We start from the raw sequence: 57671 nt of genomic DNA, 5'->3' as shown, positions 1-57671 counted from the left end.
TGCGATCAGCATGCCTTTCGTGCATACAGTGCAGTTGCTCGACTGGGCGACTGGTGGGCCGTTGCCCGGAGCATTGCAAGACATCATCAAGACGCGCGGCTCGTACCACGCCGAATAGCGATGTCTCGACATGCCGGGGATGCGGGGCACACCGTCGGCTGCGCTGGTGATATGCCTAGAGACGATTTTGACGAGGTAACCGACATCTTCTCAGATGTCGAATAAGGAGCATGCTATGCGATTTGCTGCGTATGAAAAGTACGGTTTTCGTGGTTTGGCCGTCGAACGAAATGGGGAATGGTTCGGCCCATCAGCCGAGGATTCGGACGCTCCCAGGGATCTGGACACGATGCTGGCGCAGGGTGCCGATCTTGTCGAGGCAGCTGATCGCCTCGCGCGCGGAACGCGAATCGATCTCGACTCGGTGCGTCTGCTGCCGCCATTCAAGCATCCAAACAAGATCTTGTGCGTGGGGCTGAACTACCTTGACCACTCGAACGAAACAGGTTTTACGAAGCAGACATATCCGACTGTATTCGCCCGGTTTACGTCGAGCCTGATTGGACACGGCGAACCAATAACGCTGCCGACGCAATCCACTCAACTCGATTACGAGGGCGAGCTGGCAGCAGTGATCGGGAAAGGCGGCCGCGGAATCTCGCGTGAGCGGGCACTCGATCACGTAGCTGGCTATTCAATCTTCAACGATGCGACGCTGCGTGACTATCAGTTCCGTACGCCGCAGTGGACGATGGGCAAGAACTTCGATGGAACAGGGGCATTCGGGCCGTGGTTCGTCACTGCGGATGAATTGCCGGCAGGCTGTGATGGATTACGGATCCAGACACGCCTGAACGGGGAAGTCGTCCAGGACGCGTCGACGTCCGACATGATATTTGATGTTGCGACGCTGGTCGCATTGTTGAGCGACGTGATGACGCTACAACCCGGCGATGTAATCGTCACCGGGACGCCGGCCGGGATCGGGATGGCACGAGATCCTCAGCTCTGGATGAAGTCTGGTGACGTATGCGAAGTCGCAATTGAACGGCTTGGCGTGTTGCGAAACCCGGTTGCATCGGCTGCCGGCACTCACAACTGATCGAACGTGTCGAGCATGCCCTGTGTAGATTGACTGTCGCCGCATCATACGCATGATCGGATTCCGACTGCGTGTGAGCGGCGATGCCAGCGCTCTGGAAGTGGCGTCTGCTGGTTTTCTACGTGGCGCGTTCACCCAAGTTCTTCGAAGGGCGTCTCTGGCACCTGTATCGCCCGGCCGCCGGATTCAGCCCCGCTGCCCCTGAAGCGTCGGAATTAACGCTGTCATTGGGAGCGCATGTAGCAATTTTCGCGATCCCGTGTGTGACCCGACGGTATCGATGACGGTATCTCTGCAATGGCCGTTATCGAGATGTGCGGTCTTCGTGGATCTTCAATGAAAACAAGCCTTGATTTTCCGGTGCGGCCTCTCCAGTGCCGGCAACAGCCGGCCGGATTCTCCGGTATCTTTGACGGTATTGACGAAGGCGTGCCTGTTAGTGTCCAACGCATTGCGGGAGAAATCTCATGTGGGCGCGTGACGTGATGACAACCTCGGTCATTTTCGCTACTCCGGAGATGGGCGTGCAGGAAGCAGCCAAACTGCTCGCCGAGCACTCAATTAGCGCGTTTCCGGTGGTAGATGCAGATGGCAGGCTGCTTTGCATCGTGAGAGAAGGTACCCGTCCCGACTTCACCGCTCATGATGTGCCTACTCCCTTCGGGTGGCCGTCGCCCAATTGGCAAGTGCTACAAGAACCAGAGCGATCCCGCCGCTTGATAGGCGATACCAGACTTCGCTATCGGCAGACTGATCCACTGGACCAGCCGCTCAAATCTCTAGTTGGGACGCGTCGAGACCGTTTCAGTCGTTAAATGTAGCGACGAGAAGGTGTCCCAAACACGCGCACAAATCGGAGAGAACGGTGCGGATGATAGGGAACCTTATCACTACGCCACGATCGTCCTTTCAAACGGAGGTTCCGCACAACGCGTGGCCGGCGGCTGTCACCGCTCCAGGGAATTGACACTGGTCTTCGCGAAGCCGGGCTCGGTTAGAACTTTATAGATAGCGTCAAGCAGCATGGCCGGTTTACCGACAACCATCTTGGCCGGTCGACCGGGTGATTGTCGGTGGTTATTCGGCCATGTTTGTCGCTCCTTCCTGGTGGTTGTCGCTGGATGATTGTCGGCGCCGGCTGGTCTGTTTGTCGCTGGCCGTGCGACGGCGGTAGCTTTCGACGTTCATCTCGAAGATCGTCGAATGATGGACGAGCCGGTCGATCGCGGCGACGGTCATGCCGGGATCCGGAAACACGTCGTTCCAGCCCGAAAACGGCTGGTTGGCCGTAATCAGAAGGCTGCGGCGCTCGTATCTTTCGGCGATCAGTTCGAACAGCACGCTGGTTTCGGCCTGGTCCTTGCGGGCGTACGACAGGTCGTCCAGGATGATCAGGTCGAAGCGGTCGAGCTTGGCGAGCGCTGACGGCAATTGCAGGCTCTGACGCGCAGCCTGCAGCTTCTGCACGATCTCACTGGTCCGTGTGGCCAGCACGCGGTAGCCAGCGTCGATCAGCGCGTGTCCGATGGCAGCCGCAAGGTGACTCTTGCCGACCCCAGGCGGGCCGAACAGGAGCACGGTGGCGCCTTTCTCGAGCCACGAATCGCCGGTAGCCAGTGCCATCACGTGGGCTTTGGAGACCATTGGCACCATGCCGAAGTCGAAGGTGGCCAGTGTCTTGGTCGGATCCAGATGGGACTCGGCACGGTGCCGCTCAATGCGCCGCTTGGCGCGCTCGGCGAGTTCGTGCTCAAGCAGTGCGCCGAGCAGTCGCGTGGCCTGCCAGCCTTCCTTGTCGGAGCGCTGGGCAAACTCGGGCCACAGGCGAGCGATGGTCGGCAGGCGCAATTCATTGAGCATCAGGGCCAGACGGCCGGCATCGTAAGCGGGCGTAGTCATGCTGCCACCTGCTTGCCCAGCAGCGCGTCATAGCAGCTGGCAGGCGGAATCTCGACATGGACCACCGGGCAGTCGACCTGGCGCGGCGCAAATTCCTCGCGCAACGCCTTCAGATCCGGCAAGCTGCCGTCGACCAGCAATGCGTTCAGGCGTGCGGCCAGCACGGCTTCGACGCCATCCAGCGCGGCAATCTCAAGCAGTCCGACCATGGTCCTGCACGCGTCGCGTTGCGTCAGTCGACCGAGACTGGCGAAGTGACATCTTTACTTCATAAACGGTGACGACTTTATTTTGGTCTACGGTTGCCCGAACTGTCGCAGCAACTCGAAGCCTCTCCCTCCGGGCCAATGGCTATGAAGGTCGAAACCAGCGGCAAACTTTCTCACGTGTGTCAGGCGCATGTGACTTGCATAAATGAACTAAATGGCGTACTGTGGAAGGGCCGTGGAGGGAAACTGCGTTGGACAGCATGGATCGAGACGTACTGGAAACTGCCGTCATGTGGCATCGCTCTGGGCGCGCGGTGATGCTCGGCACGGTTCTGAAGACGTGGGGCTCGGCGCCTCGCCCGATCGGCGCGATGGTCGCGCTGCGTGACGATGGTGCCGTGAAGGGTTCCGTATCGGGCGGGTGTCTCGAGGACGATCTGATCGAGCGCGTGTGGCGCGTCGGATTTTCGGGCTCGACGCCGACCGTTGTAACCTATGGCCTCTCGGCAGGCGACGCGCATCGCTTCGGTCTTCCGTGCGGCGGCACGCTGATGATTCTCGTGGAACCGGTCCGGATATCGTCGCGCCTGGACGAGGTGCTGGAATGGGTCAGGCGTGGCCGGGCTGTGATCCGCAACGTGAACGCCAATACCGGCGAAGCCGACGTGACGCCGACCGATTCGGCAGCCCCGACCTCGTTCGACGGCGTGTCGTTGCGCGCATGTTACGGGCCCAGCCATCGCCTCCTGATCATCGGTTCGGGGCAACTGTCCGAATATGTTGCGCGCATGGCAGTGGCGCTGGGCTATCACGTCATCGTTTGCGACCCGCGTCAAGAATATCTCAGGGAATGGTCCGTGGCTCATACCGAAGTATTTCGCGAAATGCCCGACGACCTGATCGAGCGAGTCGGTCTGGATCCGAACACGGCCGTGGTGGCGTTGACGCACGATCCGAAGATCGACGACCTTGCGTTGATCGAGGCGCTCAAATCTCCGGCGTTCTACGTGGGAGCGGTCGGCTCGCGTGCGAATAACGCGAAGCGTCGGGAACGGCTCAAGCTGTTTGACTTGACCGATACGCAGGTTGCAGCGCTTCATGGTCCGATCGGGCTTCACATCGGAGCCAGGACGCCGCCGGAGATTGCGGTGGCGATCATGGCAGAGATGACTTCGCACCGTTACGGCGTGCCGGTCGTGCAGTCGCACACGCTTCGCGATGCGCCATCGGTGCCGCAACGGATCGAATAGGGGCACGCGCACCTGTGTTGCGTTGCGCGAATGGCAGATGAAATTTTTTCGATAAACTTATGGTTAAACCCGCCATGCTCGAATCGTCGAGCCACAGCGCGTCGGATGCACGTTTTGCATCAATCGAGCGCTATTCGTCGGTTGCGAGAACCGTCGAGATATTGTCGGATGCGTGGGGATTTCTGGTGCTGCGGGAGTGCTTTTTCGGCGTCAGGCGATTCGAGCAGTTCCAAAGCATCCTGCAGGTGCCGCGTACCACGCTGATGGAGCGGCTCAAGAAATTCACGACCCTGGGCATACTGAAGAAACAGCTTCCGTCGACGGGCGGTGCCCGCCACGAGTACCGTTTCACGGAGCAAGGCCGCGACCTGTACGCGACGATGATCGCGCTGCTCGCCTTCGGCGACCGTTGGCTTGCGGGGGGCGCGCAGCCTCCGTTGAAGCTCATTCACAAGACTTGCAAATGCGATTGCGCACCGCGCGTCGTGTGCTCGCACTGCCACGCCGGCATTGACCCGAGGTCCGTCCACTATCGCGACGGGCCGGGGGCGGGTGGCGAGGAGCGTAGCGTCGAACGCAAGCGCTCGCGCCGGAATTCGGACGTGAGCGTTCTCGAGCGCATTCGCCCATGCTCGGTCGCGCGAACGTTGCAGATCATCGGTGACCGCTGGAGTTTCCTCGTGATCCGGGAATTCTTTTACGGTGTTCGACGCTTCGACGAGTTTCAGTCGCGCCTGGGTATCGCTACCAACATCCTGTCGGACCGACTGCAGCGACTCGTCGAGCAGGGTATCGCGGAGAAGCGGCTGTATCAGGAGAAGCCGAAGCGTTACGAGTACCGGCTGACCGAAATAGGCCGCGACTTGTATGGGCCGCTGCTGGTGATGATGGCCTGGGGTGACAAGTGGCTGTCTGGGGGAAAAGCACCGTTGAAACTCCGGCACCGAGAGTGTGACCACGATTTTCATGCAATCGTCGTATGCGACAAATGCGGCACCGAACTCGATCCGCGTGAAATGTCATACGTGCTGCGGTATGCGTTGCCGGTAGAGCTCGACGTCGCCTGACTCGCGCTTCTTGGTGCCGCGTGGCGCCCGAGCGCGCGTACGGCGGCAGTTCGATTCATCAGGATGGCGGCGGCTGTCTTCTCGCCCGGTGGGCCTGGCGGCCGGCTGGGTGTCTCGTTCAAATCGCGCCGGCGGACCGCGCGCGTGCCGATTTGCCTCGTCATCTCCTTTTTCCCCTTCCTCATGGTTTGGTGCGCCGGATCGACTGCACGTGTCGCCACGTGCATCCAGTCGCCCGCGCGGACTTGCCGCATCCCGATTCGACCTCTCAGCGGACGTTAACCGTGTAGGCATGTCCGGTACGCAACAACTGGGAACGTATCGGAAATGCAAGCGATATCTACGTTCGCGATTTCATATTGGAACGGCTGCGCTCCCCACGAAAGCGACGGCCGAATCCGCGCGGAATGCTTCAATAAATCGGTAAATCACGGCTAGATAGCCGCGCGGCGTCTACATGACAAGTTGTCGAACAAGGGACTTGCAAATCAGAATTTCACTCGCTATAGTCCACTTATGCAAGTTAGTTTGTCGTCACGACGTCGTCGTCGATTCAGTGATTCCGTGATCAGTAGAGGAGCAAAATTGAACGCATTTGAGTTTCAGTCGAACAGGTCTACGATCGTCGAGGCTAGCGCCTCGGCCCGACTTGGGGAAATCGTCGGCCGGCTGGGTTGTCGCGCGGTCTTTCTCGTGACCGATCGCGGCATCGTCGATAACGGTCTGCTGAAACCGGCTCTTGAAAGCCTCGAGGCAGCCGGCACGGCCGTTACGGTGCATGCGGACGTGCAGGCCGATCCGCCGGCTCACGTTGTGAACAGTGCGGCCGATGCGGCGGTGTCCGCCCGGGCCGACTGCGTGGTCGGTATCGGCGGCGGCAGCTCACTCGACGTCGCGAAACTGGTGGCGCTTCTCGCGCACCGGACGGAAAAGCTCGACGACGTCTACGGCGTGGGCGTCGCGAAGGGGCCGCGGCTCCCGCTGGTATTGCTGCCTACGACTGCGGGAACGGGATCCGAGGTCACGCCGATTTCTATCGTGACGACCGGAGACGGAGAAAAGAAGGGCGTTGTCTCGCCCGTTCTGCTGCCGGACGTCGCCGTGCTCGATGCGGATCTGACGTTGAGCCTGCCGCCCGCCGTCACGGCGGCGACGGGCATCGACGCGATGGTTCATGCGATCGAGGCGTACACCAGCAAGCGCCTGAAGAATCCGGTCTCCGATTGCCTCGCGAAGGAAGCGCTTCGCTTGCTCGGCGCCAACATCGGCGAGGCTTGTGCCAACGGCACCAATCGCGACGCACGCCAGGCAATGCTGCTCGGCGCAATGCTGGCCGGCCTGGCGTTCGCCAATGCGCCCGTAGCAGGGGTGCACGCGCTGGCCTATCCGGTGGGCGCACGCTTTCATGTTCCGCACGGGCTGTCGAACTCGCTCGTTCTGCCGGCGGTCATGCGTTTCAACCTCGATGCGGCGGCCGACCGGTATGCGGAGCTTGCCGCCGTTCTGATGCCCGACGTCACGGGAAATACCGGTGCGCGTGCGAATGCACTGGTCGAGCGGCTGACTGCACTGCCGAAGGCGCTCGGCTTGCCGACGCGGTTGTCGGACGTCGGTATCAGCCGCGGCGATATCGCGACACTGGCGGAGGACGCGATGCGTCAAACCCGTCTGCTCGTGAACAACCCGCGCGAGATTTCCCTTCAGGATGCGGCTGCGCTCTACGAGGAGGTTCTGTGACTCAGAAAAAAATGCCGTCGCGTCGCACCCAATATCCGCACTTCAGCGCTATCCAGACGCGCTGGTCCGACAACGATTCCTACGGGCACGTGAACAACGTCGTCTATTACGCGTACTTCGATACGGCGGTCAATCGGCATTTGATCGAACGTGGCGTGCTCGATATTGCAACCAGTCCCGTCATCGGGCTCGTGGTCGACACGCGTTGCATGTACTTCTCGTCGATCGGCTTTCCCGACGTCGTCCACGTCGGCATGAAGGTCGTGCACCTCGGCAACAGTAGCGTGCGCTACGAGGTCGCGCTGTTTCGCAACGATGCTGATACGGCTTCGGCGATCGGCGAGTTCGTACACGTCTATGTCGATCGGGCAACGAACGGTCCGGTGCCGATTCCGCACGATGCCCGGCAAGTCTTGCTGTCGTTGATGGCCTGACGCGCCGGTCACGACAGGTGTCCTGGAGGAGAGAACAAATGGAAATGGCAGGAGAGGCACGGTTGCAGGCATCCCGCGAGACCGTGTGGAACGCGCTCAACGATCCGGCGGTGCTGCAGGCCAGCATTCCAGGGTGCGAAGTGCTCGAGAAGAGCGCGGACAACGAATTTACCGCGACGGTGGTGTCGAAGGTCGGGCCGATCAAGGCGCGGTTCGCCGGCAAGGTGACGTTGTCCAACATCACTGCGCCCGTCAGTTACACGCTGACGGGTGAAGGGTCCGGCGGCGCGGCAGGCTTCGCGCGTGCCGACATCGACGTGGCGCTCGAAGCGCTGGAGCAGGATGTCACGCTGCTTCGATACGGCGTCAAGGCAAACGTCGGCGGCAAGCTGGCGCAGTTGGGCTCGCGAATGATCGATGCGGCGGCGCGCAAGTCGGCGGACGATTTCTTCGATCTGTTCGCGAGGCAGGTCGGCACGAAAGTGGCCAATGGCGAACAGGAGACGTCGTCATCGACGATCGGCATCGATGCACTGATGGCGGCCGTGTCGATCGAGCGTCCGCTCGTTGCGCCGGCTCACGCGGAATTGGCCGTCGCCGCCGAACCCGCGGCGGCGCGGCAACGCGTGGAATCCGTCGGCAGCGCTGCGCCGCAGGCTCGCTCCTCCGGAGCGGACGGCACCCCTGCGGCCCCGCTGGCCGATCTTCAGGCGGAGGTGACGGATGCGTTGATGACCGAGAAGATCAAGGTGTGGATCTCCGATCAGATCGCGGTCGTCACCTTGAACCGGCCGCGCAGTCGCAACGCGATGACATACGGGATGTGGCTTGCGATGCCGTCGATTATGACCGCTCTCGAACGAAATCCCGAGGTGCGTACCGTGTTGCTGGCAGGCGCGGGCGACGACTTTTGCGCCGGCGCCGACATCTCCGAGTTCGAGAAGGTGCGCGCCGACGCCGGCCAGGCGAATGCGTACGAGATTGCGGTGGATGCGTGCTGCGATGCGATCGCGAACATCTCGAAGCCGACCATCGCCGTATTGCGGGGCTACTGCCTGGGCGGAGGCGCGCATCTGGCGATGTCGTGCGACTTCCGCTTCGCGGCACCCGACGCCACGTTCGGCATTCCTGCGGCGCGCCTGTCCATCATCTACGGCGTGCGTGGAACGCGAAAGCTGTTGTCGTTGGTGGGGGTGTCGCAAGCGAAGAAGATCCTCTACGGCGCAGAGCGATTCGACGCGCGTGCGGCACGCGACATCGGATTCGTGGACCGGATCGCGGGAGACGACGCGCAGGTTGCGCCGCTCTCATGGTGGCAGCGTGTGACCGGCGGCAAGCCGCGCGCAAGGACGAGCGATCCGATGGCCGATGCGCGCGCGTTCGCGAGAACGATGGCGGCCAATGCGCCGCTGAGCCTGGCGGGAGCGAAATACCAGCTGAACGGGATGGCAATGGGCACCGGCGCGTTGGATCTCGATAGAGCCGAAGCAATGATCGCGGCGGCAGCCAGTAGCGACGACTATCGGGAAGGCCGGGCCGCATTCGCGGAAAAGCGCTCGGCGAAATTCCAGGGACGTTGACGGAGGAAACGATGAAACCGGCACCGTTTGACTATTGTTGCCCGGACTCCGTCGACGAGGCGATCGCCGTGCTGGTGGCCTGCCGCGGCGATGCGCAATTGATGGCCGGCGGCCAAAGCCTGATGCCGATGCTGAATTTTCGGGTCGTTCGTCCCGCGATGATCGTCGACATCCGCAAACTGGTTGAACTCGACTACGTGCGCGAGCGTGATGACGGCGGACTCGCGGTGGGTGCGCTGACGCGTCACCGCGTGCTCGAGACGTCGCGCCAGGTCGCCCGACGTTTTCCGATCATTCCTGACACGATGCGCCATGTCGCCCACCTCGCGATCCGGAATCGCGGCACGATCGGCGGAAGCCTGTCGCATGCCGATCCGGCTGCGGAGTTGCCGATGCTGGCGCGATTGCTGGATGCGACGATCGTCACGCGTTCGCCCCGCGGCGAGCGCAGGATTGCGGCGGCCGATTTCTTCATCGCGCCACTCACGACGAGGCTCGACGATGACGAGATGGTCGTTCGCGTCGATTTTCCGGGCGTGAAGCCCGGGACCGGCTGGTGTTTCGAGGAATTCTCGCGTCGCGCAGGCGACTTTGCGCTGGCCGCCGTGGGCGTGCTGCTAGATGTCCGCGACGGCGTCATTCACGATGCGCGCGTCGCGATGATGGGAGTAGGCGACACGCCGTTGCGGCGCAGTGACTCGGAAGCGATCCTGCGCGGCAAGCCGTTGTCCGACGCGCTCGTGGAGGAGGCGGCGGAAATCGCGTGTGACGGACTGTCTCCCGCCATGGATCTGCATGCTTCGCCGGCGTACCGCCGCCATCTCGCGGGCGTGCTGGCGCGGCGCGCGATACGCAGCGCATGGTGCCGTGCTTCAGGAGTCGCGCAATGACCGAACGTGACATTGCCCGCAAGCCCGTCTGGATGATCGTCAATGGCACGGTCGTCGAGTGCAGCGTCGAACCGCGCCTGCTTCTGTCCGATTTCTTGCGACACGACCTGTCGCTGACCGGCACGCACGTCGGATGCGAGCACGGCGTATGCGGGGCTTGCACGGTGATCGTCGACGGCGATAGCGTGCGGTCCTGCCTGATGCTGGCGATCTCGGCCGACGGTTGCGACGTGCGTACCGTGGAGAGCATGGGCACGCCCGATTCGCTGAGCCCGCTGCAAGAGGCGTTCCGTGAACATCATGGCCTTCAGTGCGGGTTCTGTACGCCCGGCATGCTGGCGACCTGCACCGATGCGTTGCAGAAATACCCGCTCGACAGCGATGACGAGATTCGCGACGCGCTGTCCGGAAATCTTTGCCGCTGTACCGGCTACCAGGGCATCGTCGAAGCCGTCCGTGTTTGCGTAACGGCGCGCGACGCATTGCGGCAGGCCGCCGGATCCGAGCCAACCGAGGATAACCAACGATGAAAATGCATGTTCTGAATGGCGGCCGGCTCCGGATGCGCAAGAGTGTCTATCTGCCGCAAGCCGAGCGAAGCGAAACGATCGATCTGCCGGTGGCATGCATGCTGTTTCGGCATGGTCAGGGAAACGTATTGTTCGACACCGGATGCCATCCGCAGGTCGTCGACGATGCCGCCGCTCGCTGGGGGGCGATGGCGAAGGGCATGACGCCGATCGCCGGACCGGAAGACAACGTCATCTCGGAGTTGAAAACGCTCGGGCTCGGGCCGGACGATGTCGATGTAGTCGTCAACTCCCATCTGCACTCCGATCATTGCGGCTGCAATGCGTTCTTCAAGAGAGCGACGTTCTTCTGTCATGCAAAGGAGCTGGCGGCCGCCCAGGGAGAGGAGGCACTGCAACGCGGCTATATTCCCGCCGACTGGCAGCATCCGATGCCGACCGAACTCATCGACGGGGAGCGCGACGTCTTCGGCGATGGAAAGATGCTGCTGGTCCCGTTGCCGGGGCATACGCCAGGGAGCATGGGCATGCTCGCGACGCTGGAGCGTGACGGCGCCTTCCTGCTTGCTGCCGACGCCGTTGCGCTGCGCGAGAATCTGACGCGCGAAGTGATGCCGCGCAACACGTGGGACTCGGATGCCGCGTTGTCATCTCTCAACGAAGTCCGGAGGCTCGAACGAGATGGCGCGAGCGTGATCTTCGGCCACGATCCGCAACAGTGGGAGACGCTTCGCAAGGGGGCTCACGCGTATGAGTAAGCCGCGTCGTGATCCTGGCGCGCCGCCGGACGCCGATGTCGGCATCGACGAACAGCCGCGCGGCGGTTTTGTCGGGCGGCCGGTGCGCCGATTCGAGGACGCGAGACTGCTCACCGGACTCGGACGTTATGTCGACGATCGGCCGGCCGGAAATGCACTTCATCTCGCGATCGTGCGCAGCGACCAGGCGCATGCGCGCATCCGCGCCGTGCGTGCCGACGCTGCACGCGGCATGGAAGGTGTATTCGGCATCTATGCGTGGGCCGATCTGGCTGGCCTCGTCAAGCCGGCTGTCGCGGTATCGCGCATGGCGGATTATCAACCCACGCCGATTCATGCGCTGGCGGACGGTGTCGTGCACTTCGTTGGCGAACCGGTCATCGCGGTGCTCGCTGAGAGCCGCTATCTCGCCGAGGATGCGCGGGATGCGATCGAGATCGAATACGAACCGCTGCCGGTCGAGACCGATGCCGAGGCGGCGGCACAGCCTGGCGCGCCACTGCTGCACGACGGGTTGACGAGCAACGTGCTGGTCGAACGACGGTTCGTGCGCGGTGAGATCGACGAAGCATTCGCGAACGCGCCCGTCACCGTTGGCGGCCGGTTCCGGTTTCACCGGAAGATGCCGACCGCGATGGAGCCGCGCACCTATATCGCGGAAGTGGATCCGGGCCGGGACGCCCTGACGCTCTACACGTCGAGCCAGATACCGGGCATCGTGCGCGACGCGATGGCGGATCTGCTTGACATGCCGGGCAACCGTCTGACGGTCATCGCGCCCGATGTTGGGGGCGGATTCGGCGGCAAGACCTCGGTCTATCAGGAGGAGATGCTCGTATGCGTGCTCGCGCGAAAGGTCGGGCGCCCGGTGCGCTGGAGCGGTGATCGGCTCGAGGACATGCTGTCGACGAGCCAGGCCTTCGACGAACGGGTTGATGCCGAACTCGCACTGGATAGCGATGGCCGGATTCTGGGGCTGCGTGCCGAAGTGATCGGCGATGTGGGCGCGTATTCGATCTATCCATGGACCGCCGGCATCGAGCCGGTACAGGTCATCAGTTTTCTGCCCGGGCCGTACCGGGTCCCCGCGTATCAAGGACACGTTCGCGGGGTGACGACACCCAAGGCGCCGACCGGACCCTATCGCGGCGTCGGACGCCCGACCTCGACATTCGCGATGGAGCGCCTGATGGATCTGGCGGCAAAGCGTCTCGGAGTGGACCCGACGGAGTTGCGGTTGCGCAACCTTGTGCGTCCCGAGGAGTTCCCGTATCGGACGCCGGTCGGCATCGTGTGGGATCAATCGGCGTTCATCGAAGGACTCGAGGCGGCCAAGGAGCGGTTCGACTACTCCGCCGCGAGGCAGGCACAGGCGCAGGCGCGTGCCGAAGGGCGCTGGGTCGGTATCGGCGTCGCCTGCTATGCGGAACTGTCCGGCATCGGCTCGCGCATTTCGGCATCGCCAGGCATGCCGATCAACACCGGCACGGATACATGCGTGATCCAGCTCGATTCGACCGGAGCGGTCACGGCATCGTTCGGCTGCGCATCGCATGGTCAGGGGCACGAGACGACACTCGCTCAGGTGCTGGCCGACGAACTCGGCGCGCGCATCGAAGATCTGCGCGTGATCACTGGCAATAGTGCCGCAGTACCGCACGGTACCGGCAGTTATGCCAGCCGGACGGCCGTCATCAGCAGCGGGGCGGGAATGCTGGCAGCGCGCGAGCTTCGTGCACGGATGCTGCGCGTCGCAGGCCACCTGCTCGACGTGTCGCCGGAGGATCTCGACGTGGTCGAGAGCGTCATTCGCGTGCGCTGGCGCGACGCCCGTCTCACGTTCGCTGAGCTGGCAAAGGCGCTCTATTCGCAAATGGGACGCGTGCCGCTGGAGTTCCGGGAGGACCTTTGCGTCAGTCGGGTGTACGACCCGGTGGTAGGCACGACCAGTTCGTCGACGCATCTCGTTCAGGTGGAAATCGATCCCGACACGTATGGCGTTCACGTTCAGCGATACGTGATCGCGGAGGACTGCGGACGGGTGATCAATCCGTTGATCGTCGCGGGGCAGACGCGTGGCGCCGTGGCACAGGGCATCGGTGCGGCACTGCTCGAAGAAGTCGTGTACGACGCCGACGGCCAACTGCTGACCGCGAGCCTGGTCGATTACCTGCTGCCTTCGGCACCGGAGGTCCCGACGTTGGATCTCGTGCACCTCGAGAAACTGGCACCCAACACGCTGGGCGGCTTTCGCGGCATGGGCGAGGGCGGGACGATCGGCTCGCCCGCGGCCATCGCGAATGCGATTGCCGATGCCCTGTCGCCGTTGAACGTCGACATATCGGAGCTGCCGGTGACGCCCGAACGTCTGTACCGCCTCATTCATTCATCCCTCATTGAATCAATCAAGGAGCAACAAGATGGAATTCAGACTTGACGGAAAGGTCGCGCTCGTCACAGGCGGCGCCCGGGACGTGGGCCGTGAAATCGCACTGGGCCTGGCTGCCGAGGGCGCGAGCGTCGTCGTCAACTATCACGGATCGAAGGCCGCGGCCGAAGCGGTCGTGGACGAGATCCGCGCGCAAGGCGGGCGAGGGATGGCGATCGGCTGTGACATCTCGGACCGTCGGGCCGTGGATCAGATGATTGACGAGACCGTCGAGGTCTTTGGCGGTCTCAACATCCTTGTCAACAACGCCGGGCTCGTCATCCGCAAGCGCTTTCTCGATTCCCAGCCGGACGAATGGCGCAAGCAGATCGACGTCTGCCTCTACGGCACGCTGAACTGCACGCATGCGGCGCTGCCTCATCTCGAACGACAGAAAGGCAGCGGCCGAATCATCACGATCACAGGAGATTCGTCGCGGGTAGGTGAATCCGGCCTGGCGATCGGCGCGGCCGCGCGCGCGGCCAATATTGCGCTGATGAAGTCGATCGCACGGGAAACCCGCTCGGGCACGACAGCAAATGCGCTCGCGCTCGGGCTGATCGAGACTGCACACGATCCGGAATTTCTCGAGGCGAATCTGGAACGGCTGGTCAAGCTCTATCCGCTTCGACGCCTCGGTCAGCCGCATGATGTTGCGCCCATGGCGGTCCTGCTTGCATCGGAAAAGGGAAGCTGGATTACCGGTCAGGTGATCAGCATCAGCGGCGGCTTCAGTATGGTCTGACGGCGCAACCCACGGCTTCCTTCCGACAACTGACATATCAGCGCCGCCGACCGAATCCGACGGCAGCGCTCCAGGAGACAAACGTGATTCATACCGAGCTTATTGTGCCTGTCCACGAATTGCTCAAGCGCCATAAGGAGTGCAATCCGGACAAGGCGGCATTCGAGGACGCACGGACGTCCATCACCTATGCGGAACTGGAGGCGATGACGGCGCGCCTGGCGACGCACTTCCAGCGGGCTGGCGTACAAGTCGGCGATCGCGTCGCCGTCGTGCTGCCGAATTCGATCGAGTGGGCCGTGAGCTGCCTAGCCTGTGTTCGCGCGGGCGCGATTGCCGTGCCGATCAGCCACGAGGCCACCTCGCCGGAGATCGAGTATCGGCTCGATGATGCAAGCTGCACGGCACTCGTGACGAGCGACGCGCGCGAGCGGGAATTGCGTGCGGTCGGTGCTTCAGTCGGCACGGTCAGGGAATACGTGACCGTGTCGTGGTCGTCGCAGCCCGTTGTCGGGACGCCGTTTGCGGTCGCGACGGCGCGCGGTGTCCCGAGCGAGCCGTTGGATCCGGACGCGATCGACGATCCCGCATTCGTGATCTACACGTCGGGAACGACCGGCAAGCCCAAAGGCGTGCTACTGTCGACGCACGGCATGCTGTGGGTCGCCGCCGCATGCTGGGCTCCGATTGCCGGCCTGACGGGCAGCGATCGCGTGCTGAGCGCACTTCCGCTGTATCACTCGTATGCGCTGAACTTCTCCGTGCTGAGCGTGCTTGCAGTTGGTGCGACCGCGTATCTGATGGAGAAGTATTCGTCGAGCGAAATCCCGCGGCTGCTGTCGGACGGGCGCTTCACGGTCATGCCGGGCGTGCCGACGATGTTCCACTACCTGCTCGAATCTGCGCGGGCGAACGGGCGCGGCTCGCTGCCCGGGCTGCGATTATGCGTGTCGGCCGGCGCGATACTGCCGGGCACGACGAATCGCGAATTCGAAAACATGTTCGGCCTGAAGCTGCTCGATGGCTACGGCATTACCGAAACCTCGACGATGGTCACGATGAACTGGCCGACCGGTGCGCGCGTATTCGGCTCGTGCGGCCTGCCGCTGCCGGGCGTAGCGGCGCGCGTCGTCGATCCTGTTGCGCTGCGCGATGTTCGGGTCGGGGAAGAAGGCGAGTTACTCGTCCGCGGCCCCAATGTGATGAAGGGATACCTGAACAAGCCAACGGAAACCGATGCGGCATTGATCAACGGCTGGTATCGCACGGGCGACTTGGCACGCTTTGATGCGAACGGCTATATCACCATCACGGGGCGCCTCAAGGAAGTAATCATTCGGGGCGGCCAGAACATCTCACCGGCCGAAATCGAAGAGGTGGTCTGCGAGTACGACGGCGTTCACGATTGCGCAGTCGTCGGCATGCCGCATGCGCATCTCGGCGAGGTGCCGGTGGTGTTCGTCGTCGAGCGAGCCGAGGGCGCTGTGGATGTCGCGGCGCTGCTCGCGCACTGCAGTCTCCATCTGTCGGCTTACAAGGTACCGTTCGCGATTCATGTGACGACGGAAATTCCGCGGACAGGATCTGGGAAGGTCATGCGGTTCAAATTGCGCGAAGCCGTACAACCGGCCGAGCACGGTGACGTCTGACACGTTACGCCTATCCTCTGACTGGAGAAGTATTGATGTCGACAATTTCATTGAACGGGCAGGTAACGATTCGGAATCCTGAATTGCTAAGGCATGTGTGCCTCATCGCAGGTGAATGGATTCACGCTGACCAAGGGGGAACTATCGACGTGCGCAATCCGTCGACGGGGCAGTCGCTTGGGACCGTGCCGCGCATGGGGCGAGATGAAACGTTGCGCGCGATCGACGGCGCGAATGCCGCGCTGGCCGAATGGCGCTCGCGTACCGGGAAGGAACGTGCGGTGGTTTTGCGTCGCTGTTATGAATTGATGATCGAGAATCAGGATGATCTGGCGGCGATCATGACGGCTGAGCAGGGCAAGCCGCTTGCGGAAAGCCGCGCGGAGATCGGCTATGCCGCGTCGTTTCTGGAATGGTTCGGCGAGGAAGCCAAGCGCGTCTATGGCGATACGACTCCGGGGCATGCGCGCGACAAGCGCATCGTCGTGCTGAAGCAACCCATCGGCGTGTGCGCTGCGATCACGCCGTGGAATTTCCCGGCGGCGATGTTGACGCGCAAGATCGGGCCGGCGCTCGCCGCTGGTTGCACGATAGTATTGAAACCGGCGAGCCAGACGCCATTCTCCGCGCTTGCGCTCTGCGTGCTGGCGGAGCGTGCCGGCGTACCAAAGGGGGTGATCTCGTGCGTGACTGGCGCGGCGGCGGAGATCGGCGAAACGTTGACGGCCAGCCCGATCGTCCGCAAGGTCTCGTTCACCGGATCGACGGAAATCGGCAAGGTTCTGCTGGCGCAATGCGCGTCGACCGTCAAGAAGGCATCGATGGAACTGGGTGGCAACGCGCCGTTCATCGTATTCGACGATGCCGATCTCGACGCGGCGGTGAAAGGTGCCATCGCATCGAAGTATCGCAATGCCGGACAGACCTGCGTATGTGCGAACCGGCTGCTGGTTCAGGACAGCGTGTATGACACATTCATCGAAAAACTGTCGGTGGCCGTGCAATCCATGCGTGTCGGCGACGGATTCGAGGAAGGTGTCGCGATCGGTCCTCTGATCGATGAGCATGCCGTCGCGAAGGTTATGGAGCACGTCGACGACGCGATATCGAAGGGCGCGCGTGTCGTAGTCGGCGGAAAGCGGCATCAGAAGGGCGGCAACTACTACGAGCCGACGATTCTTGCCGATGTGACTCCGTCGATGCGGATCTTTCGCGAGGAGACATTCGGTCCCGTCGCCCCCATTTTCCGGTTCAGTACCGATGACGAGGCAATCGCGCTCGCGAACGACACCGAATTTGGTCTCGCTTCTTATTTCTACAGCCGAGATATCGGCCGCGTGCTCAAAGTGGCCGAGGCGCTCGAGTACGGCATCGTAGGCATCAACGAAGGCCTGATCTCGACCGAAGTCGCACCGTTCGGCGGTGTCAAGGAGAGCGGGCTCGGACGCGAGGGATCGAAGTACGGCATCGAGGACTACCTCGAGCTCAAGTATCTGTGCGTGGGCGGAATCGCCTGACACTCGGGGCGGCACCTGGGTGCATCGACGCTTCGGTGCCGGGTTATCGTGAATTCTTCGATGGAGGTATCTCGCGCAATAAAGTCCAGTAATGAAAGTTAAACAACAACGATGAATCCATTGGTTTGGAGGAGCTAGACATGTCAACGGTCAATGTGGCAGTGCCTGCGTCGCGGATGTCCCGTGACGAAAAACGGGTGGTTTTCGCATCTTCATTAGGTACGGTGTTCGAGTGGTACGACTTCTTTCTCGCTGGCTCGCTGGCGACGTTCATTGGCAGGCACATTTTCTCCGGTGTCAACCCGACCGCGGGATTCATCTTTACGCTGCTGAGCTTTGCTGCGGGTTTCGCGGTGCGACCTCTCGGGGCGATCGTATTTGGACGTCTGGGCGACCTGGTAGGCCGCAAGTACACGTTTCTCGTGACGATCGTCCTGATGGGCGGCTCGACGTTTCTCATCGGGTTGCTGCCGGGCTTTGCCACTATCGGGATCGCTTCGCCGATCCTGTTTGTCGCGATGCGGATGATTCAAGGGCTCGCGCTTGGCGGCGAATATGGCGGCGCGGCGACCTATGTCGCGGAGCATGCGCCGAATGACCGGCGCGGTGCATGGACCGCCTGGATTCAGATGACCGCGACGCTCGGGCTGTTCCTGTCGCTGGTGGTCATTCTGGGTGTGCGAACCACGACAGGCGAAGGTCCGTTCGCATCGTGGGGATGGCGAGTGCCATTCCTGATGTCCATCGTCCTGCTCGGGATATCGGTGTGGATCCGCCTTCAGTTGCACGAGTCGCCGGCATTCGAGCGCATGAAGGCGGAGGGCAGTCGCTCGAAGGCACCCGTAGCCGAGGCATTCGGGCAATGGAAGAACCTCAAACTGGTGTTGGTCGTGTTGTTCGGGCTGACGGCGGGGCAGGCAGTGGTCTGGTACACGGGGCAGTTCTACACGCTGTTCTTTCTGACGCAGACGCTCAAGCTCGAGGGTTCGACGTCGAATGTGATCCTTGCCATCGCACTCGTGATCTCGGCGCCGTTCTATGTCGTGTTCGGTTCATTGTCCGACCGAATCGGACGCAAGCCGATCATCCTGATCGGTTTCGCGCTGGCGGCCGCCACGTATTTTCCGCTGTTCAAGGGGCTCACGCACTTTATCAATCCCGCGCTGGAGACGGCACAACGGAATGCGCCGATTGTGGTGAAGGCATTTCCTCGCGAGTGTTCGTTCCAGTTTAATCCCGTCGGTACGGCGACCTTTACCAGTTCATGCGATATCGCCAAGAGTGCGCTCTCGAAAGCTGGGCTGAGCTACCGTAACGAACCGGCGGCGCCGGGCGAGAGGGCAGCGATCGTCGTCGGCGGCAGCGTCATTTCGTCATACGATGGAAAATCCGCCGACGCAGCCATGCAAGGGCGTGATTTCGATCGGGCGCTGCAGCGTGCGCTGCATGATAACGGCTATCCGGCGAAGGCCGATCCGGGCAAGATCAATTGGCCGATGGCGATCCTTCTGCTGGCGATCCTGATGATCTACGGCACGATGGTCTACGGTCCGATAGCGGCCATGCTCGTCGAGTATTTTCCGACACGGATCCGCTACACGTCGATGTCGTTGCCATATCACATCGGCAACGGATGGTTCGGTGGATTCCTGCCGGCTTCCGCATTCGCGATCGTCGCGGCAAACGGGAACATCTATTCCGGCCTCTGGTATCCGATCGTCATTGCGACCGCTTCGCTGATCGTCGGGATCTTGTGCGTGCGCGAGACGCGCGGCACCGATATCTGCGCAAATTGACCAGACAACATATCGATACGGAGTCGAGCGGATCATGGCGTTATACGAATATCGAGGCGTGGCCCCGCGCGTTCATGCGACCGCTTACGTACACCCGAGTGCGAGCATCATCGGTGACGTGATCGTCGGCGCCGGTTGCTATATTGGGCCCGGAGCCTCGCTACGTGGGGATTTTGGCGCTATTCGTGTCGGCGAGGGCAGCAACGTACAGGACAACTGTACGTTGCATGTCGGGCACGGAATGACATGTTTGCTTGGCGAATGGTCTCATGTCGGCCACGGCGCCGTGGTACACGGCGCACGTCTGGAGCGTAACGCGCTGATCGGGATGAACGCCATCGTGATGGACGACGCGGTAGTCGGAGGTTCCGCCATCGTGGCGGCGTGCGCGTTCGTCAAGTCTGGGATGCAGGTGCCGGCACAAACGCTGGTCATGGGCGTGCCGGCCCGTATCGTCCGCGTACTGACCGACGCGGAACTGCGTGAGAAGGTCGAAGCGACGAACCGATACTGCGAACTCGCGGCAGCGAGTTTGGCAACGATACGCCGGATCGATATGTCGATCGGTGGCTGAGCCGAGTGATATTGCCGGAATTCGACAGACCCCCGACCGTCGCGAATGGAATACGGCGATCGACGATTGTCGCGATCGGCTTTTGCGGCGGAGCGCCGCAATCGTTCATTGTCGGCACTACCGACGTAGCCGTGCAGTGCGCCGTAGACGTGCGCGCACTGCACGATTCACATACGAATCAATTGATCCCTGCCGTGCGGTGACCAGCATAGTACGGGGTGCGCCAGTTTGGCGTTATGCCCATGAAGTCGTCGAAATATGCAATGGCCAGCATCGGCTCTTCGAGCAAATTCTCGCGATACGATTGCCAGATCTTGAGCTGTCCGATTTTTTCGGACGGTTCGACGACTTTTCCACATTCCTGCCGTGATACTTTTTTGACGAGCTCAACGCAAAAATGAGTCAGTGCGAATCCGGTCGGCCACCAGTCTGCAATTTCGCTGCTCGGTTTCTTATGTGGAATGACGGTCACCGATGTGTCTCGGACGGCTTTGAGTTTCAATAGTTCGGCGAGCAGCGCGCCGATGCAGAACTGGAAATAGTCAGCCGCGTTCTTGTGTAGGTAAAACTCGCTATCTTCGAGGATTTGAGTCCACGCGACGAACGCTTGTGTGAACTGTCGATCATCGAGCTCGAGCAACACGCCGGAATTTTTTGAGTAGTCGTTGCAATACTGCTGAAGAAGCAGTCTGCAAGATGACAGTTTGGTGAGAGCCGGCCATACGCGATGTATGGACCTTGCGATCGGTTCGTGTTCGTCTACCAAGATGCTTCTCCGGCGCATTGACTTCACAGGTAGCTGACAATTCTGGAAAACTCGCGCTGCATCGCGTCGTCCGGATTTTTCGATCGCAATGCCGCTCGAATTCGCGACTCGGACGCGCCTACGAGATCGGCCGTGAAGCGAAGCAGCGTGTCGGGATCGGACGGAAGCGCTGCAGGCTGAACAATTCTTGCGCACCCGGTGATACCGAGTAATAGAAAAACATATACGTTCGGCTCGGATACCAGCCACCACGGCGCGACGACATCAGGCAATTCATCGAATCGTGCGCTTCGGATCGGATGGCGGTCGATAAGCGATAACGTGAGCCGGGAATACGCGCGACAGATATCGTCGGAAAATTCATCCGGCGACGCCTCAATCTGGATTTCCGATATGCTTTTCAACACGTTGTGCGCGCCACGCAGACTGCTGAATGCGTCATTGATGCGGTGTTCGAATATAAGGACGTCCGTCGCACCCGCGTGCAGGATGAATCGTTTCGCGGCTGCGTAATAAAGTGCCGAGCAGTGTCGGATCAGCTTTGTATCCGCGGATTCGCGAATGATGCGTTCCAGGCCGCTGTCCAGGCTGACCGGCGCTTTCCAATGATCCTGCAGTGGGGGAATCGCGTGACCTGCATACGTTTCGGCTGTTTCGAGCAGGGTGTCCGCGATATGGCCGACGGAGCCAAGAAATTGCGGCAACGGCGGCAAGTTCATGCGGTGGGCAGCGGTTCGCTGGGAATCGGACCCAGAGCCGGGGACGTTTCGCGCCGCGTATCGAAGTTGCCGCGCACAATCCATCAATGCAAGGCGAACCTGACTGAGATCCTGGACGATGTGCGATGGCGTCAATGATTTGGGTTCCATGGCTGCCTCGAGGCTGAAACATTTGAAGTTAAGATAGCACATTTGTTCAGTGTCATTGATCACCTTAATTTAGGGGAGGAAGCGTGCCGAGAGCCCGAACCAAGCAGCGAGAAGAGGCCATCGACGAGCAAAGCCCAGCACGCAGACTGCGGCTGCGCGCGGCCTGGATGTACTTCGTCGAGGAGATGACGCAACACGAGATTGCACAGAAACTTGGCATCGGCCGGGTGACGGTCGTGCGCCTGCTGGCCGCTGCGCGCGAGCGAAACGAGGTAAAGATTTCGATTGGGGATCGCCTGGTCGAATGCGTGGATCTCGAACGGCAACTCGAGGAGCGATTCGGGATCGCGGAAGCGATCGTCGTACCGCTGTCAGCGCGAGACGCGGATGCCACCGCGCCAGTGAGCGCGGCTGCTGGCGAATATGTGTCATCGATGGTGCGGTCGAACATGAAAATCGGCGTCGGTTGGGGGCGCACCCTTGTCAGTTCGCTGTCGTACATGGGTGAGCGTCCCGTCGAAAACGTCTCGGTGGTTTCACTGCTGGGCGGCATCATGAAAGCCCGACATTTCAACCCGGCGGAGTTCGCTTGGCGTTTCGCGACGTTGTATCAGGCGGACTGCTACCTGATGACCGCGCCGTTGGTGGTCGACAGCCCGGAGACCCGGCGCACGCTCATCGAGCGCTGCGGCCTCCGGGATATTTTCGATCTGGCGAGATCCCTGGATGCGGTCGTGCTCGGCGCTGCGGGCACTGGCCCGGAGGCAACGGCGCACCGATCGCGGTTCATCAGCGATGCTGATCGCGAATCAGTGATCAAGGCGGGTGCCGTGGGCGATCTGCTCTTCAACTTTTTCGACGCCAACGGACAACTGGTTGACCATCCCATCAACGAGCGTGTGATGTCCGTGCCGCTCGACATCGTCAAGCAAGTACCGGTGCGCGTGCTTGCAGCGGGCGGCGTCAGCAAGGTGCCGGCGCTTGGGGGCGCTCTGAGGTTATTGCGACCGTCCGTATTGATCACCGATCAATACGCCGCAGCGGACTTGCTGAAACTAGCAGACTGACCTTCGCGCGGAAAGGTCCCCGTCACCTTTCCGTACTCCGCGCTCGTCCCCACTGCCGAGAGAAGCGCGCTCTCGCACCTCCCCCCATTCGCAGCGACGGCAGCGATGCTGCGCCGCATCAATTTCTGTATCAGTGCCCGCCGCTGGGTTGTCGCTCGCGTCAACGAGCCCTTGGCGCGGCTCCTCCTTTTTCCGTCCCCAAATTTCCATGCGCTAGGAATAACCCTAGATGCGCTCTTTTTGCCGCTCGGTTGCTTGTACCTTTAGTGAACAAAGTGATATTGTAAAAAACAAATGTGCACTGAACGTCGCGGCGATCCAGGTTGCAGACGCGGGTTAAGGGCACATGCCTGCGCAAGCGCGCGTCACTACCCAGGAGACATCGTCGATGCTCAACATCATTCCCAGCGGCCTGGCGGCCGACCTCAAAGCCCGCGCCCAATCGGGCAGACCTATCCGAATCGGCTTGATCGGCTCCGGCGAAATGGGCACGGACATCGTGACCCAGGTCCGGCAAATGGAAGGTCTCGAGATCGGCGCGATCGCGGACCTCCGTGTCGACGCCGCATGCGAAGCGGTTCGAGTCGCCAATCAGGCGGACGACGGCTATCGCGTCGTCGAGACTGGCTCGGGGATTTCGCAGGCGATCGAGGCCGGATCGATCGCCATCACGCAAGACTCGAATGCGATCTGTACCAACGATCAAATCGACGTGGTTATCGATGCGACCGGCAAACCGGCGGTGGGCGCGCAGATCGGGCTGCTGGCCATGGAGCATGGCAAGCATCTCGTGATGATGAACGTCGAAGCCGATGTGACCATCGGCGCATACCTGCGTCGTGAAGCGGAGCGGCTGGGCGTGGTGTACACGCTCGGCGCCGGCGACGAGCCGAGCTCGACGATCGAGTTGATCGATTTCGTCAGCGCGCTCGGTTATCCGATCGTCGCCGCGGGTAAGGGCAAGAACAACCCGCTGAATATCGACGCGACACCGGACGACTACATGGCGGAAGCCAAGGCGCGCAACATGAATCCGCGCATGCTGGTGGAGTTTGTCGACGGTTCGAAGACCGCGGTCGAAATGGCGGCGATCGGAAATGCGACCGGGCTGATTCCCGATGTGGCAGGCATGCACGGTCCCGCGGCCACGCTCGACCAACTGCATGAGGTGCTTTGTCCGGTGGCGGACGGCGGGATCCTCACCCAAAAGGGCGTAGTCGATTACACCATCGGAAAGGGCGTCGCGCCCGGGGTGTTCGTCGTTGCCGAACTTGCACATCCTCGCCTGCGCGAGCGCATGGCAGACCTCAAGCTCGGCAAGGGGCCGTATTACACGTTCTATCGCCCGTATCACCTGACGAGCCTCGAAGTACCGCTCAGCTGCGCGCGCGCTGTCCTGTACGGCAAAGCCGACATGCGGCCGCTTCCCGTTCCGGTGGTCGAGGTTTGCGCGGTGGCGAAGCGAGACCTGAAAGTCGGTGACCGCCTCGACGCGATCGGCGAATTCACGTACCGCGCGTGGGCCATCGCGGCGGATGACGCGCTTGCGGAGCGCGCGGTTCCATGCGGCTTGCTGGAAGGCGGCATCGTCACCCAAGCAATCCGAAAGGGCGAATTGCTGACGTACCAGAACGCCGCGGTCGACGCGAACGCACCGATTGTCAAACTGCGCCAGCGTCAGGACGAGATGGTCCGTGGCGCGCGTGCCGCCGCTTGAGGAGAGGATGATGGGATTCGTTGCAGAGAAGATCGAAGGAATGCCCGAAGTCTATCGGCACGTCTCCGCGCAAGCGTTGCGTGACGCGCTGAAGAAGATGCAACTCGTGCGTCGATTCGAGGAGAGTGCGGAACAGGCGTACATGCGCGGCCTGATTCACGGCACGATGCACCTGTCCATCGGGCAGGAAGCCTCCGCGATCGCGATGACGATGCTCCTCACCGATGAGGACTACATCACGTCGACGCATCGGGGACACGGCCACTGTATCGGCAAAGGTGCGGATCCGAAACGCATGTTCGCCGAATTCTTCGGTAAGGAGACGGGGTATTGCCGGGGGCGGGGCGGTTCGATGCACATCGCGGATGTGAGCCGCGGAAATCTCGGCGCCAACGGTATCGTGGGCGGAGGCTTGCCTATCGCGGTTGGCGCGGCGCTGTCGATCAAGAAGCGGCGCAAGGACTCGGTTGTCGTGTGTTTTTTCGGCGATGGCGCGAACAATGAAGGTGCGTTCCATGAATCGCTGAATTTCGCCGCGATCTGGAAGCTGCCGGTGATTTTCGTCTGTGAAAATAACCGGTACGGCATGTCGATGTCGGTCGAACGTTCGACGGCCGTCAGTCGGATCTCGCAGCGCGCGGCTGCGTATGACATGCCCGGCGTAACTGTCGACGGCAACAGCTTCGGCGACGTGCTGACGGCGGCTGAAGGCGCGATCGAGCGTGCGCGAAAAGGCGAGGGGCCGACACTCATCGAGTGCGAGACATACCGCATTCGCGGCCACTCCAAGAGCGACCGAAACCGCTATCGCACCCGCGAAGAGATCGAGTCCTGGGGCGCAAGGGATCCCATTGCGAAATTCGAGCGGCAGTTGGTGGAGCTTGGACTGATCGACGCCGCAGCGGTGCAAGTAATCCACGCGGAAGTCGAGGAAGAAATCAAGGCGGGTCTGGACTACGCGCAGAACAGCCCGGCACCGGACATCGCCGAGTTGACGCGCTATGTATATACGGAGAACGGGGGGAATGACCATGAGTGACCAGCGCGAACTGACTTACGCTCAGGCGATTCATGAGGCAATGGGCATCGCAATGGAGCGAGACGAGCGCGTGTTCCTGATGGGCGAGGATATCGGAGTCTACGGCGGTGCGTTCCAGGTGACCGGTGACCTGTTTCAGCGCTTTGGTGCGGAACGTATCATGGACACGCCCATCGCGGAGCTGGCAGGCGCCGGCATTGCGGTCGGCGCGGCCATGACCGGCTGCCGGCCGATCTACGAATTCCAGTTTTCGGACTTCGCAACGCTTGCGATGGAACAAATCGTGAACCAGGCCGCGAAGATGCGTTACATGCTGGGCGGAGAAGTCTCGGTGCCGGTTGTGATGCGCTTTCCGGCCGGTTCGGGGACAGGTGCTGCAGCCCAGCACAGCCAGAGCCTCGAGGCTTGGTTCGCGCACGTTCCTGGGTTGAAGGTGGTGCAACCCAGTACGCCCCATGACGCGAAGGGATTACTGCTTGCTGCGCTCGAGGATCCCGATCCGGTGATGATCTTCGAACACAAGCTCCTGTACAAGAGCAAGGGCATCGTGCCGGAGGGCTACTATGTCGAGCCGATCGGCAAGGCCGTCGTTCGCCGCGAGGGGCGAGATGTCACGATCGTCGCGACTTCGATCATGACCGTGCGTTCGCTGGAAGCGGCAGACGCGCTGCAGCAGGAAGGCATCGACGTCGAAGTGATCGATCTGCGCAGCATCCGGCCGATCGACCGCGAGGCGATCATCGCCAGCGTACGCAAGACTTCGCGTCTGGTATGTGTGTACGAAGGTGTTCAGCAACTGGGCATAGGCGCCGAGATCGCGTCGATCGTATGCGAAAGCGACGCCTTCGATTATCTGGACGCACCGATCGTCCGGCTGGGCGGCTCGGATTGTCCGCTGCCTTACAACCCGCAGCTCGAGAAGGCTGCCGTGCCGCAGGTGCCCGACATTGTCGAGGCGGTTCGGCATATTGTCGGTCGGAGGGGCTGAGATGGCGACCGAAGTGATCCTTCCCCGCGTCGACATGGACATGACCGAGGGCACGATTACCGCCTGGTATGTCAAGGACGGCGACACGATCAGGCAGGGCGAGCCGATCTTCGACATCGAGACCAGCAAGGCCACGATGGAAGTGGAGGCCCCGGCGAGTGGCACGGTCCGGCAGATTACCGCCAGCGTCGGCGATACGGTCCCCGTCGGAACCGTGATCGCATGGATCTATGCCAATGGCGAGACCGTCATCGAGCAGGACGCCGGCACAACCGCATCAGGCGTTGCCGAGCTTGACGCCGAGGCTGAACCCTCGGTCCATCGTCGCGCGGACGTCGCAGCCGCGGCATCGTCGGGCCATATCGGCGATAGCCGGATTCGTGCAACGCCCGCCGCTCGTCGGGCTGCTCGCGAAAGCGAAATCGACCTGGGCAGCCTGCAAGGATCCGGTCCGCATGGCCGGATCGTCGAGAATGACGTGCGCGCCGTCGCCGTCGGCAACGGTGGTTCACGTGAAGTGCCGGCCGGCGCGAGCCGGCAAGGCGCGCTCAATCGGGTCTGGCTGCAGCGCGGCGGTCCGGCGACGCTGGTGCTTCTGCATGGATTCGGGGCCGAGGCGAACAGCTGGCGCCCGTTCTTCAATGCATTGCGCGACGCCGGCCTTGCCAAGAATCTCGGTGTCCTGTCGATCGATTTGCCCGGACATGGAAAATCGCCGGCTGACGCTGCCGCATCACTGGAGAAAATCGTCGACGCGATCGGCGCTACGCTGGCGGCCGAAGATGTCGCAAACTGCCATCTCGTCGGGCATTCTTTCGGCGCGGCTGTCGCGATCGCGTTGAGCGCGTCGCGCCAGGTGCGTGTGTCGTCGTTGACGCTGGCCGCACCGGCCGGGCTGGGTACCGAATGCAACGGTGCGTTCTTGCGCGGGCTGACGCAAGCTGCTGATCGAACCAGTCTTACGCCATGGCTGCGGGAATTGGTCGCGCGTCCCGGTGTGATCGACGAAGCGTTCATCGCGACGGCGGAGCAGCAATTGTCGAGTGAGGCAAAACGTGTGACGCTTGCGTCAATCGCGGAGACGTTCTTTCCGGGCGGCCGGCAGAAGATCGATCTGCGAGAAGCCATCGCGTCGCTGACGATGCCTGTTCGCGTCGTCTGGGGGGCGTCGGATAAGATCATTCCGATTACGCACGCGAACGGCCTGCCTGGCCGGATTGCGCAGCACCGCTTCGCAGACGTCGGTCATTTGCCGCACGTCGAAGCGCTGGCTGATGTGGTCGGTATCGTCGGCGAGCAACTGTCACGGTAGGCGGAGCCATTCATGAACCTGGAGCTTGACGGCAAGATCGCGCTGGTTACGGGGCTATCGTCCCCCGTCGGCGACGAGGTGGTCCGTGCGTTGCGTACCGCCGGCGCAACGGTGCTTACGCAGCGGGCACGCGTTCTCGAACTGGTGGGTGAAACGGGAGACGGTCAAGCCAATGTCGACAGTACGCCGGCGGAAATCTTCACGGCGCGACGTGCGGTTGAACTGGTTGAACGGACCGTGCTTGAATTCGGGAGACTCGATATCGTCGTCCATAACGGCTGCGCGCGCCTGGATGCGGGAAACGATCTCGAGATTCACGAACGAGAGATCGATCACGCGTACGCCGAGTGCGTCAAGGCTGCGTTTTACATCGCCCATGCCGCAGCTTTGCAGTATCGGCGAGTCAAGCGAGGCGTGATCGTCAATATCGCGCCAACTGCCGAAGCGGATTCCTGGTGCGTGCCGTGGCAGAGCGCCTGTGCCGCGGCGCTCTGTCAGCTGTCCCAAGCAATGGGGCAACGATTGAAAGGTGACGGGATCCGTGTCAATGCCGTCTGTCCAACGGTACCCTCATATGACGAGTTTCGCCGCGCCTCACATGGTGTGACGCTGCAGCCGACCCCGCTGCCGTCGATCCCGAGGCGAGATGACGGCATGTCCGCCGCAGTGCGTGCCGCTCTATTCCTGGCTTCGGAGGCGTCACACTACATTTCGGGTCTCGTGTTCCCGATTGAGGTCAATTCGGGTTTTTGTTAGAAGAATCGTTGCTGCGGGCTTCGTGTCGCGTTTTCCCGTATTTACCTGAAAATGAACAATTGTATTATTGCGATAAACATTTGTTCAAAATGGCGGCGCGAAATAACCGCCGGATTCGTCTCGTTTGTTAAAGCAGTTCGTGCGAGGCAGGAGACATGCAATGGAACTCGTTCGGTTCGGTTTACTGGCATTGGCTGTTACGTGGGCGCTGCAGCTCATCGCCGGGTGGGCCCATATGCGCTACTACCGGGACACGCTCAGAAAGACTGCGCGAACGTGGGGCGACGGCTTTCTCGGCGTGGGGACGTTCAAGCCGCGGATCGGGCGCGGCGCAGTTGCGATCGTTGTCATCGGTGACGATTGCATTGTCAGACAAGTATTGGCCATGTCTGGACTGACGGTGTTCGCTCGTTTCGAGGCGCTTTCCGGATTCAATGGCGGGTCGATCGGCGAGTTTCAACACAATTTGGAGTCCTTGTCGCTTGCACCTCGTCTTAGGCACGCGCTTCACAACGCACTCGACATGGCTTGCAGAACCGCGAACGCTAACCGTCCTATCGGTGTCGTGATTGAGTAGACGAACACCGTACGGCACGCAGGTCGCAGCACTGTTTTGATTGACGCATCTGTCGCACATCACAACTTCATCAGGAGACAACCATGAATCCGCTGGATTTTCTTACTCATGCCGCCGAGGCATTTATCGGTGTATTCAACGCAGGCGGAAAGACGTTCGTCGGCTTTGTTACAGGTATTTTGCCGACACTGATCGTGCTGCTCACCGCGGTCTACACGATCATCGCGCTGGTGGGCGAGCAGCGGATTCAGGGATTGGCTCGTTTCCTTTCGAAGAACATCGTGACGCGATATTCGCTGTTGCCGTTGCTCGCGATGTTCTTTCTGACCAATCCGATGGCCTACACGTTCGGCGTCTTCCTTGAAGAGCGTCACAAACCCGCGTTCTACGATTCCGCAGTGTCCTTGTGTCACCCGATTACGGGCTTGTTTCCGCACTGCAATCCGGGCGAGCTTTTCGTCTGGCTTGGTGTGGCAGCAGGTATCACGAAGCTCGCTGAAACCCATGCCGCACCGTTTTCATTGCCGAAACTCGCGCTCTTCTACCTGGGCGTCGGCCTTTTCGTCAATCTCCTGAAAGGGGTGCTGACCGAAGCGATCACCCGCATGATCGCGAAGCGCGAAGGTCTGACGCTCTGAACTCGACACGATAAAACACGAGAAATCATCTGGAGGAGAAGGAAATGGATGCGCGTACGTACAAGGCGGTTGAGGTTCGAAAGGGGGCCAACGGCTGGGGCGGTCCACTCGTCATCGCACCGACGGTGGAGCGCAACAAGATCGTAGCCGTGACCGGGGGAGATATTCCGAAGGTGGCACAGCGGTTGGCCGATCTGACCGGAGCAACGGTTGTGGACGGCTTTCGCAATCCGCCGCTCGAATCGGAAATCGCGGCTGTCGTCATCGATTGTGGGGGAACCGCACGGTGCGGCGTATATCCGCGAAAGCGCATCCCGACCATCAATCTGAGTCCGGTCGGGCAGTCGGGCCCGCTTGCGCAGTTCATTACCGAGGATATCTACGTGTCCGGCGTCGAATTGAACAGCTTGCGGTCCGTCGACGACGACGCGTCGAACGTCGACGCGCATCGCGCCGCCTTGACGAACGGCGACACATCACCCGCCGCAACGCCGTCGCCGGCGCAACCGCGAACCGGGGCAAGCCACGGCGGCTTCGTTGGGATGATCACGTCGGTTGGCCGCGGCATGGGCGGCGTCGTGAATGTGCTGTTCACGAGTGGGCGCAAGTCGATCGATACTGTCATTCGCAACGTGCTGCCTTTCATGGCGTTCGTGACGATGCTGATCGGCGTGATCAATTCGACCGGGGTGGGGACCGGGCTCGCTCATCTGCTTTCGCCGCTGGCCGGTAATATTGTCGGGCTCGTGATCCTGTCGGCGATCTGCGGTCTTCCGTTCCTGTCGCCCGTACTCGGACCGGGTGCCGTGATCGCGCAGGTCATCGGCGCGGCAATCATCGGGCCGGCCATCGGCAATGGCACGATTCCGCCGCATATGGCGCTGCCGGCGCTATTCGCGTATGACACCCAGGTCGGTTGTGATTTCGTGCCAGTCGGGATGGCACTCGGCGAAGCGAAACCGGAGACGATTCGCGTCGGCGTGCCGGCCGTACTGATCAGTCGACAGATCATGGGGCCGATCTCGGTGTTGATCGCCTGGGTGGTCAGTTTTGCTCTATAAAAACATCTTGAGGTCACGCATGCATTACTACAAGACAATCATTTCCAGTATCGGCGAAGAGGTGGAGTCCCTTCTCGAAGGTGGCGTGCTGATTTTGTATTCGGATGGAGCGCCTCCCGAACTGGCAGAGGTATCGGTCCTTCACCGCGTAGAGCAGGCGCACAGCCAGGCGCCGCGTATCGGTTCCGTGCTGCGCATCGGCGAAATTTCCGCGGTCGTGACCGCCGTGGGACCGACGGCCTGGAACAAGGTGAGCGAACTGGGCCATGTCGTCATCACGTTCAATGGAGCCCATTCGGCAGAGCGCCCCGGCGAGATCTGCGCATCGACGGTCGATTGTGAACGGCTCTTCAAGAGCATGCAGAAAGGGACCGTCATCGAGATCGTTGACGCCTGAATCGCGCCGACGTCAATCGTCGTCACCCACGGAATACGAAAAGGCATCGTCATGTTGGAAACTCAGGTTGTTGTCAAGGTACACGAGGGTCTGCACGCACGCCCCGCGACTCAATTCGCCAAGCTTGCGAAGGAGTTCAATAGCGCGCTGAAAATCGGGAGAGGTGATGCATGGGCGGACGCGAAGAGCGCTGTGAAGCTCATGTTGCTAGGTGTGAAGCAGGACGAGCAGATACTTCTCCGAGCGGACGGCGAAGATGAATGCGAGGCGCTCGACAGGTTGACGCAATTTCTGTCGAATGTCAGCGCAATCGTGCAGGGCGCCACCGCGCCGGACGGCCATCAAGGGTCCGACGGCTCAGCGACGGCTCCGCGAGCGTTCGAGCACACGGGCGCGGCGCGATCCGCTGACGATGCCGATTCTTCGGGCGCATTGATAGGTGTTCCGGCGAGTGAAGGCCTGGCGTTCGGCAGTGCGCTCGCGTATGTTCGTGACGAGCTCGTGGTCGATCGCCAGTTCGTGTCGGAACACGAGGTAACAGACGAGGCCGCGCGATTCACCGCGACGCTCGAGTCCACTTTGGCTGCGATGCTCGAGCCGGGCGACGGGACGATGGGAAACGAGATCATCGAGGCGATCGCCGATGTCGCAAGGAGCGACGACTATGCGGGCACGATTCGCGAGCTCATCGCAACGCGGTGGAGCGCGGCGGCGGCTACGCTGAAATGCGGGCAGGATCTGGCGTTCGCGTTCGAATCGATGACGGACGAGTACCTTCGCAGCCGCGCCGACGACATTCGCGGCCTGACACGCGAGATCGTGGCCGTGCTTCTTGGCAAGCAGCAGAAGTCGCTGCGGGAACTGGAGGTGCCGAGCATTATCCTTGCCGAAGAACTGTCCGCGCCGGATCTCGCGCGCGCGAACCTCGCCAATATCCTCGGAATCGTCTGCACATCCGGCAGCGCGACGTCTCATGTTGCGATCATCGCACGCTCGCATGGCATTCCGGCAGTTCTGGGTCTGCCGATCGACAAGGACAGACTGCGATCGGTCGCACGTGTATCGATTGACGGTACGACCGGGGAGGTCTGGCTCGACCATTCCGACGCGCATGAAAAGGAACTGTCGCGCCGTATCGACGCGCAGCGCGAACAGCAATCGGCGCTCCTTGCTTACCGGGACGTCGAGCCCTCCACGCGCGACGGACGCAAGATACTGATCGCCGCGAACATGGGTTCTCTGTCGGAACTCGACTCGGCCCTGCAAGCCGGCGCGATGGGCGTGGGACTATTCCGTACCGAGCTTTTGTTCATGGACCATCAGCGCGTGCCTACGGAGGACGAGCAATACGAAGTTTATGCCACGCTCGCACAGCGCTTTCACCCGTGGCCTGTCATCATTCGGACGCTCGATGCTGGCGGCGACAAGCCGCTGCCGGGCATTCGCTTCCCGAAGGAGGAGAATCCATTTCTGGGGTGGCGAGGCATCCGGATGTGTCTCGACTGCCCCGAAGTGTTCGAGCCGCAACTGCGGGCGCTACTGCGTGCCGCTGCCCACGGAAACATCTGCGTGATGCTGCCAATGGTCGACGATGTCGACGAGGTTCGCCGCACGAAGGCGATCATCGAGCGCATCGCTGTGGAACTGACCGAAGCGGGGGTGCCGTTTGCGGTTCCGAAGCTCGGCATCATGATCGAGACGCCGGCTGCGGTTCTCACGGCCGATCTGCTGGCGCAGGAAGTCGAATTCTTCTCGATCGGCACCAACGACCTCACGCAATACATCATGGCCGTCGATCGCATGAATCCCAGCCTTGCCTCGCTCTACAGGACCGAGCACCCGGCTGTCATTCAGGCGATCAAGATGGTATGCGACGCGGCGAAGCGGGCGCACATCAGTGTCGGCGTGTGCGGTGAAGCTGCGTCACGGCCAAACATGATTCCGGTGTTCGTGAACCTCGGGGTCGACGAACTCAGTATGAGCCCCAGCTCGGTACTGCGCGCAAAGAAACTCGTGACGGAAATCTGACTTCCGATCGGGAAACGACAGAGGCGTGGCATCGACGATCCACAAGATTCGTATTTGCCACTGCTTCGCGGGCCCGGTTTGATACACGGAGGGGCGGGCGACCTGTCTCGCCGCGCAGGTATCCGGTCTTGCCGGGCTATTTCACTATGCCTCCCGAGCTGCTTACCGGCCGACACCGCGCGATTCGAGGAGGCGATTTTGCCGGATGGAACTGCCGTCCGGTCTTCTCGAACACGCGCAGCCTTCACACCCGAAAGCCGTTCGAGCTTTCCCCAAAATTGCCTGGTTTCCTTCCACGGCTCGTCCAGTCGGGCGTCTGCATCAAGAACGCGTGATGAACCGCGAGGTGAAACGTCAGGCCGCACCCACCTGCAGCGAGGCTGCTCGTCGCGCTGAATCGGTTTTCCAGCGTCCGGCGCGTGCGGTCTCACCCCAGCTGCGTTTCACCCAGGCATACCGGGCGATGTCCGCGTGATCCCTGATCATCATTTGCCTTGTATTACCTGCCGGACGGTTGCCATCGCTACAGCCCTGTCTGACAGCGGGTGACGGCATGCGCAACAGATTCGCGGCGATTGCGACGAACGGCGTGGCCAAGTTTCGGACGCAGGGCAGGCCTACTGTCGCGTTGATAAATTTTGGCGATCAGTGCAAATCGCGAATCGCAATTGGACCGCTTCAATTTGGAGGTGGACGATCGTTTCACTTGTCGTGAACAAAAAGCTTCTTGAAGCGAAATCGTGAGACAAATGTAGCGAAATAAACCGACAAATACCAGTCGTTGCTGCATTTCCAGGTGTTTTCGTACGGCGAAGATTCACATAATGACGGAGGTGGGACGGAGATGGAGATGAACATGCAAGAGATTCGCATAAGCGAATCTGCACCCAAAAAGTTGTCCGGAAACATGGGGCCGATCGGCCTGGCGCTGATGGTGCTCGCGTTCTCGGCACCTTTGACAACGGTATCCGGTTACATCCCGTTCGCGCTGATGTTCGGAGGCGTCAGCAGTCCGATCCTGTTCGTCGTCGTCACGATCGTTCTGCTGTTCTTTTCCGTCGGCTACGTGACGCTCAACAACATCGTCAAGCGCCCGGGCGACTTCTACGCGTTCGTCAGTTTCGGCATCGGGAAGTCGACTGGCCTCGGTTCAGGCATCCTCGCGGCGGTGTCGTATTTTCTGCTGCTCGCCGGGGTGACGTCGTTCTTCGGCGTGTCCTGTTCCGATCTCCTTCATGAAACGACTGGCGCGGTGCTCCCGTGGTACATCCCGACGATCGCATGCTGGATGGCGTGCGGGATCCTCAGCTACCTGCATGTCGAGTTGTCGGCGAAGGTGCTGACGTGGATCATGCTGCTCGAGATCGCGGTATGTCTCATCTTCTCGTTCTTCGTGCTGGCGAAGGGCGGGGCGGCGGACATCTCGGCAACCGCGCCGTTTGCGCCGAGCCAGCTGTCGAAGAGCGCGAGCGTGCCGTTCTCGGTGCTGTTCATCGTCGGTTTCTTCATGGGATTCGAGGCGACCGCGCTGTTCCGGGATGAAGTCCGGATGCCCGACCGGACGATTCCGGTAGCCACGTATGGTGCGGTCATCTTCATCGGCGTCGTCTATACCATTTGTGCGTATGCGCTGATCATGGCCTATGGGTCGCATGTCCAGGACATCGCTACCAAGACCCCTGCCGCAATGTTTCCCGACGCATTCTCGAAGTTCGTCAGCGGCCGTCTCCATGTCGTGATCTCGCTGCTGGTGCTGACGTCGGCGTTCGCATCGGCGCTGTCCACGCAGAACGTGCTGGCCCGCTACATGCACAACCTCGGCACCGACGGCGCGCTGCCGCGATTCCTCGGCAAGGTTCATCCGAAGCACGAGTCGCCCTATCTCGCGTCGATCACGGTGTCGGTGATGGTGCTCTGCGTGCTGATCCCCTTCATCGCGATGGGCGCCAAGCCCGATCTGCTGTACGGGCAACTCTCCGGAGTCGGTACGTCGGGGATCGTCGTTCTGATGGCCATCGTCAGCATCTCGTCGCTGGTATGGTACGGCCGGAGCGGCAGGCACCAGGGCGTCAGCTTCTTCAAGTCGGCGGTCGCGCCCGCCATTTCGTCGGTGTTCTTCATCGCGCTCGTCGTGCTGATCGCGCAGCACTTCGATGTTCTGGCCGGTGGCGATCCGGGGCAGTACGTGTGGATGTTCTACTGCCTGATTGGTGTGCTGCTCGTCGGCATCGCACTGGCGCAATACTTCAAGTACCTGCGCCCGGAAATTTTCGAAAGACTCGGCCGCAGCCACAAGGACTGAATCGTTGAACGACCGGGGCGGACACGTTCTGCCTCATCCCGGGTCGTTTCTCCTTTGATCCCGAGCAATTTCGGGATCTTTTTTTATTTTCCGGCTCGTTGCATCAGATGCGCCCGGCTGCCAGTCACGGCCGGTGCGGAAACGTCACGACCGGATCATCCGTTCATCCAGAAGATGTCCGATTTGTCGGACGCATCCCAAACCATGGTCGTCGAGACTGCAAGCGAAAACAACAAACGGGCTGCAACACGCGCATCATTCTTTCTCGCTGGAATAAGCGTCGCGACGTGGGCGCCGCTGGTGCCGTATGCGAAGGCGCGGCTTGACGTCGACGAAGCGAAATTCGGCTTCCTGCTGCTGTTCCTGGGAATCGGCGCCGTCGGATGCATGCCGCTCTGTCAGCGCGCGGTCGAGCGATTCGGTTGCCGCAAGGTCATCGGCGCGGGCGCCGCGATGATCTGCGCATTGCTTCCGCTCCTGGCGACGCTGTCCGGCATGCCCGCGATGGCGATCACGCTGTTGATCTTCGGCGCCGGCCTGGGATTCGTCGACGTCGCGATGAATATCCAGGCCACGCTCATCGAGCGGCAAAGCGGCGAGCAACTCATGTCCGGCTTCCACGGCCTGTTCAGCGTCGGCGGTATCGCGGGCTCGCTGGTCGGCGGATCACTGCTGTCGGCCGGCGCGAATCCGCTTGGGGTAGCGGGTGCGATGGTCGCCGTCATCGCCGTGCTCATGTTTCGCTACGCGCGATACCTGGAGTCGGCAGGGCCCGGCGAGCGCACGGCGTCGGCGTTGATCCTGCCGCAGGGGATCGTGGTCCTGATGGGCGCCATTGCAATCGGATGCTTTCTCGTCGAAGGCGCGATGCTCGACTGGAGCGCATTGTTTCTGACATCCGTGAAGTCTTATGCGCAAGATCGCGCAGGCTTCGGCTATACCGCGTTCGCGATGACGATGGCGATCGGTCGACTCTTCGGCGACATGTTGATTACCCGGTTCGGCTCGCGCACGGTGATCGTCTCGGGCGGGACCCTCGGCGCAGTCGGGATGTGCATCGCGATTGCTTCGCCGTCGGGCATGGGCGCGATCGTCGGGTTTGCCGTATGCGGAGCCGGGTGCGCGAACATCGTACCTATCCTGTTTGCCGCTGCCGGGCGGCAAACGGCCATGGATCCATCCGCCGCGATTTCATCGATCACGACATTGGGCTATGGCGGCAATCTGGTCGGACCGGCGATTGTCGGCTTCTTCGCGCATGCGATCGGTCTGCATCTAGCATTTGCGTTGCTCGCCGGGTTGCTGCTGCTCGCCGCGTTCGGCGGCCGGAAGATCGAGTCGTGACGTATGCGCGCCGCGAATGAGTCGCGGCACGCGATCGAACGTCAGGCATGCGTTGTCGATTGATTACGAATTTCGATCAGCGAGCATTTTTGTTCTTCATTGGATTGAATCGGTCCAGGTTGATGTAATGCGCTGACGTCTTTCATCGTGAGCGAATGCCATGACCGATCTCTCATCCGGCGATTTCTCGGTCGCCGACATCGAAGCCGCCTCCGTGCGCATCCTGCCGTTCGTCGTGCGAACGCCTCTGCTCGAGAGCGAGGCGCTCAACCGTGCGGCGGGCGCCCGTGTACTCGTCAAGGCGGAAAGCCTTCAGAAGACGGGGTCCTTCAAGTTCCGGGGCGCATGCAATCGCGTGCTGCAAATTCCGGCAGCCCTGCGGCCGCGCGGCGTTGTCGCCTTCTCGTCGGGAAATCACGCGCTGGCGATCTCGGCGGTTTGCGCGCGGTTCGGCATGCCGGCCACGATCATCATGCCGGCGGACGCACCAAAGGCAAAAATCGAAGGCGCGCGGGCCTACGGTGCGACCGTGCGTCTCTATGACCGACAAACGGACGACCGGGAAGCAATCGGCCGGGATATCGCGGAGCGCACCGGCGCGGTGACCGTTCCCCCCTACGACGATCGCCAGGTGATGGCCGGCCAGGGCACCGTCGGTCTCGAGATCGTGCAGCAGACGCAAGCCATCTCCGTGGTCCCGGATGTGGTGCTTGCGGCAGCCAGCGGCGGCGGGCTGGTCGCCGGGGTCGCGACAGCGATCAACGCGTACTGCCGGCAAGCGCGCATCTACGCTGTCGAGCCGAAGGGGTTCGACGATCACGCACGATCGCTGGCGAAGGGCGAGCAGGTCGCCAATGCCGCGGGAACCAGATCCATCTGTGATTCGCTGCAGGTCGCGTCTCCCGGCAAGCTGACGTTTCCGGTCAACAAGCGGCTGCTGGCCGGGAGTCTCGTCGTCGACGATGACGAGGTGCGTCGGGCGATGCGAGCGGCGTTCGAGACGCTGAAGCTCGTCGTGGAACCCGGTGGCGCGGTGCCGCTCGCGGCGGTCCTTGCCGGCAAGCTCGACGTAGCCGGAAAGACCGTCGTGCTGGTGCTGAGCGGCGGTAACGTGGACCACGACGTGTTCGTCAGTGCGCTGGTTTGATCATCCCGCACGTCTACCCAGAGCGCATTCCTGCCAGGAGGCAATTGCCATGCTGCAGCCAGACAGCAAACAGTATCGACGCGTCGCGCACACGATCGACGCATTCATGACGCTCGACTACACGGGCGTCGGACTGATCGGCAACATCTACGCGGCGCTGCAGAAGCGGCAACCCGGCTTCGCATGCATGGGCGCGGCCGAACGAATCGTCGAGGCGGTAAGGCGACAAGGGGGGCCGGTGCTCATCGCCACGGGATTCCCGGAGGGCGGCGGTGCGCCCGAAACCGATGGACCGGTGGGCGCCGCGCTGATGGCACGCGCATTCTTCCTGGGCCTGGGGGTGCCGACCGTCATCGTGATCGACGAGGACTGGGAGGAGATGATGGTGCAGACCTGCCGAGGCGCGGGGCTGGCGCCGATGCCGTTCCCGGACAATGGCGTGGTCAAAGGAATCGAGTACCTGCGGCCCGTCTACATCCGGACCGTCCCCAAGGACAAGGAAGGCAGTCATCGCGTGTCGGACGACCTGCTCGAGCGCACCCGGCCCAGCGTGATGATTTCGATCGAGCGCCCTGGTTGCAATGCGCTGGGGCTCTACCACGGCTTGGGCGGTCGTCCGCTCGACGGGCTCGTCGCCGATCTCGACTACCTGTTTTATCAGGGCAAGGCGCGCGGCATCCTGCATATCGGCGTGGGCGACGGCGGGAACGAACTCGGCATGGGTGTCATTGCGGCCGATCTGCCCGCGTTTTCGCCGAAGGCTGCGTCGACCGGCGTTGCGGGGCGTGGCGGCGTGGCGGCGGTCAATGCGGCCGATCACCTGGTCGTCGCGAACGTATCGAACTGGGGCGCGACGGGCATCATCGCGGCGCTTTCGGCGCTGCTGGAGAACCCTGTCGTGTTTCACGATCCCGAACTCGAGATCCGCTGCATCGAATGCTGTGTCAATTCGGGAGGCGTGGACGGCATGTTCATGGCGCCCGAGCCTGCCGTGGACGGCATCAGTGCGCTCGAATGGGAGGGATTGCTTCGTACACTTCGCGCAAGTGTTCGACGCACGCTTGGGGACTCGATCAACTGGCAGGGCGAACGCGGCGACTGGAGGCAACTGAAATGACGGAGAAAACCACGATCGATGCGCGCCTCGCCGAACTGGGCCTCGAACTGCCGCCGGCGAGCGTGCCGCGCGGCAGTTATCTGCCCGCGGTGCGGTCGGGGAACTACCTTCAGATAGCCGGGCAGGGCCCGCGTCTGGGCGGTGAGCTGCTGTATGCGGGAAAGGTCGGCACCGACCTCAGCGTGGAAGACGGGCAGCGTGCCGCTCGGCTCTGTGCACTGAATATCCTGAGCCACATCGGGCGCATGCTGGGCGGCGATTTTTCGCGCGTCGTCCGCATCGTTCGCGTGGCCGGCGTCGTGCAGTGCGATGCCGACTTTACCGAGCATGCGCAGGTGCTGAATGGCGCTTCCGATCTGTTCTACGCCGTGCTGGGCGAAGCGGGGCGGCATGCCCGCATCGCGACCGGCGCCAATTCCCTGCCGTCCGGCATGGCGGTGGAGGTGGAGGCGACCGTCGAAGTCGCTTGATGCCCGCATGCGCGGATTGCCGGGCGCGACGGAATCACCGCGGCACGAAACCTGAAGGAATCGATGATCAATCTGAGAAGCCTGGAAACCTTCTACTGGGTCGCAACGCTCAACAGCTTTCACAAGGCGGCGACCAAGCTGCACACGACGCAGTCCGCGGTGTCGCACCGGATTTCCGGCCTGGAGGACGATCTGGGCGTGCTGCTGTTCGAGCGCGCGGCGCGTACCATCCGATTGACACCGCGCGGCCGGACGCTGCTGGAGTACGCAGAGCGGTTCCTCGCGCTTGAGTCCGAACTGATCGCGGCGATCGCGAGCCCTCGGACGCTGTGCGGCGTGGTTCGGCTGGGTGTCGCCGAAACGATCGTCCATATGTGGCTCACCGAGTTCATCGAGCGTGCGCATCGCGAACATCCGGGGATCGTCATTGACATCGTGGTCGACATCACGCCGACGCTTCGCGACGCGCTAAAGTCCGGCGAGATCGACATGGCGTTTCTGCTGGCCGGGCCCGTGGTGGATCCCGATTTCGTCGAAGTGCAGCTGTGCCGATATCCGGTCGACTTCCTCGTTTCCCCTGATCTCGATGTCGGCGACAGCCCGTTGACGCCGGACACCCTGGCGCGCTTCCCGATCATCACGCTGCCGAAGCGGACCCATCCGTACATCAGGCTGAGAGACGCCATTGCGACGCGGGACAAGCCGTCTCCGCGCATCTTCTCGAACGGGTCGCTGTCGACGATCGTGAAGATGGCGATCGACAGGATCGGCATCGCCGTGATGCCGGGTGCGGTCGCGCGGCGCGAAATCGAGACGGGAGTACTCGTCGTCAAGGAATCGACACTCGCGCTGGACGATTTCGTATTCAGCGCGGCGTACGCACGCGGGCTCGACGTACGCATCCACGAAATCCTGACCGGATTGGCCCACGACGCGGCCGCGTCGACGCGTCGCTAGACGCATGTTCCGACGTGCGACAGCGCGTCGCGATTAATGGGGTTGTATCAACGCGCAGCCCGTTGCCTGACGAGGTTTGGAGATTTTTATCATCCTTTGGGTGGACGAGGGATGCACGCGTCATTTCTAGAATGAAATCAATTGCCGGCACACGCGATATCACCGTCCGGCTTGACGCAATGCGCACGTTGCGCGCCTTTCGACAGGGCTTCAGGGAAGCGCGGCATGGCGATCATTTCGACCGACAAACAGGCTGTTGACCACCGGTTTTCGCAAGAGCGCCGGACAGGAGGGCGCAAATGACCGATGCGAGCGAGAAGCGGGTGGCCTCGACAAACCCGGCGGTGCGCTACGACGCATCGGAAAAGCAGAAGGCGTACGCGAAGACGGCGCGCATTCCGATCAAGATCGTCCCGATCGAGCCGCTTCGCAAGCCGCGATGGATCCGAGCCAAAGTCGCGACGCCCAACACGCGCTTTTTCGAGATCAAGACGATCCTGCGCGAGCACAACCTTCACACGGTGTGCGAGGAAGCGAGCTGCCCGAACATCGGCGAATGCTTCGGCAAGGGCACCGCGACGTTCATGATCATGGGCGACAAGTGCACGCGCCGATGCCCGTTCTGCGACGTCGGTCACGGCCGTCCCGATCCGCTCGACGCGGACGAACCGAAGAACCTCGCGCGCACGATCGCCGCGCTCAAGCTCAAGTACGTGGTGATCACGAGCGTGGACCGCGACGACCTGCGCGACGGCGGCGCGGCCCACTTCGTCGAATGCATTCGCGAAGTGCGCGAGCAGTCGCCGGACACGCGCATCGAGATCCTGACGCCGGACTTCCGCGGCCGTCTCGACCGCGCGATCTCGATCCTGAACGCGGCACCGCCCGACGTGATGAACCACAACCTCGAAACGGTGCCGCGCCTGTACAAGGAAGCGCGCCCGGGTTCGGACTACGCGCACTCGCTGAAGCTCTTGAAGGACTTCAAGGCGCAGCATCCGGACGTCGCGACGAAGTCGGGCCTGATGGTCGGCCTCGGCGAGACGGAAGAGGAAATCCTGCAGGTGATGCGCGACCTGCGCGCGCACGACGTCGACATGCTGACGATCGGCCAGTACCTGCAGCCGTCGGAGCACCACCTGCCAGTGCGTGTGTATGTGCATCCGGATACGTTCAAGATGTACGAGGAAGAGGCGTACAAGATGGGCTTCACGCACGCGGCCGTAGGCGCGATGGTGCGGTCGAGCTATCACGCGGATCTGCAGGCGCATGGGGCCGGCGTTGCGTGAGGGGCGAAACCGGTGCGCGTGATAATGCGCGGTTATCGAAAAACATCGTCAACGGCAATTGGACCCGATCAATTTGGCGGCCGACGATGACCGGGATACGAACCGGACTGAGTACCGCACCGGCCCGAAACCGATGAAGGGTGCCCGGACACATGAACGATCGCGGCGCGATGCAGCGATCGTTCGATCATGCTGACGATATGTTGGAGGCGTAAGGAGATGGAAATGGAGATGGAGATGAAACTGAATGTGGAAGACGTGCAGATAGAAGCGTCTCCGCAGAAGAAGCTGTCGGGCAGCATGGGGGCCGTCGGCCTGGCGCTCACCGTGCTGGCGTTCTCGGCGCCGTTGACGACCGTGTCGGGTTACATCCCGTTCGCGCTGATGTTCGGCGGAGTCGGCAGCCCCGTGATATTCGTACTGACGACGCTGGTATTGCTGCTGTTTTCCGTCGGCTATGTGACGCTCAACAACATTGTGAAGCGCCCGGGCGACTTCTATGCGTTCATCAGCTATGGCATCGGAAAGTCGACCGGCCTCGGCTCCGGCATACTCGCGGCGGTTTCGTACTTCCTGCTCCTCGCCGGCGTCACGTCGTTCTTCGGCGTCTCGTGCTCGGATCTCGTGCACGACATGACCGGCATGGCGATTCCGTGGTACTGGCCGACGCTCGCGTGCTGGCTGGTGGTCTCGATGCTGGGATATCTTCATGTCGAGCTGTCCGCGAAGGTGCTGACGTGGGTGATGATTCTCGAGATCGTCGTCTGTCTGGTATTTTCGTTCGGTGTGCTGGCAAAAGGCGGCGTGCCGGGTGTTTCCGCATCCGCTCCGTTCATGCCGAGCCAACTGGCGAACAGTACCAACGTGCCGTTCTGCATGCTGTTCACCGTGTCGTTCTTCATGGGGTTCGAGGCGACCGCCTTGTTTCGCGACGAGGTGAAGATGCCGGACCGGACGATTCCGCGTGCGACGTATGGTGCCGTCATCTTCATCGGCGTGATCTACACGCTGTGTGCGTATGCGATGATCATGGCTTACGGGCCGCAGGTTCAGTCGATCGCGGCCAAGACGCCCGCGGCGATGTTCCCTGACGCCTTCGCGAAATTCGTGAGCCCTGGCCTGCACCTGATCGTTTCGGTGCTGGTGATGACGTCGGCGTTCGCGGCGAGCCTGTCCACGCAGAACGTGCTTTCGCGCTATATGCACAACCTGGGCACGGACGGTGCGCTGCCCCGCTTCCTCGGAAAGGTGCATGCGAAGCACGAGTCTCCGTATCTTGCTTCGATGACCGTCTCGGTCATGGTGCTGTGCGTGCTGTTGCCGTTCATTCTGATGGGCGCCAAACCCGATCTGCTTTATGGGCAGCTCTCCGGAGTCGGAACGTCGGGCATCATCATTCTGATGACCATCGTCAACATCTCATCGTTGGTCTGGTACGTTCGTCGCGGCAGGCAACAGGGCGTGAGTTTCGCCAAGTCGTTTCTGGCGCCGGCGATTTCGTCGATATTCTTCATCGCGCTGGTCTATCTCGTGGCAGCACACTTCGACGTGCTCGCGGGCGGGGACCCCGGGCAGTACGTGTGGATGTTCTACTGCCTGATCGGCGTGCAGGTCGCGGGCATGGCACTTGCCCAATACTTCAAGCACCGGCGACCCGAAGTCTTCGAATGCCTGGGGCGCAGCCAGAACGGTTGACGATGACGACAAGCCAGGACTCGCCGAGTCCTGGTTTTTTTTGCGCTTGCGCCAAGCAAGCGCGGCGTGGCGCCTAGCGCCCTTCGTAATGCGCGGCGACGTTTTGCGCGAGCCCGGCAACGATCGCACTCAGTGGCATGTCGACGCGGCGAACGAAACTGGCGGTGAACGGCATCACCGGCATCTCGTGGCCGGTGTCGATTCGGCGCAGCCGGCCGCTCGCCAGATGCTCGGCCACGACGTGGTGTGGAATCGCCGCGATGCCGATGCCGTCGAGTGTCATCCGGACGATCGACGACAGCGACGAGTTGCCGAAGATTCTCACGTGATGCAGATGCGACCGATCGAACATTTCCTTTAGCTGCATGTACGGACGTGTCGATCTGGAGAACGTGATGATCGGATGCCGTGCAAGATCGCTCAGCGTGAGGTGGGCCGTGTCGCATTCAAAATCCGACGAGACGATCCAGCTGATCGGATAGCTGCACAACGGCAGATTCTCCGCGTTGCTCGCGTTCACGGGGCCCATCAGGAGCGCGACGTCGATCGTGCCGTCGGCGAGCCCTGCGGTCAGGTTCGGCGTGGCGTCGACATTGACCTCGAGCGTGATCTCCGGGTATTCGACGCTGAGACGCTTGAGTAGCGCGGACAGCCATGTGTGCACGATCGTGTCGGACGCGCCGAGCTGAACCGTCCCGCTCAGGGCCGTTCGGCCAGCGACGGCCTCGACCATTTCGGCGCTCAGCGAAATCATTTGTTCCGCGTAGACGAGCAGTTGCCTGCCCTTGATGGTCAGGAAGCAACCCCGCTTGTCTCGCTCGAACAGGCGTCCCTTCAGTTGCTGTTCGAGTTGCGCGATGCGCGCGGATACAGCGGGCTGTGTCGTGTGCAACCTTTCCGCGGCACGGTGAAATCCCCCCAGCTGGGCGACGGCGTAAAAGGTCTCCAGGTTTCGAAGATCGATCATGTGGCGAACTCCACCCGCATGGGGAAAAGCGATTCGATCGCGCGTATCCGAATGTCGATCGACGATCGGACGAGGCGACGCATATCCCCGGTGCGGGGAAGGTTCGATCGATCATAGCGACGAAGGTTGGGGTGCTCAACACAGAACGCCTGATTCCGCGGAAAGCGGACGCGCTGCGATTTCTTTCTCCACCTTTAGGTGGACGAACCTCATCAGGCACATCACTAGAATTTCAACAACGCTGAAACGAACAGTGCGTTCGTGGCGGTTGAAGCGAGCAGTCGATGATCGATCGCGATCGCACGGTTATGGTGTCGACGTGAATTCAGGATCGGGATGCGGACTGGCGCTCACGCACTGATAAGAATCGGTGATCGCGCGAAATCGCCAATCACAATTGGACCGGACGAAATTGAACGGTGACGATTGAAATGGCATGTCGGCACTGCTGTCGCGATATTCGTGGGGCGAGCCGGATTTGCAACACGGTCGAGTGTGTCGCGTCGAGGCGCACAGCCACGCACACCATTTAAATTAAGGAGATTGGAATGTCCGCCTTGAAGTTTCCCAGTGAGCGGCTCGTGGACGCTTATCGCGCCATGCGAACGATTCGCCGCTTCGAGGAGCGCGTGATGGACGAGATGGCGACCGGCGACATTCCGGGCAATACCCATCTTTGTGCCGGGCAGGAGGCGAGCGCCGTCGGCGTGTGCCTGCACCTGACGGACAAGGACTACATTTCGTCGACCCATCGCGGGCATGGTCACAGCATTGCCAAGGGATGCGATATCGGCGCAATGATGGCCGAGCTGTTCGGGCGTGCGACGGGAACGTGCGGTGGCAAAGGCGGCTCGCAGCACATCGCCGACCTGCGCAAGGGGATGCTGGGCGCGAACGGCATCGTGGCCGGCGGTGCGCCGATCACGTGCGGCGCCGCACTCACGGCGAAGTTGCTCGGCACCGGTGGCGTGGCGGTGGCGTTCGCGGGTGACGGTGCGATGAACGAAGGCGTGATGTCGGAGAGCTTCAACCTCGCGAAGATCTGGATGCTTCCGATCGTCTTCGTGATCGAGGACAACGGCTTCGGCGAAGCGACGGCGAACTCGTTCGTCTCGGCCGGCAGTTTCACGCGGCGCGCGCAGAGCTACGATATTCCCGCTGCGGAAGTCGACGGCACCGACTTGTTCGCGGTCTACGAGGCCGCCGGCCAGGCGATCGATCGTGCCCGCAATGGCGGCGGCCCGAGCCTGCTGCAGATTCACGTGCCGCGCTACTACGGTCACTACAGCGGAGACCCCGACAACTATCGCACGCCGGAAGAAAAGAAGGCCATGCGCCAGGAGCGCGATTGCGTCGCCAATTTCCGCAGGCAGGTGCAGGAAGGATCGCAAGTGGCCAGCGGCGAGCTGGACGCGGTCGATGCGCAGATCGAGACCGAGATCGACGCCGCCGTGAGTGCTGCGCGCGCAGCCCCGTTCCCGCCGCTTTCGGCACTGACCGCCGACGTTTACGTGAAGTATCTGTAAGGACCCACAGCAATGGCAAAGAAATCGTTCCGTCAAGCGCTGAATGACGCGCTGCACTCGGAGATGGCGCGTGATCCGCGCGTGATCATGATGGGTGAGGATTTGACCGGCGGCGCGGGCGCCAACGGCGTCAAGGATGCGTGGGGCGGTGCTTTCGGCGTGACGCGCGGGCTGCTCGACGCCTACGGCCCCGAGCGCATTCGCGATACGCCGATCAGCGAGGCCGCATTCGTCGGCGCGGCCGCCGGGGCGGCCCTCACGGGTTTGCGTCCGATCGCCGAACTGATGTTCGTCGACTTCGCCGGCGTGTGTCTCGACCAGATCATGAATCAGATCGCGAAGTTTCGGTACATGTTCGGCGGCCGTGCCAAGACGCCGCTCGTGATTCGCGCGACGTACGGTGCCGGCACGCGCTCAGCCGCGCAGCACACGCAGGCGTTCTATCCGATCTTCACGCACATTCCCGGCCTCAAGGTCGTGATCCCGTCGAATCCGTACGACGCGAAAGGCCTGCTGCTCCAGGCGATCCGCGACGACGATCCGGTGATCTTCCTCGAAAACAAGATGCTGTACGACACCGTGGGCGAAGTGCCCGACGGCGCATACACGATTCCGTTCGGCGAGGCGCGGGTGGTGCGGGACGGGAAAGACGTGCTGATCGTTGCGCTCGGCCGCATGGTCGGCGTGGCGGAGACGGCCGCTCGCCTCCTCGCGGCAGACGGCGTGTCGGCATGCATCATCGATCCGCGCACGACGTCGCCGCTCGACGAGGACACGCTGCTCGAATATACCGAGGACATCGGACGAGTCGTGATCGTCGATGAGGCGAATCCACGCTGCAGCGTCGCGACGGACATCTCCGCGCTGCTGGCCGACAAGTGCTTCGACTCGCTGAAGGGGCCGATCCGGCTCGTGACGGCGCCGCACACGCCGGTGCCGTATGCACCGAACCTGGAAGACGCGTACGTGCCGTCGCCGGAAGCCGTCGTGAATGCCGTCAAGTCGATTCTGAAGGGGTAATCAATCATGTCGTTCATTGAAGCCGTCACCATCCCCAAGTGGGGGATGACGATGACCGAAGGCACCGTGCTCGAATGGCACGCGAAGGAGGGAGACAAGGTCGAACGCGGCCAGGAACTCCTCGAGGTCGAATCCACGAAGGTCAACAACGTGGTGGAGGCGACCGTGTCCGGGATCCTGCGGCGCATCGTCATCGACGAGGGCGAAATCGCGCCGGTCGGCGCGCTGATCGGCGTCATCGCCGATGAAGCGGCGACCGAGGAGGAAATCGACGCGCTTGTCGCAAGCTACGCGCATCGCCTGAATGCGGACGACGGCGAGGCGGGCGGTGTGGTCGCACCGAAGGCGGTCGCCGTGTCAGGCGGCAGCGTGAACGTGCTGGAGCTCGGCCCCGAAAGCAACGAAACCGTGTTGTTCATTCACGGCTTCGGCGGTGACCTGTCGACCTGGCTGTTCAACCAGGGCACGCTCGCCGAGCAGTTCCGGACGATCGCGGTGGACCTTCCCGGGCACGGCGCGTCGACGCCGATTACCGGTGGCGGCGTGATCAAAAAGATCACTGTGGCGGTCGAGGAAGCGGCGAGCGCGATCACGTCCGGGAAACTGCACCTGGTCGGTCACTCGTTCGGTGGCGCGATCGCCGCGGCCTTCGCGGCCGCCAACCCGTCGCGTGTCGCATCGGTGACGCTCATCGCGCCGATCGGCCTGGGCAAGGAGATCAACCGCTCTTTCGTGACCGAATTCGTTGCCGCGGAGCGCCGCCGTCCGCTTCAGGCCGCGCTGGAGAAGCTGTTTGCCGATCCGTCGAAGATCACGAGCGAAATGGTCGAGGGCACGCTTCAGTTCAAGCGGCTGGAAGGCGTCCAGGAGGCGCTGTCTGCCATCGCCGACACCATCGCCGACGAAAACGGCCAGGTTCAGACGATCGGTGCGACGCTGGCGGGACTCACCTGCCCCGTGATGCTGCTCTGGGGCGAGCGCGACGCCATCATTCCGGTCCCGCAGGCCGACGGTCTGCCGTCAACGGTGCAGCTGCGCGTGATTCCGGATGTCGGCCACATGCCGCAAATGGAGGCAGCGTCGGTCGTGAACGACGCGCTGCTGGAGAACATTCGTCGCGCCCGATAACCGCTCGTGCCGGGCGGCGGGACGCCGATTCGGCGGTGTGGAGCGGTTATCGGCGCAGTGATCTTGAGGAAACAGTCATGTCAGGACGTTTGACAGGCAAGCGGGTACTTCTGACCGGCGGCGTTGCCAATATCGGTCTCGCCATTCTGGAGTCGTTCGTTGCCGAAGGTGCGACCGTGTCGGTCGTCGATATCGATGAGGTCAAGGGCCGCGCGCTCGAATCCCGGTTCGGCGACAAGGTGCGTTTTTTTCAAACCGACATCTCGAGCGAAGACGAGATCAAGGCCGTCATCGAGAAGTCGTCGGCATGGATGCGCGGCATCGACACGGTGTGTCTGAATGCCGGCGTCCAGCTCTCCGGGCGGATCGAGCAGTTCAGCACCGAGAGCTGGGACAAGGTTTTCGGGATCAACGTGCGCGCCAACTTCATTTTCGCGCGCGAGTCGCTCCGTCACCTGAGAGCCGCGAAGCAGTCGTCGATCGTAATGATGTCGTCGCTCGCGGGCAAGCGCGGCGGCACCGGCCTCGCATGCTACTCGGCGTCCAAGGCGGCCATCATCGGTCTGACGACCACGCTTGCAATCGAGCTCGCGCCGGACGGCGTGCGTGTCAATGCCGTGTGCCCCGGCTGGATCGATACGCCGTTCAATCAACCGGTGATCGATTTCATGGGCGGCCGCGACAAGCAGGAGTCGGTGGTTCGGACGGCCATTCCCCTGGGCCGACAGGCGACGCCGGACGAGGTCGCGCCGCTGTTTGTCTACCTCGCATCGGACGAGTCGTCTTACGTCACCGCGCAGGCAATCAATGTCGATGGCGGCGCGTACAACTGACTGCCGGACAGAATCGGGAAGAAACCAATGAGCAAGCAGATCACATATGAAGCCGCACGGCGGGCGATCGAAGCGGGCGTCGCGAAGGCGAACGAACTGGCGCAGCGCTCGTCGTTGTCGATCGTGGATGCGGGCGGCCACCTTGTTGCGTTCACACGCGTGAACGACGCGGCGTTCGGCACGATCGAAATTGCGCACAACAAGGCGTATACCGCCGCAGCACTGCGGTTCCCTACCGATTACTGGATGAAACTCGTCCAGCCCGGAGCCGCGCTCTACGGGCTCGAGCGCACGGCGTCCCGCCCGCTGGTCGTGTTCGGCGGCGGCCTGCCGGTGAAGCACGGCGACGAGGTCATCGGTGGGGTCGGCGTGTCGGGTGGTCCGGAGGAAGCGGACGTGGCGATTGCGCGTGCGATGGTTGCTGCGCTCGGCGACAACTGAACATCTTCCTGCAAGGGTGCTTTCAATGGAATCGACTGCAGGTACGCGGGCGATGTCGGCCGACCAGGTTCGGCTGCTGATTCGCGACGGCAAGCTGCGTGCGCCGACGACGGGATACGCCGACGGCTTCATGCAGGCAAATCTGGCAATTCTGCCGAAGACGTACGCGGATGATTTTCGCGAGTTTTGCCGAATCAACCCCAAGAGCTGTCCGCTGGTGGGAGTCGGGCAGCCCGGCAACCCGGGGCTGGACGGACTGGGCGCGATCGACATTCGGACCGACGTGCCCCGCTACCGCGTGTACCGGGATGGGGTTCACACCGATACGGTCGACGATCTGGTCGATCTGTGGCGTGACGATCTCGTGACGTTTGCGCTCGGTTGCTCGTTCTCGTTCGAGAGCGCGATTCTGCAGGCGGGAATCGACATTCGCCACATCAGTGCGAACCGGAACGTGCCAATGTACGTGACGAATATCCAGACGACGGCCGCGGGGCCGTTTCGCGGCCCGATGGTCGTGTCGATGCGTGCGTTCAAGCCCGCCGATGCGATCCAGGCGATCGTGCTGTCGGAACGGTTTCCGCTCGCGCACGGCGCACCGGTGCATATCGGCGACCCGGCGACCATCGGGATTCGCGACGTCACCCGGCCGGAGTTCGGCGATCCGCCAGTGATCGAGGCCGGTGACATCCTCGGTTTCTGGGCCTGTGGGGTCACGCCGCAGATGGCACTTCAGGCGGCGAAGCCGGATTTTGCGATCACGCATGAACCGGGGTACATGCTCGTCACGGATTTGCCGGCTAACGCGGCGGCCGTGTGAGCCAGGAGTCGTTGCAATGTTCGATGCAGAAATCGCCGCGAAGCTGCTCAATCGCGGCACATCGCAGGCGTCGGACGAATGTGGCAGGCAATACCTTGACGTGTTGCGCGAGGGACAGCTCGATTTTTCTCATCGGATCGAGCGTCTGGACGTAGAGGGCGCCGGTTCCGAGGTTCCTCGCGAAATCGAATGGCTGACATTCGGCGACGGCTCTCGCGCGTTGCGCATTCGTGCCGACGATGCGCAAACGGGCTGGAGCGAATGGGTTTCGATTGTGAAACCCGGCGGCGTCGAATCGATAAATAGTGCGAACAAATATATTGCGGCGCAATGATACGGCGAGGCTGTCGCAGCCTGCCTGCAATGGAAATTGACCGATTGGCGGGGAAGCTCGCCGGGAGACACCGATGTCCGAGCATGGCGTCCGACTGGAATGGACGATCGAGCAGCACCACGAGCGGGAAGGGACCTATAGCCGGGACCACCGGGCGATCATCAGCCCGACGGTGACGATCCCTGTATCCGCGGCTCCCGACTATCTCGGGAACGAACGTCTGGCCGATCCGGAGCAGTTGCTCGTCAACGCGCTCGCGAGTTGCCACATGCTGTACTTCCTCGCGCTCTGCGAAGGAAGCGGGTATGCGGTCGCATCGTACTCCGACGATGCAGTCGGGAAAGTCGAGAAAAGCGCGGACGGGTTTCACTGGGTATCCGAAATCGTGCTCAGGCCCCGCGTGACCTTCGCGTCCGAAAAGCAACCGAACCAGGCGCAACTCGAGCGGCTGCATCACCGAGCCCACAAAGGGTGCTTCATCGCCAATTCGATCAAGTCGAAAGTGGAAATCGATCTCGGCTGAGTTTTGACCGGGATCGGTTGCCAGCCGATCAACAAACGTAGTGAGGAAAGTGAGATGAAGAAGGAAGGTTTGGTCGTGGTTGCAACCGTCGTTGCCCGATCCGGCAGCGAAGACGTGCTGCGCGAAGCGTTGAAGGAGCTGGTGCCGTACGCAAGGACGGAGCCGGGGTTCATTCAATACGATCTTCACGAATCCTCCGACACGCCGGGGCAGTTCGTCTTCTACGAAATCTGGGAAGACGAAGCCGCCCTCGAGACCCATTCGAATACCGAGTTCGCGAAGGCGTTCGGCGCACGGGCGGGGCAATGGATCGAATCCGTCTCGCTCAGCAAGTTCCGGAAAATCGCGTGAACCGCGCACGAACGCCCGAGCGGCATCGCGTGTTCGTGCACTGAAGAAATCCTGTGGGCAGCGTCATGGTAAGCATTGATTTGAACTGCGATCTCGGTGAGAGCTTCGGCGCCTGGCGGATGGGCGACGATGCGGCGATGCTCGACATCGTGACGAGCGCGAATGTTGCCTGCGGTTTTCATGCCGGCGATCCGGCGGGGATCTATACCGTGCTGCATGAAGCGGCACGGCGCGGCGTCGCCGTCGGCGCGCACGTCGGTTATCGCGATCTGGTGGGCTTCGGACGTCGCAACATGCAGCCATCCCATGCAGAACTGACGGGCGACGTGATCTACCAGATCGGTGCGCTGCAGGGGCTTGCAAAGGCCGCGGGCACGTCGATTCGCTACGTGAAGCCTCACGGCGCGCTGTACAACACGATCGCGCACGATACCTACCAGGCGGCGGCTGTCATCGATGCGATTCTGGCGATCGATCCGACGCTCGTGCTGATGGTGCTCGCCGGCGCACCTGTTGCGGATCAGGCGCGTGAAGCCGGCCTTGCCGTCGTCGGCGAGGCATTTGCCGACCGCGCGTACAACGTGGATGGAAGCCTCGTGAATCGCCGCGCGGAAGGGGCTGTCATTCACGATCCAGACACCGTTGCGCGTCGCATGCTGCGGTTCGTGCAGGAGGGTGTCGTGACCGCGATCGACGGCACGGACATCACGATCGACGCACAGTCGATCTGCATCCACGGAGACAACCCGTCGGCCGTTGCAACTGCTCGTTTGCTGCAAACGCAACTCGCCGCGCGCGGCGTCGCGCTTCGGCCATTTGCCGGGGCTTGCAGGGGAGAGAACCGTGTCTGAGCAGATGCGCATCCTTTCGGCCGGCTCTGCCGGCATGCTGGTCGAGCTCGAGAGTCTCGAAACGACGCTGGCGCTTCTCGACCGGCTGCTCGCGAGCGAAGTGGACGGCGTCGACGAAGTCGTTCCGGGCGCGCGTACCGTGCTGGTTCGCTTCGACCCGGCCGTCATCGATCGCGCGGCGCTGATCGAGCGGCTCGGGCAACTGGACGTGTCCGTTCGTCGGGAGCGCGGCGGGAGCATGTTCGATATCCCGGTTTCCTACGACGGAGAGGATCTGGGCGAGGTCGCCGAACTGCTGGGATGGTCCGTGGCCGAGCTCGTCCAGCGACATCTGGATGCGGTCCACTCGGTCGCGTTTACCGGATTTGCACCGGGGTTCGCGTATATGACCACCGACGATCCGGGATTCGACGTTCCCCGACGCAAGACGCCTCGCGTGCGCATCCCGGCGGGCTCGGTCGCGATCGCGGGGAAATTCAGCGGGATCTATCCGTCGGATAGCCCCGGAGGATGGCAGCTTCTCGGTACGACGCAGGTGCCCATGTGGGACACGACGCGTCCGCGTGCGGCTTTGCTCGCACCCGGCGATCGGGTTCGTTTCCGCGATGCGGGCAAAGGTTCGGCCGTTCCGGTATCGGGGTGGCCGGAGCCGGCGCCGACGCCGGCGCGCCAGGTTTCGGGCGCCGGCATTTTGGTGACGCGTGCGGACCGCCCTGTGCTGTATCAGGACCTCGGACGGCCCCGACAGGCTGACCAGGGTGTCTCCGTGTGCGGCGCCGTCGACAGCGCCGCGCTGCGACTCGCGAACGCCTGTGTCGGCAATCCGGGCAGTCGCGCCGCGCTCGAAGTGATGTTCGGCGGCCTTTCGCTGGTGCCCGATCGCCCGGTGACCCTCGCAGTGACGGGGGCGCCGTGCCCGATTTCGATTCGCGACGCGAATGGCCGCGTGACGGTGATCCCTCACTCGCGTCCTTTTGCCGTCGATGCAGGCGAGGAAGTCACGCTCGATATGCCCGGCCGCGGCATGCGGAGCTACGTCGCACTGCGCGGCGGGTTCGTCGTCGAGCGCACGCTGGGGTCTGCGTCGACCGATACGCTTTCGAGGATCGGCCCGGCGCCGATCGTTCGCGGCGATGTCCTGGTCCCGGCCGACGAGGCCGCTACGTTCGTCGAGCCGGAGCTGCCGGCCGCGCGGACGCTTCCGCGCGAAGGCGACGTAGTCGATGTCGACGTCGTCCCGGGGCCGCGCACCGACTGGTTCACCGACGAAGGTGTTGCACGGTTTCTGTCGCAGGAATGGCGCGTCACGCCCGAGTCGAGCCGCGTCGGCATGCGGCTGTCGGGCGACCTGGCGCTGGCGCGGCGCGACGACGCGGAGCTACCGTCGGAAGGCACGTTGTTCGGATCGATTCAGGTGCCGCACAGCGGCCAGCCGGTGGTGTTCCTGACCGATCACCCCGTCACCGGCGGGTACCCGGTGATTGCCGTCGTCGCGGCCCATCATCTCGGCATGCTCGGGCAGATTCCGATCGGCGCCCGCATCCGCTTCAACCCGATATCCGCATTCGATCCGCAAGTGAAGGAACTCGTTCGATGAAGAAGCTGCTCATCGCCAATCGCGGCGAAATCGCCATTCGCGTCATTCGCGCCGCGCGCGACTACAACGTGACATCGGTCGCAATCTACTCGGACGCGGACGCCGGTTCGCTGCATGCCGAACTGGCCGACGAAGCGTACGGGCTGGGTGCTGGCCGCCCGGCGGAGACCTATCTCGACATCTCGAAGATTCTGGCGATCGCCCGTCGCGCCGGTGCCGATGCGGTCCACCCGGGCTACGGCTTCCTGTCCGAGCGCGCGGAGTTCGCCCAGGCGGTCATCGATGCCGGACTGATCTGGGTCGGCCCGTCGCCGGAGGTCATCACCGCGCTCGGCGACAAGGTGCAGGCCCGGCGTATCGCATCGAAGGTCGGCGCGCCGCTGGTCAGGGGATCCGACGGGCCGTTGAACAGTGCGTCGGACGCGGTGGCCTTCGCGCGGGAAGTGGGCTTGCCGCTGGCGATCAAGGCCGCGTTCGGGGGCGGCGGGCGCGGCATGAAGATCGTCCGACGTATCGAAGACGTCGCGGAGATGTTCGATTCGGCCGTCCGTGAGGCGACGGAGGCGTTCGGCCGGGGCGACTGCTACGCCGAGCAGTTTCTCGACCGTCCGCGCCATATCGAGGCGCAGATCATGGCCGACCATCACGGCAACACCGTCGTGCTCGGCACGCGCGACTGTTCGCTGCAGCGCCGAAACCAGAAGCTCGTGGAAGAGGCTCCCGCGCCTTTCATCACCGACGAGCAGCGCGCGCGCATTCACGACGCCGCGCGCAGGATATGTGCAGAGGCCGGCTATACGGGGGCGGGCACGGTCGAGTTTCTGCTTTCTCAAGACGGGGTCATCTCGTTTCTCGAGGTGAACACGCGGTTGCAGGTCGAGCATCCGGTGACGGAGGAAACCACCGGTGTCGACATCGTGATCGAACAACTGCGCATCGCGGATGGCCTTCCTGTGTCGATTACGGCGACGCCGGAGCCCCGCGGTCATGCGATCGAATTCCGTATTAATGCGGAAGATCCGGGTCGTGGTTTCTTGCCGACACCTGGCGCGATCACGCGCTTTCGTCCGCCCGCAGGTCCCGGTGTGCGGCTCGACTCCGGTGTCGAATCCGGCTCGCAGATTCCGGGACTGTACGACTCGCTGATGGCCAAGCTGATCATTACCGGCGATACGCGCCAACAAGCGCTCGCTCGCGCCCGTCGTGCGCTTGCCGAATTCGATATCGAGGGAGTGGGTTCGGTGCTGCCATTCCATCGGGCGGTGCTCGAGGAAAAGAGCTTCAGCGGCGAAGATGGATTCAAGGTTCATACCAACTGGATCGAAACGGAGTTTGGCGGGGTCGAACCTTCCGGACGCGTCACGCCGGCTGAGGGCGGGCTGCTGAAAAGCTTCATCGAGATCGATGGAAAGCGTCACACGATCGGTCTGCCTGCGTCGCTGTTTGCGAATGTCGGCGTCCCGCGAGCATTCGACGATTCGGCGAAGGCGGAAGCGGGCGCCGACATCGTGACGGCGCCGGTTCCTGGAACGCTGCAGAAGTGGCTGGTGGGGGAGGGTGCGACGGTGGCCGAGGGCGATGCCGTCGCCATCATGGAAGCGATGAAGATGGAAATGCGTGTCGTCGCACCGAAAGGTGGTCGAATCCGCATCCATGGGGAAGCCGGACGTCCGGTCACGGCGGGCGAAAAGATCGCGGTTATCGAGTAAGGAGCGAAGGAGACATTGAATCGAATTTGAGTTGTCGAGATGTAGAAGGTGTACGTCATGTGATTCGGAATCCTGAGTGACTGGCGAACAATCAAATTGATGTCGGAAGAGTCAAGGAATCGGCTGAGTGCGTCACGAGTACGACAGCCTTATTGGAGGAAAACCGTGAAAAAACTGAATGTCGCTCTGGTGGGCACTGGCTTCATGGGCAAGGCCCACTCCATCGCTACTGCCGTGGTGCCGATCCTGTTCGGCTCGCCGGTGGAAATCGAACGCAAGGTCGTGGTCGACATCGACGACGAACTCGCACGCAATGCAGCTGCGCAATATGGGTTCGCCGAGCACGCGACGGACTGGCGAGAAGTCGTGTCGCGCCCGGATATCGATATCGTCGACATCTGCACGCCGAACGACACGCACGCGGCGATCGCGATCGCCGCCGCGAAGGCGGGTAAGCACGTGATGTGCGAGAAGCCGATGGCCATGACGGTAGCCGACGCGGAAGCCATGCATGCGGCCGCGAAGGAAACGGGCGTGGTCACGATGATTTCGTACAACTATCGCCACACGCCGGCGCTGCAGATGGCCAAGCGGTTGATCGACGAAGGGCGTATCGGCGAGATCCTGACGTTCCGCGGCTACTACCTGCAGGACTGGGGCGCGGATCCGAGCACGCCGCTGTCGTGGCGCTTCAACAAGGAGAAGGCCGGTTCGGGCACGCTTGGCGATATCGGCACGCACGTCATCGATGCGGCGCGCCTGCTCGTCGGCGAGTTCGAATCGGTGAACTCGATCGTCAAGACCTTCATCGCCGAGCGGCCGCTGCCGGCTGGCCGTTTCTTCGGCCCGGCAGGTCAGGCATCGTCGGAAAAGGGCAAGGTCGACGTCGACGACATGGCCATGACGATGATCAAGTTCAGCAACGGCGTGTGCGGAACGATCGAAGTGACGCGCAATGCGTGGGGCCACCACAACCAGCTCGGCTTCGAAATCCACGGTACCCGTGGCTCGATTGCGTTCGACTATCAGCGCCTGAACGAACTGCGTGTGGCGTTCGCGGACGATCCGTCGGACGCGTTCGGCTTCCGCACGATCTACTCCGGCCCGCATCAACCGTTCGGCGACAAGCTGTGGCCGGTTGCCGGGATGGGGCAGGGCTACATCGATATCAAGTCGATCGAGTGGTACAACTTCCTGCAGGCCATCGCCGGGAACCAGCCTGCCGCGCCGAACTTCGAGGACGGCGTCCAGATCGAGCGCATCGCGGATGCGATCCTCGTGTCGGGGCAAAGCGGCGTGTGGGAACACATCCAGCAGCCGGCTCGCGGATAACACGGCCGCCTGAAGTTGTGCGGAGACGGTGAGCTTCCTCGGCGAGCGGCAAATCTGTCTGGCGGCTCGTCGGCAACAGGCCCGGCGAGCGCCTCCTCGTCTGCTGCCTACGTTCAGGCATCACCGTCCCGACGGCGAAATGCGATGGATCCGGATACGGTCGCCAGATCGACCGTATTCGAACGATAGCGTGTCAATAGATCGGAGGCAGGAGATGACCTTGGCAATTGGGGTGATCGGCGTCGGCGTAATGGGATCGGAGCACGCGCGCATTCTGCGTGAAGAGACATCCGGAGCGGAGCTGGTCGCGGCTTGCGATGCGGACGAAGCGCGCGCGCGGACCGTGGCGGGTGGCGCGAGAGTCTATACGGACCCGCGGGCGCTGATTCGCTCCGAGCATGTCGATGCCGTGCTCGTTGCCGCACCGGACCCGCTGCACGGCGATCTCGTCCTGCAGTGCATCGAAGCCGACAAGCCGGTCCTGTGCGAGAAGCCGCTGGCCGGTACGGCAGCCGAGGCGCTCGCGGTCGTCGACGCG

The 57671-nt window shown here is 62.2% G+C and carries 55 protein-coding genes and 1 pseudogene (2 of these 56 running past the window's edge); 51 read left to right on the top strand and 5 right to left on the bottom strand.

Annotated features, from left to right (window positions below):
• The 3 genes from glcF to DIE15_RS37550 all read left to right on the top strand — a co-directional run.
• Positions 1 to 118, top strand: partial view of a glycolate oxidase subunit GlcF gene (gene glcF, locus DIE15_RS07980; protein WP_124832862.1) — the 3' portion only. The gene continues 1211 nt to the left of window position 1, outside the view; only the last 118 of its 1329 coding nucleotides appear in the window; its start codon lies beyond the left edge, outside the window; it ends in the stop codon at positions 116 to 118.
• Between the two features lie 117 nt (positions 119 to 235).
• Positions 236 to 1102: a fumarylacetoacetate hydrolase family protein gene (locus DIE15_RS07975; RefSeq protein WP_124832861.1), complete on the top strand. Its 867-nt coding sequence runs from the start codon at positions 236 to 238 to the stop codon at positions 1100 to 1102.
• A gap of 467 nt (positions 1103 to 1569) precedes the next feature.
• Positions 1570 to 1917, top strand: a complete 348-nt coding sequence (locus DIE15_RS37550; RefSeq protein WP_311771968.1) for a CBS domain-containing protein — start codon at positions 1570 to 1572, stop codon at positions 1915 to 1917.
• A gap of 262 nt (positions 1918 to 2179) precedes the next feature.
• Here DIE15_RS37550 and istB read toward each other — a convergent pair whose 3' ends face one another.
• A complete protein-coding gene (istB, locus tag DIE15_RS07965; protein WP_124832860.1) occupies positions 2180 to 3001 on the bottom strand; it encodes an IS21-like element helper ATPase IstB in 822 nt (273 codons plus the stop codon).
• A pseudogene (locus DIE15_RS07960) lies at positions 2998 to 3240 on the bottom strand (IS21 family transposase); the annotation flags it as partial. The pseudogene DIE15_RS07960 and the gene istB, both read right to left, overlap by 4 nt.
• 230 nt (positions 3241 to 3470) lie before the next feature.
• Here DIE15_RS07960 and DIE15_RS07955 point away from each other — a divergent pair.
• The 14 genes from DIE15_RS07955 (at position 3471) to DIE15_RS07885 (ending at position 20165) form a co-directional block, all read left to right on the top strand.
• Positions 3471 to 4460 carry an XdhC family protein gene (locus DIE15_RS07955; RefSeq protein ID WP_260428209.1) on the top strand — a complete coding sequence of 330 codons (990 nt, stop codon included), beginning with the start codon at positions 3471 to 3473 and terminating at the stop codon, positions 4458 to 4460.
• A 59-nt stretch (positions 4461 to 4519) separates the two neighbouring features.
• A complete protein-coding gene (locus DIE15_RS38015; RefSeq protein ID WP_124832858.1) occupies positions 4520 to 5527 on the top strand; it encodes a helix-turn-helix domain-containing protein in 1008 nt (335 codons plus the stop codon).
• A gap of 585 nt (positions 5528 to 6112) precedes the next feature.
• Positions 6113 to 7264 (top strand): iron-containing alcohol dehydrogenase, encoded by a 1152-nt coding sequence (locus DIE15_RS07945; protein ID WP_124832857.1) that lies wholly within the window; start codon positions 6113 to 6115, stop codon positions 7262 to 7264.
• Between the two features lie 11 nt (positions 7265 to 7275).
• The gene (locus DIE15_RS07940; RefSeq protein ID WP_124832900.1) at positions 7276 to 7698 is read left to right on the top strand and encodes a thioesterase family protein; all 423 of its coding nucleotides are present in this window, start codon (positions 7276 to 7278) and stop codon (positions 7696 to 7698) included.
• Between the two features lie 38 nt (positions 7699 to 7736).
• The gene (locus DIE15_RS37350) at positions 7737 to 9278 is read left to right on the top strand and encodes an enoyl-CoA hydratase-related protein (RefSeq protein ID WP_221624161.1); all 1542 of its coding nucleotides are present in this window, start codon (positions 7737 to 7739) and stop codon (positions 9276 to 9278) included.
• 11 nt (positions 9279 to 9289) lie between these two features.
• On the top strand, positions 9290 to 10168 hold the full coding sequence (locus DIE15_RS07925) for a xanthine dehydrogenase family protein subunit M (protein ID WP_124832856.1): 879 nt from the start codon (positions 9290 to 9292) through the stop codon (positions 10166 to 10168).
• Positions 10165 to 10698, top strand: coding sequence for a (2Fe-2S)-binding protein (locus DIE15_RS07920; protein ID WP_124832855.1), 534 nt, complete (start codon positions 10165 to 10167; stop codon positions 10696 to 10698). The genes DIE15_RS07925 and DIE15_RS07920 overlap by 4 nt, the downstream gene beginning before the upstream one ends.
• Positions 10695 to 11456 carry an N-acyl homoserine lactonase family protein gene (locus tag DIE15_RS07915; RefSeq protein WP_124832854.1) on the top strand — a complete coding sequence of 254 codons (762 nt, stop codon included), beginning with the start codon at positions 10695 to 10697 and terminating at the stop codon, positions 11454 to 11456. The genes DIE15_RS07920 and DIE15_RS07915 overlap by 4 nt, the downstream gene beginning before the upstream one ends.
• A complete protein-coding gene (locus tag DIE15_RS07910) occupies positions 11449 to 13893 on the top strand; it encodes a xanthine dehydrogenase family protein molybdopterin-binding subunit (protein ID WP_124832853.1) in 2445 nt (814 codons plus the stop codon). The genes DIE15_RS07915 and DIE15_RS07910 overlap by 8 nt, the downstream gene beginning before the upstream one ends.
• Positions 13877 to 14629: an SDR family NAD(P)-dependent oxidoreductase gene (locus DIE15_RS07905; RefSeq protein ID WP_124638255.1), complete on the top strand. Its 753-nt coding sequence runs from the start codon at positions 13877 to 13879 to the stop codon at positions 14627 to 14629. The genes DIE15_RS07910 and DIE15_RS07905 overlap by 17 nt, the downstream gene beginning before the upstream one ends.
• A gap of 83 nt (positions 14630 to 14712) precedes the next feature.
• Positions 14713 to 16278, top strand: coding sequence for a class I adenylate-forming enzyme family protein (locus DIE15_RS07900; RefSeq protein ID WP_124551129.1), 1566 nt, complete (start codon positions 14713 to 14715; stop codon positions 16276 to 16278).
• Between the two features lie 35 nt (positions 16279 to 16313).
• Positions 16314 to 17795: an NADP-dependent succinate-semialdehyde dehydrogenase gene (gabD, locus tag DIE15_RS07895; RefSeq protein ID WP_124832852.1), complete on the top strand. Its 1482-nt coding sequence runs from the start codon at positions 16314 to 16316 to the stop codon at positions 17793 to 17795.
• Between the two features lie 140 nt (positions 17796 to 17935).
• Positions 17936 to 19591, top strand: coding sequence for an MFS transporter (locus tag DIE15_RS07890; RefSeq protein ID WP_124494197.1), 1656 nt, complete (start codon positions 17936 to 17938; stop codon positions 19589 to 19591).
• A gap of 34 nt (positions 19592 to 19625) precedes the next feature.
• The gene (locus DIE15_RS07885) at positions 19626 to 20165 is read left to right on the top strand and encodes a gamma carbonic anhydrase family protein (protein WP_124832851.1); all 540 of its coding nucleotides are present in this window, start codon (positions 19626 to 19628) and stop codon (positions 20163 to 20165) included.
• Between the two features lie 178 nt (positions 20166 to 20343).
• Here the strand turns inward: DIE15_RS07885 and DIE15_RS07880 are convergent, their stop codons facing one another.
• Together DIE15_RS07880 and DIE15_RS07875 are read right to left on the bottom strand one after the other, a co-directional pair.
• Positions 20344 to 20931 carry a hypothetical protein gene (locus tag DIE15_RS07880; RefSeq protein WP_124832850.1) on the bottom strand — a complete coding sequence of 196 codons (588 nt, stop codon included), beginning with the start codon at positions 20929 to 20931 and terminating at the stop codon, positions 20344 to 20346.
• A gap of 23 nt (positions 20932 to 20954) precedes the next feature.
• Positions 20955 to 21800, bottom strand: a complete 846-nt coding sequence (locus tag DIE15_RS07875; protein WP_124832849.1) for a hypothetical protein — start codon at positions 21798 to 21800, stop codon at positions 20955 to 20957.
• Positions 21801 to 21883: 83 nt separating this feature from the next.
• Here DIE15_RS07875 and DIE15_RS07870 point away from each other — a divergent pair, with 83 nt between their 5' ends.
• The 20 genes from DIE15_RS07870 (at position 21884) to DIE15_RS07775 (ending at position 43701) form a co-directional block, all read left to right on the top strand.
• Positions 21884 to 22867 (top strand): sugar-binding transcriptional regulator, encoded by a 984-nt coding sequence (locus tag DIE15_RS07870; protein ID WP_062885856.1) that lies wholly within the window; start codon positions 21884 to 21886, stop codon positions 22865 to 22867.
• 388 nt (positions 22868 to 23255) lie between these two features.
• On the top strand, positions 23256 to 24584 hold the full coding sequence (locus DIE15_RS07865) for an NAD(P)H-dependent oxidoreductase (RefSeq protein WP_050011230.1): 1329 nt from the start codon (positions 23256 to 23258) through the stop codon (positions 24582 to 24584).
• Positions 24585 to 24594: 10 nt separating this feature from the next.
• Entirely contained in the window at positions 24595 to 25623 is a 1029-nt protein-coding gene (locus DIE15_RS07860) for a thiamine pyrophosphate-dependent dehydrogenase E1 component subunit alpha (RefSeq protein WP_226148438.1), read from the top strand.
• A complete protein-coding gene (locus tag DIE15_RS07855) occupies positions 25610 to 26611 on the top strand; it encodes an alpha-ketoacid dehydrogenase subunit beta (protein ID WP_311771967.1) in 1002 nt (333 codons plus the stop codon). The genes DIE15_RS07860 and DIE15_RS07855 overlap by 14 nt, the downstream gene beginning before the upstream one ends.
• A 1-nt stretch (position 26612) precedes the next feature.
• Positions 26613 to 27923 carry an acetoin dehydrogenase dihydrolipoyllysine-residue acetyltransferase subunit gene (locus DIE15_RS07850; protein WP_124474557.1) on the top strand — a complete coding sequence of 437 codons (1311 nt, stop codon included), beginning with the start codon at positions 26613 to 26615 and terminating at the stop codon, positions 27921 to 27923.
• A gap of 12 nt (positions 27924 to 27935) precedes the next feature.
• Positions 27936 to 28679, top strand: coding sequence for an SDR family NAD(P)-dependent oxidoreductase (locus tag DIE15_RS07845; protein ID WP_062885853.1), 744 nt, complete (start codon positions 27936 to 27938; stop codon positions 28677 to 28679).
• 160 nt (positions 28680 to 28839) lie between these two features.
• Positions 28840 to 29256 carry a transcriptional regulator GutM gene (locus DIE15_RS07840; RefSeq protein ID WP_124832848.1) on the top strand — a complete coding sequence of 139 codons (417 nt, stop codon included), beginning with the start codon at positions 28840 to 28842 and terminating at the stop codon, positions 29254 to 29256.
• A gap of 83 nt (positions 29257 to 29339) precedes the next feature.
• Positions 29340 to 29894 carry a PTS glucitol/sorbitol transporter subunit IIC gene (locus DIE15_RS07835; RefSeq protein WP_062885851.1) on the top strand — a complete coding sequence of 185 codons (555 nt, stop codon included), beginning with the start codon at positions 29340 to 29342 and terminating at the stop codon, positions 29892 to 29894.
• Positions 29895 to 29938: 44 nt separating this feature from the next.
• A complete protein-coding gene (locus DIE15_RS07830; protein WP_124660015.1) occupies positions 29939 to 30955 on the top strand; it encodes a PTS glucitol/sorbitol transporter subunit IIB in 1017 nt (338 codons plus the stop codon).
• A 19-nt stretch (positions 30956 to 30974) separates the two neighbouring features.
• Positions 30975 to 31352: a PTS glucitol/sorbitol transporter subunit IIA gene (locus DIE15_RS07825; protein WP_124832847.1), complete on the top strand. Its 378-nt coding sequence runs from the start codon at positions 30975 to 30977 to the stop codon at positions 31350 to 31352.
• A 51-nt stretch (positions 31353 to 31403) separates the two neighbouring features.
• Positions 31404 to 33380, top strand: a complete 1977-nt coding sequence (ptsP, locus tag DIE15_RS07820; protein ID WP_124832846.1) for a phosphoenolpyruvate--protein phosphotransferase — start codon at positions 31404 to 31406, stop codon at positions 33378 to 33380.
• Positions 33381 to 33585: 205 nt separating this feature from the next.
• Positions 33586 to 33855 (top strand): hypothetical protein, encoded by a 270-nt coding sequence (locus tag DIE15_RS07815; RefSeq protein ID WP_124660017.1) that lies wholly within the window; start codon positions 33586 to 33588, stop codon positions 33853 to 33855.
• Between the two features lie 432 nt (positions 33856 to 34287).
• Entirely contained in the window at positions 34288 to 35682 is a 1395-nt protein-coding gene (locus tag DIE15_RS07810) for an APC family permease (protein ID WP_176015409.1), read from the top strand.
• 204 nt (positions 35683 to 35886) lie between these two features.
• A complete protein-coding gene (locus DIE15_RS07805) occupies positions 35887 to 37026 on the top strand; it encodes an MFS transporter (protein ID WP_124832845.1) in 1140 nt (379 codons plus the stop codon).
• A gap of 160 nt (positions 37027 to 37186) precedes the next feature.
• Positions 37187 to 38173 carry a threonine/serine dehydratase gene (locus tag DIE15_RS07800; RefSeq protein WP_124551119.1) on the top strand — a complete coding sequence of 329 codons (987 nt, stop codon included), beginning with the start codon at positions 37187 to 37189 and terminating at the stop codon, positions 38171 to 38173.
• Between the two features lie 49 nt (positions 38174 to 38222).
• Positions 38223 to 39290: a DUF4392 domain-containing protein gene (locus tag DIE15_RS07795; RefSeq protein WP_124551118.1), complete on the top strand. Its 1068-nt coding sequence runs from the start codon at positions 38223 to 38225 to the stop codon at positions 39288 to 39290.
• A complete protein-coding gene (locus tag DIE15_RS07790) occupies positions 39287 to 39760 on the top strand; it encodes a RidA family protein (protein ID WP_124660020.1) in 474 nt (157 codons plus the stop codon). Before DIE15_RS07795 ends, DIE15_RS07790 begins: the two co-directional genes overlap by 4 nt.
• Before the next feature lie 63 nt (positions 39761 to 39823).
• Complete coding sequence (locus DIE15_RS07785) at positions 39824 to 40717, top strand: LysR family transcriptional regulator (protein ID WP_124551116.1); 894 nt, start codon at positions 39824 to 39826, stop codon at positions 40715 to 40717.
• 299 nt (positions 40718 to 41016) lie between these two features.
• Positions 41017 to 42006, top strand: coding sequence for a lipoyl synthase (gene lipA / locus DIE15_RS07780; RefSeq protein ID WP_124832844.1), 990 nt, complete (start codon positions 41017 to 41019; stop codon positions 42004 to 42006).
• A gap of 237 nt (positions 42007 to 42243) precedes the next feature.
• The gene (locus tag DIE15_RS07775; RefSeq protein ID WP_185734384.1) at positions 42244 to 43701 is read left to right on the top strand and encodes an APC family permease; all 1458 of its coding nucleotides are present in this window, start codon (positions 42244 to 42246) and stop codon (positions 43699 to 43701) included.
• 73 nt (positions 43702 to 43774) lie between these two features.
• Here DIE15_RS07775 and DIE15_RS07770 read toward each other — a convergent pair whose 3' ends face one another.
• Positions 43775 to 44668 (bottom strand): LysR family transcriptional regulator, encoded by an 894-nt coding sequence (locus DIE15_RS07770; RefSeq protein WP_124494186.1) that lies wholly within the window; start codon positions 44666 to 44668, stop codon positions 43775 to 43777.
• A 548-nt stretch (positions 44669 to 45216) separates the two neighbouring features.
• On the opposite strand from DIE15_RS07770, the gene DIE15_RS07765 reads away from it, so the two are divergent.
• From DIE15_RS07765 to DIE15_RS07700, 14 genes are all read left to right on the top strand, one after another.
• A complete protein-coding gene (locus DIE15_RS07765) occupies positions 45217 to 46194 on the top strand; it encodes a thiamine pyrophosphate-dependent dehydrogenase E1 component subunit alpha (protein WP_050011217.1) in 978 nt (325 codons plus the stop codon).
• A gap of 12 nt (positions 46195 to 46206) precedes the next feature.
• The gene (locus DIE15_RS07760; protein ID WP_048985726.1) at positions 46207 to 47214 is read left to right on the top strand and encodes an alpha-ketoacid dehydrogenase subunit beta; all 1008 of its coding nucleotides are present in this window, start codon (positions 46207 to 46209) and stop codon (positions 47212 to 47214) included.
• A gap of 6 nt (positions 47215 to 47220) precedes the next feature.
• The gene (locus tag DIE15_RS07755) at positions 47221 to 48342 is read left to right on the top strand and encodes an acetoin dehydrogenase dihydrolipoyllysine-residue acetyltransferase subunit (RefSeq protein ID WP_089489197.1); all 1122 of its coding nucleotides are present in this window, start codon (positions 47221 to 47223) and stop codon (positions 48340 to 48342) included.
• Between the two features lie 35 nt (positions 48343 to 48377).
• A complete protein-coding gene (locus DIE15_RS07750; RefSeq protein WP_260428199.1) occupies positions 48378 to 49175 on the top strand; it encodes an SDR family NAD(P)-dependent oxidoreductase in 798 nt (265 codons plus the stop codon).
• Positions 49176 to 49202: 27 nt separating this feature from the next.
• Complete coding sequence (locus DIE15_RS07745) at positions 49203 to 49616, top strand: heme-binding protein (protein ID WP_124832842.1); 414 nt, start codon at positions 49203 to 49205, stop codon at positions 49614 to 49616.
• Positions 49597 to 50436, top strand: coding sequence for a putative hydro-lyase (locus DIE15_RS07740; RefSeq protein ID WP_409364293.1), 840 nt, complete (start codon positions 49597 to 49599; stop codon positions 50434 to 50436). Before DIE15_RS07745 ends, DIE15_RS07740 begins: the two co-directional genes overlap by 20 nt.
• A 16-nt stretch (positions 50437 to 50452) precedes the next feature.
• Positions 50453 to 50770 (top strand): hypothetical protein, encoded by a 318-nt coding sequence (locus DIE15_RS07735; protein ID WP_124551287.1) that lies wholly within the window; start codon positions 50453 to 50455, stop codon positions 50768 to 50770.
• A 73-nt stretch (positions 50771 to 50843) separates the two neighbouring features.
• Entirely contained in the window at positions 50844 to 51293 is a 450-nt protein-coding gene (locus DIE15_RS07730) for an OsmC family protein (protein ID WP_109342654.1), read from the top strand.
• Positions 51294 to 51296: 3 nt separating this feature from the next.
• Positions 51297 to 51644 carry a putative quinol monooxygenase gene (locus DIE15_RS07725; RefSeq protein ID WP_221624159.1) on the top strand — a complete coding sequence of 116 codons (348 nt, stop codon included), beginning with the start codon at positions 51297 to 51299 and terminating at the stop codon, positions 51642 to 51644.
• 65 nt (positions 51645 to 51709) lie between these two features.
• Positions 51710 to 52495, top strand: a complete 786-nt coding sequence (locus DIE15_RS07720; protein ID WP_060067754.1) for a LamB/YcsF family protein — start codon at positions 51710 to 51712, stop codon at positions 52493 to 52495.
• On the top strand, positions 52461 to 54092 hold the full coding sequence (locus DIE15_RS07715; RefSeq protein WP_311771966.1) for an urea amidolyase family protein: 1632 nt from the start codon (positions 52461 to 52463) through the stop codon (positions 54090 to 54092). The genes DIE15_RS07720 and DIE15_RS07715 overlap by 35 nt, the downstream gene beginning before the upstream one ends.
• Positions 54089 to 55801: a biotin carboxylase N-terminal domain-containing protein gene (locus DIE15_RS07710; RefSeq protein WP_124832841.1), complete on the top strand. Its 1713-nt coding sequence runs from the start codon at positions 54089 to 54091 to the stop codon at positions 55799 to 55801. The genes DIE15_RS07715 and DIE15_RS07710 overlap by 4 nt, the downstream gene beginning before the upstream one ends.
• 165 nt (positions 55802 to 55966) lie before the next feature.
• Positions 55967 to 57133, top strand: coding sequence for a Gfo/Idh/MocA family protein (locus tag DIE15_RS07705; protein WP_048985716.1), 1167 nt, complete (start codon positions 55967 to 55969; stop codon positions 57131 to 57133).
• Between the two features lie 28 nt (positions 57134 to 57161).
• Positions 57162 to 57671, top strand: partial view of a Gfo/Idh/MocA family protein gene (locus DIE15_RS07700; protein WP_221624158.1) — the 5' end (the start) only. 657 nt of this gene lie beyond the right edge of the window; the window shows 510 of its 1167 coding nt (coding positions 1-510); it begins with the start codon at positions 57162 to 57164; its stop codon lies beyond the right edge, outside the window.

This window comes from Burkholderia sp. Bp9031 (assembly GCF_003857965.1).
GTDB classification, from domain to species: Bacteria; Pseudomonadota; Gammaproteobacteria; order Burkholderiales; family Burkholderiaceae; genus Burkholderia; species Burkholderia ambifaria_A.
Note: the sequence above shows the minus strand (reverse complement) of the source record. Positions and strands in the feature narration are given on the sequence as shown.

Coding starts and splice junctions, on each gene's coding strand:
- DIE15_RS07975 (WP_124832861.1), top strand. CDS start 236: ATGCGATTTGCTGCGTATGAAAAGTACGGTTTTCGTGGTTTGGCCGTC.
- DIE15_RS37550 (WP_311771968.1), top strand. CDS start 1,570: ATGTGGGCGCGTGACGTGATGACAACCTCGGTCATTTTCGCTACTCCG.
- istB (WP_124832860.1), bottom strand. CDS start 3,001: ATGACTACGCCCGCTTACGATGCCGGCCGTCTGGCCCTGATGCTCAAT.
- DIE15_RS07955 (WP_260428209.1), top strand. CDS start 3,471: ATGGATCGAGACGTACTGGAAACTGCCGTCATGTGGCATCGCTCTGGG.
- DIE15_RS38015 (WP_124832858.1), top strand. CDS start 4,520: ATGGTTAAACCCGCCATGCTCGAATCGTCGAGCCACAGCGCGTCGGAT.
- DIE15_RS07940 (WP_124832900.1), top strand. CDS start 7,276: ATGCCGTCGCGTCGCACCCAATATCCGCACTTCAGCGCTATCCAGACG.
- DIE15_RS37350 (WP_221624161.1), top strand. CDS start 7,737: ATGGAAATGGCAGGAGAGGCACGGTTGCAGGCATCCCGCGAGACCGTG.
- DIE15_RS07925 (WP_124832856.1), top strand. CDS start 9,290: ATGAAACCGGCACCGTTTGACTATTGTTGCCCGGACTCCGTCGACGAG.
- DIE15_RS07920 (WP_124832855.1), top strand. CDS start 10,165: ATGACCGAACGTGACATTGCCCGCAAGCCCGTCTGGATGATCGTCAAT.
- DIE15_RS07915 (WP_124832854.1), top strand. CDS start 10,695: ATGAAAATGCATGTTCTGAATGGCGGCCGGCTCCGGATGCGCAAGAGT.
- DIE15_RS07910 (WP_124832853.1), top strand. CDS start 11,449: ATGAGTAAGCCGCGTCGTGATCCTGGCGCGCCGCCGGACGCCGATGTC.
- DIE15_RS07905 (WP_124638255.1), top strand. CDS start 13,877: ATGGAATTCAGACTTGACGGAAAGGTCGCGCTCGTCACAGGCGGCGCC.
- gabD (WP_124832852.1), top strand. CDS start 16,314: ATGTCGACAATTTCATTGAACGGGCAGGTAACGATTCGGAATCCTGAA.
- DIE15_RS07890 (WP_124494197.1), top strand. CDS start 17,936: ATGTCAACGGTCAATGTGGCAGTGCCTGCGTCGCGGATGTCCCGTGAC.
- DIE15_RS07885 (WP_124832851.1), top strand. CDS start 19,626: ATGGCGTTATACGAATATCGAGGCGTGGCCCCGCGCGTTCATGCGACC.
- DIE15_RS07875 (WP_124832849.1), bottom strand. CDS start 21,800: ATGGAACCCAAATCATTGACGCCATCGCACATCGTCCAGGATCTCAGT.
- DIE15_RS07865 (WP_050011230.1), top strand. CDS start 23,256: ATGCTCAACATCATTCCCAGCGGCCTGGCGGCCGACCTCAAAGCCCGC.
- DIE15_RS07860 (WP_226148438.1), top strand. CDS start 24,595: ATGGGATTCGTTGCAGAGAAGATCGAAGGAATGCCCGAAGTCTATCGG.
- DIE15_RS07855 (WP_311771967.1), top strand. CDS start 25,610: ATGACCATGAGTGACCAGCGCGAACTGACTTACGCTCAGGCGATTCAT.
- DIE15_RS07850 (WP_124474557.1), top strand. CDS start 26,613: ATGGCGACCGAAGTGATCCTTCCCCGCGTCGACATGGACATGACCGAG.
- DIE15_RS07845 (WP_062885853.1), top strand. CDS start 27,936: ATGAACCTGGAGCTTGACGGCAAGATCGCGCTGGTTACGGGGCTATCG.
- DIE15_RS07840 (WP_124832848.1), top strand. CDS start 28,840: ATGGAACTCGTTCGGTTCGGTTTACTGGCATTGGCTGTTACGTGGGCG.
- DIE15_RS07835 (WP_062885851.1), top strand. CDS start 29,340: ATGAATCCGCTGGATTTTCTTACTCATGCCGCCGAGGCATTTATCGGT.
- DIE15_RS07830 (WP_124660015.1), top strand. CDS start 29,939: ATGGATGCGCGTACGTACAAGGCGGTTGAGGTTCGAAAGGGGGCCAAC.
- DIE15_RS07825 (WP_124832847.1), top strand. CDS start 30,975: ATGCATTACTACAAGACAATCATTTCCAGTATCGGCGAAGAGGTGGAG.
- ptsP (WP_124832846.1), top strand. CDS start 31,404: ATGTTGGAAACTCAGGTTGTTGTCAAGGTACACGAGGGTCTGCACGCA.
- DIE15_RS07815 (WP_124660017.1), top strand. CDS start 33,586: ATGGAACTGCCGTCCGGTCTTCTCGAACACGCGCAGCCTTCACACCCG.
- DIE15_RS07810 (WP_176015409.1), top strand. CDS start 34,288: ATGGGGCCGATCGGCCTGGCGCTGATGGTGCTCGCGTTCTCGGCACCT.
- DIE15_RS07805 (WP_124832845.1), top strand. CDS start 35,887: ATGGTCGTCGAGACTGCAAGCGAAAACAACAAACGGGCTGCAACACGC.
- DIE15_RS07800 (WP_124551119.1), top strand. CDS start 37,187: ATGACCGATCTCTCATCCGGCGATTTCTCGGTCGCCGACATCGAAGCC.
- DIE15_RS07795 (WP_124551118.1), top strand. CDS start 38,223: ATGCTGCAGCCAGACAGCAAACAGTATCGACGCGTCGCGCACACGATC.
- DIE15_RS07790 (WP_124660020.1), top strand. CDS start 39,287: ATGACGGAGAAAACCACGATCGATGCGCGCCTCGCCGAACTGGGCCTC.
- DIE15_RS07785 (WP_124551116.1), top strand. CDS start 39,824: ATGATCAATCTGAGAAGCCTGGAAACCTTCTACTGGGTCGCAACGCTC.
- lipA (WP_124832844.1), top strand. CDS start 41,017: ATGACCGATGCGAGCGAGAAGCGGGTGGCCTCGACAAACCCGGCGGTG.
- DIE15_RS07775 (WP_185734384.1), top strand. CDS start 42,244: ATGAAACTGAATGTGGAAGACGTGCAGATAGAAGCGTCTCCGCAGAAG.
- DIE15_RS07770 (WP_124494186.1), bottom strand. CDS start 44,668: ATGATCGATCTTCGAAACCTGGAGACCTTTTACGCCGTCGCCCAGCTG.
- DIE15_RS07765 (WP_050011217.1), top strand. CDS start 45,217: ATGTCCGCCTTGAAGTTTCCCAGTGAGCGGCTCGTGGACGCTTATCGC.
- DIE15_RS07760 (WP_048985726.1), top strand. CDS start 46,207: ATGGCAAAGAAATCGTTCCGTCAAGCGCTGAATGACGCGCTGCACTCG.
- DIE15_RS07755 (WP_089489197.1), top strand. CDS start 47,221: ATGTCGTTCATTGAAGCCGTCACCATCCCCAAGTGGGGGATGACGATG.
- DIE15_RS07745 (WP_124832842.1), top strand. CDS start 49,203: ATGAGCAAGCAGATCACATATGAAGCCGCACGGCGGGCGATCGAAGCG.
- DIE15_RS07735 (WP_124551287.1), top strand. CDS start 50,453: ATGTTCGATGCAGAAATCGCCGCGAAGCTGCTCAATCGCGGCACATCG.
- DIE15_RS07730 (WP_109342654.1), top strand. CDS start 50,844: ATGTCCGAGCATGGCGTCCGACTGGAATGGACGATCGAGCAGCACCAC.
- DIE15_RS07720 (WP_060067754.1), top strand. CDS start 51,710: ATGGTAAGCATTGATTTGAACTGCGATCTCGGTGAGAGCTTCGGCGCC.
- DIE15_RS07710 (WP_124832841.1), top strand. CDS start 54,089: ATGAAGAAGCTGCTCATCGCCAATCGCGGCGAAATCGCCATTCGCGTC.